Genomic DNA, 56,705 nt, shown 5'->3' on the forward strand with positions numbered 1-56,705 from the left:
CCGGGTGGGGCCGGCCCCCCCCGCCCCGGGCGGCGGGCCCCCCCCGCCCGGGGGGGGGGGGGCCGGGCGCCCCCCCCCCCGCCGAGCTCAGTGCTCGTCGTGCTCGTGGATCGTGTTCGTCTCCGCGATCTTCTTCCAGGACTTCGGCTGCGCGGGCTTCACCGGCTTCGCGGCCGGCGCCGCGGCCGTGGTCCCGGCAGCGGCCGACCGCGCCGGGGCTCCGACCCCGACCTCGACGCCGGCCGCCGTCGAGGCCGCCGGCTTCACCGGCTGGTACAGCCAGGTGTCGAAGAGCGAGGCCAGCGGCTTGCCCGAGACCCGCTCCGCGTACGCCACGAAGTCCCCGACCTTGGCGTTCCCGTACGCGAACTCCGTCGGCCAGCCCTTCAGAATGGCGAAGAAGTCCTCGTCGCCGATCTCGTTGCGCAGCGCCTGGAGGGCCAGCGCGCCCCGGTCGTACACGGCGATGTGGAACTGGTCGTCCGGACCCGGGTCGCCCGGCTTCACCGTCCAGAACGGGTCCTCGGCCGTGCGGGTCGCGTAGACGTAGTCCGCCAGCTCCTGCGCCGTGCCCTCGCCCTCCTTCTCCGACCAGAGCCACTGGCTGTAGCGGGCGAAGCCCTCGTTGACCCAGATGTCCTTCCACTTGTCGACGGAGACGCTGTCGCCGTACCACTGGTGGGCCAGTTCGTGGACGACCACCGACACGTTCGCCCCGTTGGCGAACTGCCGGGGGCTGTAGAACGGCCGGGTCTGCGTCTCCAGGGCGTAGCCGCTGGTCACGTTGGGGACGTAACCACCGAGCGCGTTGAAGGGGTAGGGCCCGAAGACCTCCTCCAGCCACTCCGCGACCTCGGTCGTCCGCTCGATCGACGCCCGGGCCGCGCCCGCGTTGTCGCCGAGGTCCCGGCTGTAGGCGTTGAGGACCGGGAGCCCGTTCGCCGTCTTGTCCGTGGTGATGTCGAACTTGCCGACGGCGAGCGTGGCCAGATACGTGGCCTGCGGCTTGTTGGAGCGCCAGTTGTAGCGGGTCCAGCCGAGCCGGGAGGACTGCGACTGCAGGACGCCGTTGCTGATCGCCTGCGTGCCGTCCGGCACCGACACCGAGACGTCGAAGGTGGCCTTGTCCAGGGGGTGGTCGTTGGACGGGAACCACCAGGCGGCGGAGTCCGGCTCCTGGGCGGCGACACCGCCGTCGGGCGTGCGGTGCCAGGCGGTCCAGCCGCCGATCTTCACCTCGGAGGGCTTGCCCGCGTACCGCACGACGACCGAGATCGTACGGTTCTTCTCCAGCGGGGTCGCCGGGGTGATCTCCAGCTCCTGCTCGCCGGTGGCGGCGAACTTCGCCTTCTTGCCGTTCACCCGCACCTCGCTGACCTTCAGTCCGAGGTCCAGGTTGAAGCGGGAGAGGTTCTGCTTCGTGGTGGCGAGGATCGTCGCCGTGCCCTCCAGGAGGTCGGTCGCGGGCTGGTACGTCAGCCGCAGGTCGTAGTGGGAGACGTCGTAACCGCCGTTGCCACTGGCCGGGTAGTAGGGATCGCCGATCCCCGATGCGCCCGGAACGTAGTCGGCGGCCGATGCCGGGATCGCCAGCAGGAGAGAGGCCGCGAGCGCGCTCGGAACGACAAGTCTGCGGTGCACGAGAGCTCCAAGTCTGTAAGAAGCACGAATGGTCTTCGGTCCTTATCGACACTATTCAGTGCCACGACGCCCCGTCATGTCCATGGCCCCATCCGCCACACGATCGCCATTCGGCCGAAACGAACGATCCGGTCCCGTCCGGCGTCTTCCTGCTCTCGACTGCACTCTTTTGCTCGGGAGTTGACCGGGGTACGTTCCGCCCCATGGTGATACCTGTGCGGAGAACCCGCAGAGCCCGTCCGTCGTGCAGAACCCTGGTGGCGGCCGCCGCGGCCGCCCTGATGGCCGCGCTGGTGTCCCCGACCGGAGCTCAGGCGCAGGCCCCGGTACGGGAGTCGAAGCCCGTCCACTCCTACGCCGACGCGATCCGTGAGTCCGTCTGGGTGGACACCGGACTGGACGGGGACGGCGACGGCCGCACCGACCGGGTCGCCGTGGACATCGTCCGGCCCCGCGAGCCCGCCGCCGCGGGTCGGAAGATCCCGGTCATCATGGACGCCAGCCCGTACTACGCCTGCTGCGGACGCGGCAACGAAGGCCAGAAGAAGACGTACGACGCGGCCGGGAACCCCGTCCAGTTCCCGCTCTTCTACGACAACTACTTCGTTCCCCGCGGGTACGCCTTCGTCGCCGTCGATCTCGCCGGCACCAACCGCTCCGACGGCTGCGACGACGTCGGCGGGCGCTCCGACGTCCAGTCCGCCAAGGCCGTCGTCGACTGGCTGAACGGCCGGGCCCGCGGATACACCACCCGTACCGGCTCCGACCGCGCCAGGGCCACCACCTGGTCCACCGGCAAGGTCGGCATGATCGGCAAGAGCTGGGACGGCACCATCGCCAACGGCGTCGCCGCGACCGGCGTCGAGGGCCTGGAGACCATCGTGCCGATCGGCGCGATCTCCTCCTGGTACGACTACTTCCACTCCCAGGGCGCCCCGCTCTACAACGCCAACCCGAGCTGGCTCTCCGAGTACGTCAACAGTCCCGAGGCGAACGGCCGTTGCGGTGCGGTCCAGGAGCGCATCACCGCCGCCACCCCGTACAGCGGCGACTGGACCTCCGCCTGGAGCGAGCGGAACCACGTCCCGGACGCCCGGAAGGTGAAGGCCAGCGTCTTCGTCGTGCACGGGCAGCAGGACCTCAACGTCCGCGCCAACCAGTTCGGCCAGTGGTGGGACGCCCTCGCCGCCCGCGGTGTCGAGCGCAAGATCTGGCTCTCGCAGACCGGCCATGTCGACCCCTTCGACTTCCGGCGCGCCGACTGGGTCCGCACCCTGCACCGCTGGTTCGACCACTACCTCCTCGGCTACGAGAACGGCATCGACCGGGAGCCGATGGCCGACGTCGAACGGGCCCCGGACCGCTGGACGACCGACCGGGTCTGGCCGCCGCGCGCCACCGAGCGCACCACCCTGCGGCCCGGCACGGGCGCCGCGCCCGGTGTCGGCACCCTCGGCCGTACCCCCGCCGCGCCCGGCGCCACGGAGACCTTCACCGACGACCCGGGCCTGGGAGAGATCGACTGGGCCGCGCGGATCGACGAGCCGACCGCCGCCAAGGCCGGCTTCGTCACCCGGCCGCTCGGACGCGACCTGCGCCTCTCCGGCTCCTCCACGGTGACCGTCACCGCCACCCCGTCGACCGCGACCGCCCATCTGACGGCCGTTCTCGTCGACCTCGGACCGGACACGATCCGGGACTACGCGGCGGCGGGCGAGGGCATCACCACGCTCACCCAGCGGTCCTGCTGGGGCGCGAGCACGAGCGGCGACAGCGCCTGCTTCAAGGACACCGAGGCCCGCACGGCGGACGTGGACTTCACCGTCGTCAGCCGCGGCTGGGCGGACCTGGGCACCTGGGCGAGCCCCGGCAAGGGCCGGGCGCTGACCCCCGGCACGGCGTACACGATGACGCTGAAGCTGGCGGCCACCGACCATGTCGTCCCGGCCGGGCACCGGCTCGCCCTGATCGTCGGCGGCACCGACAAGGACCTCCTCGACCCTCCGTCCACCACGCCGACGATCACCCTCGATCTCGCCCGTACATCTGCCAAACTGCCCCTGGTCGGCGGCCCGGAGGCCTTCACCCGGGCGACGGCCGGCACGGACGGCGCACGCCTGGCGCCCGGCGAGCGCGCGCTGAAGGGTGTCGGACACCCGCGCTCGAACCACCCCCTTCCCGGAGAGGCCCGATGACGCACACCCCGCACCGCCGCTCCCGACGCACGCTCGCCCTCGTGGCGGGCGTCGCCGCCCTCGGTCTCCCGCTCGTCGCCGTCCCCGCGGAGGCCGCGGGCACCGCGGCCGCCTCACCGCCCCCGAGGACGGGCTTCGAGGGGAGCGGGGGCGCCCGGTGGACCAGCGAGCAGGAGGAGACGGCGTTCCTCGCCGCCGTCGACCGGGGCAGCGACCGCGTATCGGTGCGCACCATCGGCACGACGAAGCAGGGCCGTCCGCTCCGGCTCGCCACGGTCGGCTCGCCCCACGCCGGCACCACCGTGCTGCTGGTCTGCAGCCAGCACGGTGACGAGCCGTCGGGTCGGGAAGCCTGTCTCACCACCGTGCGGGACCTGGCGTACTCCCGGGACCCGGACACACGCCGCTTCCTCTCCCGTACGACCGTTCTCGTCGTGCCCTCCGCCAACCCGGACGGGCGCGAGGCCGACACCCGGGGCAACGCCGACGGTGTCGACGTCAACCGCGACCACATCGCCCTGCGGACCGCCGAGGGCCGGGCGATGGCCGCGCTCATCCGCGACCGGCGCCCGGAGGTGATCTACGACCTGCACGAGTACGGCGGGACCTCGCCCTACTACGACAAGGACCTGCTCGCGCTCTGGCCGCGCAATCTGAACGCCGACGCGCGCGTGCACGACGAGGCCCACACCCTGTCGGAGTCCTATGTCCGGCCGACGGCAGGGGCCGCCGGCTTCGGCAGCGGCATCTACGGGATCTGGACCGACCCCCTCACCGGGAAGCCCATCAAGCAGGTCGCGGGCGACGGCCAGGAGCGGATCCTGCGCAACACGGCCGGCGTCAAGCACTCCGTCGGGCTGCTCGTGGAGACCCGCGTCGAGGCCCTGACCCAAGCCGAGAAGGACGACACCGCACGCAACCAGCGGCGTCGTGTGAGCACCCAACTCGCCGCGCTGAAGGGTGCCTTCGCCTACGTCGACGAGCGGCGCGGACGGCTGGGAGCGGTCACGGCGGCGGCCCGGCACGGCGGGTTCGCCGACCGGGGCCCGGTGCTGCTCGGGGGCGCGGACAACGATCCGGCCGAGCCCGCCGAGACGATCCAGGACCCGCCCTGCGGCTACCGCCTGGACCGCGCGCAGTACGCCGAGTTCGGCGACGAGCTCGCCCTGCACGGGATCACCGTCCTGCGGGACGGCGACGGGGTCCTCGTACCCCTGCGGCAGTCGCAGCGCGCGCTCGTCCCGCTGCTGCTCGACGGCCGGGCGGCCTACCGGCTCACCACCGGACAGCCGGTGGAGGTCTGTTGACGGGCTGAGTTGGTCCCGGAAGCAGCGCGTCACGTGTGGTACTGCCTTACGGAGCGAGTTCAGTCTGTCCCGTAATGCCGTGAAAGGTGCCACCTTGTCGCAGGAAGAACAGAGAGCGGGCGAACCGGGGGGCGGCGGAGGGCGGGGCGGAGGCCGGGAGGGGCTGCCGGTGACGGCGGCCCTTCCGCGTGGCCCCGGACACCACCCCAAGGCCCGGACCGATGGGATCGTGTTCGGCGTCACCGCCGTCCTCACCGTCGCCTTCGTGGTCTGGGGTGCCACGGCCACGGACACTCTGGAGAGCGTCTCCAGCAAGCTTCTCGACGGCCTGATCCGCAACGGGGGATGGGCGTTCATGCTCGCCGCCTCCGGCTTCGTCGTCTTCGCGCTGTGGCTCGCGATCAGCCGGTACGGGCGGATCACCCTGGGCCACGAGACCGAGGGTCCGGAGTTCCGGACCGTGTCGTGGATCGCGATGATGTTCAGCGCCGGCATGGGCATCGGCCTGATGTTCTACGGGGTGAGCGAACCACTCGCCCACTACGGCACCCCGCCGCCCGGCACGAGCCCCGCCGACTCGGCGGAGCGGATGCAGGTCGCGATGGCCACGACCCTCTTCCACTGGACGCTCCACCCCTGGGCGATCTACGCCGTCGTGGGGCTCGCGATCGCCTACTCCACGTTCCGGCGCCGTCGGCGGCAGACCATCAGCGCAGTCTTCGTCCCGCTGATCGGGAAGAAGGCGGCCAACGGCGGTCCCGGCCGGGTCATCGACATCCTGGCCATCTTCGCCACCCTCTTCGGATCGGCCGCCTCGCTGGGGCTCGGCGCGCTCCAGATCGGCAGCGGGGTCGAGGAATTGGGATGGATGGCGAAGACCGGGACCGGACTGCTCGTCGGCATCATCGCCGTCCTGACCGTGGCATTCGTGCTGTCCGCCGTCTCGGGCGTCGAGAAGGGCATCCAGTGGCTCTCCAACATCAACATGGTGCTCGCCCTCATCCTCGCCCTGTTCGTCTTCGTGGCAGGACCGACCATCGTCGTGCTCGATCTGCTGCCCACCTCGATCGCCGCCTATATCGGTGAACTGCCCCAGCTGATCGGACGCACCGAGGTGACCGCGGGGGAGAACGTCCACGACTGGCTGGGGAGCTGGACGGTCTTCTACTGGGCCTGGTGGATCTCCTGGACGCCCTTCGTCGGCATGTTCATCGCCCGCATCAGCAAGGGCCGGACGATCCGTCAGTTCGTCGGCGGGGTCATCCTCGTGCCGAGCACCGTGAGCCTCGTCTGGTTCGCCGTCTTCGGCGGCACGGCCATGAAGCTGAGCGAGCGCGGCGAGCTGGCGGAGGAGACGACGCCGGAGGGCCAACTCTTCGGCCTTCTCCAGGAGTTCCCTATCACCGGGACCATGAGCCTGCTCGTGATGATCCTCGTGGGCATCTTCTTCGTGTCGGGCGCGGACGCGGCCTCGATCGTCATGGGCACGCTCTCGCAGCGCGGCTCCTTCGAACCGACCCGTCCCGTGGTGGTGTTCTGGGGCGTGGTGACCGGTGCCGTCGCCGCCATCATGCTCCTCATCGGCGACGGCAAGGGCGACGCGCTCGCCGGCCTGCAGAACCTCACGATCCTGGTGGCGGCGCCGTTCGTCCTGGTGATGATCGGCATGTGCGTGGCGCTCATGCGGGACTTGCGGCACGACCCGCTCATCGTCAGGGGCGAGGTGGGCGAGGAGGTCATCGAACTCGCAGTGATCGCGGGCCACGAGAAGTACGACGGCGACTTCGAACTGCGCATCGGGCCGGGTACGGGGACATCGGGTGACGGGTCGTGATCGGCCTCAGTTGTTGTTACTGACCGGTACTGACGACGCCCTGGACCGCCGGGCCCAGGCGAGCAACCCCCACAGGCGCCCGGCTCCGGTTCGATCTCCCGATCGAGCCGGAGCCTCGGTGTTCTCGGCCGTCAGCCGACGGCCAGATCGGCGGCCCTCCGGGCGCAGCCCCAGGCGACCGTCACCCCCGCGCCCCCGTGCCCGTAGTTGTGGACGAGACGCCCGCCGCCCGGCAGTTGCTCCACCGCGAGCCGTACCCCGCCCGACCGTGCGGGCCGCAGCCCCACCCGGTGCCCCAGCACCCGGGCGCCCGCGATCTCGGGCCGTACCCGCGCGCACCGCGCAACGATCGCCGCCGCGGTCGCGGGATCCGCCGTGAGCCGCTCGTCACCCTCCTGCGCGGTCCCGCCCAGGATCAGCCGCCCCGGCTGAGGGAAGAAGTACGTGAGCTCAGCGGCATCGCCCGACGCCGAGTCGGCCGCCGTGAACCACTCCTCGATCCCCGGGTTCTCCACCAGCACCAACTGCCCCCGCACCGGCTGCAGTCGCGCGTCCGGCACGAGCTCCCGCGCACCGAGCCCCGCGCAGTCGACCACCACACGCGCCCGCTCGGCCGCCTCGGCGAACCCCGTCACCGCGCGCCGCTCCACCACCCCGCCCGCCGCCTCGAACCGGGCCCGCAGCCACTCCAGATGGACCGGCATGTCGATCAGCGGCAGCCGCGCCGCCAGCCCCACCTCGTACGGCCCCGGCACCTCCCCGGCCGCCAGCTGCCGCAGCCCGGAGACCTCCCGCGCCCAGGAGCCGAGCTTCCCGAGGACCGTGTCCGCGTGCACTCCGGGCACCAGCCGGACGCCCGTGCGCACCGGATCGTCCGCCAGCTTCTCGTACACCCGCAGCGAGTCCAGCGCCCAGGCACCGGTCTCCGCCTCCGGCTCGATCCGGTACGGCCACCACAGCGCCCCCGCCACCGCGGAGGTCGTCCCGGCCGCCGCGTCCCGCGACCACACCCTCACCCGCAGCCCGCGCTCCGCCAGGGTCAGGGCCGTCGTCAGACCGATGACGCCGCCACCGACCACGATCACCTGTTCGCTCATGACCGGACGCTACCCGCACCACGTGCGGACGGACCACGCATCGACAGGTCACGCTCGCACGGACCATGCACGGATTGCCCGGCGCCGGGGAATAATTCCGAACATGTCTGCCGAGTACGCGTCCTTCGCCCTCGCCCCCGCGATACGCACCGGTGCCGTCTCCCCGAGCGGCAGCCACCGCATGCACCGGGACTTCCTGGACTTCGTCGTCGACGGGCGGCCGCTGCTCTTCCGCCTCGCCGACCTCGACGCCGTCTCGCCCCTCGCCTCCGACATCCCGCCCGCGATCCTGACCGACAGCGTCCGAGGGCTCCTCCTCGAGGCCGAGGCGCCGCTGGAGGGCGGTCGCCATGTGATCTACGGCTGCCCCGAGTGCGACGACCTCGGATGCGGGGCGGTCACCGCCGTCATCGAGCGCGACGGCGAGGACATCGTGTGGCGGGACTTCGCCTGGCAGACCGACGACAGCGCCGACCTCGACTTCAACGGCTACCAGGGGATCGGCCCGTACCGCTTCCGCGGCGACCGGTACCGCGCCGAGCTGGAGCGGCTCCTTCGGGACGACGAGGACGAGACGGCCGCGCCCTCCCACCGCCGTGTCCTGCTCATCGGCGCCCGCGCTGCCGTCCTCGGCAAGCTCGCCGCCGCCCTGCGCACCATCGGCATCGGTGCCGACATCGTCCAGGACACCGACGGGGTCACCGACGACGAGCTGCGCGGCTACGGCGCCGTCGCCTTCGGCCGGGCCGTCACCGACGAGGCACGGGCCCGGATCCGCGACTCCTTCGGCCGCGCCGGCGCCGACGTGGCGTACGTCGACGGACTCGCCCCCGTCGTCCCCGTCCTCGTCGCCCAGATCGTCACCGCCCTCGACCCGACCCCGCCGGAGCGGCGGCGCGTCACCGCCCTGGCCGCCACGGCGGCCGAGGCCACCGTCGAGGTCAGCTCCGCGGTCGGCGTCCAGCTCGTCGCCTACCGCCTCGACCGTCTCTACCGCACCCACGAGAAACTGCTCCTCGACGACGTGCTGGAGCCCGGCACCCACCGGATCCCGCTCGACGCCAAGGCGGTCAAGGGGCAGTCCTTCGTGGTGGCCCGCACCACCGGCAGCGAGCTGGTGGTCCCGGTCGTCCGCTGACCGGCCGGGCACCGGTCGCCTACGGACCCACCGGCGGGCCTGACCTAGGATTCATCTCCTGATGACTGCAACCCTCGTCGCCAAGGACCTCGCCGCCGGCCACGGCGAACGCTCCCTCTTCGCCGGCCTCGACCTCGTCGTCGCCCCCGGCGACGTCATCGGCCTCGTCGGTGTCAACGGCGCCGGCAAGTCGACCCTGCTGCGGCTGCTCGCCGGGCTCGACACCCCCGAGGACGGCGAGCTCAAGCTCTCCCCGCCCACCGCCACCGTCGGCCACCTCCCGCAGGAGCCGGAGCGGCGCGAGGGCGAGACGGTAGGGGAGTTCCTGGCCCGCCGTACGGGCGTGGCCGCGGCGCAGGCCGCCATGGACGAGGCCACCCAGGGCCTGGTCGACGGGACGCCCGGCGCCGACGACGCCTACGCCGTCAGTCTGGAGCGCTGGCTCGACCTCGGCGGCGCCGACCTGGACGAGCGCGCCGAGGAGGTCGCCGACTCGCTCGGCCTCACCGTCGGCCTCGACCAGCCGATGACCTCCCTCTCCGGCGGCCAGGCCGCCCGCGCGGGCCTGGCCTCCCTCCTCCTCTCCCGCTACGACGTCTTCCTGCTCGACGAGCCCACCAACGACCTCGACCTCGACGGTCTGGAGCGGCTCGAAGCCTTCGTGCAGGGGCTGCGCGCCGGCACGGTCGTCATCAGCCACGACCGCGAGTTCCTCACCCGCACGGTGACCAAGGTCCTCGAACTCGACCTCGCCCAGCAGCAGATCACCCTCTACGGCGGCGGCTACGAGGCCTACCTGGAGGAGCGGGACAGGGCCAGGCGGCACGCGCGCGAGGACTTCGAGGAGTACGCCGGCAGGAAGGCGGCCCTCGAAGCGCGCGGTCACATGCAGCGGTCCTGGATGGACAAGGGCGTCAAGAACGCCCGCCGCAAGGCCACCGACGGCGACAAGCTCGGCCGCAACGCCCGCAGCGAGGCCAGCGAGAAGCAGGCCGCGAAGGCCCGGCAGACGCAGCGGATGATCGAACGGCTCGATGTCGTCGACGAGCCCCGCAAGGAGTGGGAGCTGCGGATGGAGATCGCCGCCGCCCCGCGCTCCGGCTCGGTCGTGGCGACCCTGCGCGAGGCAGAGGTCCGGCGCGGCGACTTCCGCTTCGGGCCCGCCACCCTCCAGATCGACTGGGCCGACCGCGTCGCCATCACCGGTGCGAACGGCGCCGGCAAGTCGACCCTGCTCGCCGCGCTCCTCGGCCGACTCCCGCTCGACGCGGGGGACGCGGTGCTCGGCTCGGGCGTCGTGGTCGGCGAGGTCGACCAGGCGCGGAAGCTCTTCCACGGCTCCGAGGCGCTGCTCGACGCGTTCTGCGCGGCGGTGCCGGAGACCGAGCCCGCCGAGGTACGGACGCTGCTCGCGAAGTTCGGTCTCAAGGCCGAGCACGTCCTGCGCCCGGCCACGACGCTCTCCCCGGGCGAGCGCACCCGCGCCGCGCTGGCCCTGCTCCAGGGCCGTGGGGTGAACCTGCTGGTGCTCGACGAGCCGACCAACCACCTGGACCTGCCGGCCATCGAGCAGCTGGAATCCGCGCTCGACTCGTACACCGGCACGCTGCTCCTCGTCACCCACGACCGGCGGATGCTCGACGCGGTGCGCACGACCCGTCGCATCGAGGTCGCGGACGGCAAGGTGACCGAGCTCTGATGGGTGTCACGTTCGGCTGGGGCCCCACGGAGGCGGCCGTCCTCGCCCGGGACGCGGCATGCCTGGTCGTCGTCGACGTGCTCTCCTTCACGACGTCGGTCGGCGTCGCCGTGGAGTCCGGCGCGGCGGTGTACCCGTACCGCTGGAGGGACGAGACGGCCGTGGCGTACGCGGCGAAGCTGGACGCCGCGCTGGCCGTCGGCCGCAGCGAGGCGTCGCCGGAGACGCCGTGGACCCTGTCCCCGGCAGCCCTGCGGGCAGCCCCGCCGACCCCGCGCCTGGTCCTGCCGTCCCCGAACGGCTCCACTATCTCCGCCGGGGCCGGGGACGCGACCGTGGTCGCGGCCTCGTTCCGCAACCGCATGGCCGTCGCCCGCTGGCTCGCCCGGCACGGGTACGGCTCGGAGTCCGGTCCACTCGCCGTCGTCGCCTCGGGCGAACGGTGGCCCGACGGCTCCCTGCGCCCGGCCCTGGAGGACCTCCTCGGCGCGGGCGGAGTGCTGTCGGCGCTCTGCGCACTCGGCTCGTACGCCCTCACGCCCGAGGCGAGGGCGGCGGCCACGCTCTGGGAGGCGACGGAGGACCCCGTGGCGGAGCTGCACCGCTGCGCTTCGGGGCGTGAACTGTACGAGTACGGCTATCCGCAGGATGTGGCGGTGGCCGCCGAGGTCGACACCTCGGAGACCGTCCCCGTCCTGACGGACGGCGCATTCCTGGAGGCACCATGACCGACCTGCTGACCCGGCTCACCGAGATGCTGGACGACCTCGACGCCGACGTCGACGAGACGATCGACCTCGCGGACGAGATCGCCGCCTCGGGCGACGCCGCGCTCCTTCCGCGGCTCCAGTCCGAACTGGACCGCGCCCTCGTCGAGCGGAACGCCTACGCCCGCGAGCTGCTCGGCGGCGTCCTCGCCGCGATCGGCGGCCCGGACGCGCTGCCGGCCCTGCTGCGCGCCTCGTCCGTCGACCTCGGCGACGACCAGGACGCCCTGGCGACCGAGATCGTCGACCTGGTCCAGTCCGACCCGACCCGCTCCCGCGCGTTGCTGCAGCCCCTGACGGAGGACGACGACCTGACGGTCGCCAACCGCGCCGAATGGGCCCTCCGCTTCCTGCCGCAGGGCTAGGTACCGCGTCTCCCCTCTCTGCGGGAGGGGTCCCGCCGCTGTGAACGGATCACACGGCAGGCCGAGGGACGCGGGACCGGGCGGCCGTCTGTTCCAAGGTGAGTTCACGCACGGTGGCCATGTCGCTGAAGGGCAGCAGCTCCTCGCCGACGATCTGGTGCGGCTCGCTGCCCTTGCCGGCGATCAGGACGGTGTCCTCCGGGCCCGCCGCGGACAGGGCGAACGAGATGGCCTCGTGACGGTCGGCGATCCGCTCGAACGGGGTGCCGGTCGCGGCGAGGCCGGGGACGATCTGGTCCAGGATCGCTTGCGGGTCCTCGTTGCGCGGGTTGTCCGAGGTGAGGACGCACAGGTCGGAGTGGGCCCCGGAGATCCGCCCCATGTCGGCCCGCTTCGTCGTGTCCCGGTCCCCGCCGCAGCCGAAGACGGTGATCACCCGGCCGCGCGCGTAGCCGCGGATGGTGGTCAGGACCTTGTCCAGGGAATCCGGGGAATGGGCGTAGTCCACGATCACGGAGGTCCCGCGCGGGGTCTCGAAGCGCTCGAACCGGCCCGGTACGGGCGGCATCCGGTCGAGTGCGGCGACGAGGGCGCCCAGCTCGTGTCCCAGGACGTGGCAGGCAGCCAGGGTGGCGAGCGCGTTGGCCACCGAGAACCGGCCCGGAACCGGGATCGACGCCGGATACGTGCGCCCTGCGTGGTGGAGGGTGAACCGCGTGCCGGACGCGCTGACGGCCAGGTCGGTCGCCCGGTAGTCCGCCGGAGCATCGAGGGCGTACGTGGTCACCGCACCAGGCATCATCGCCACGATCCCGGCGCCCACCGGATCGTCGGCATTGACCACCGCGCGCCGGCACAGCCCCTGGAAGAGGCGGAGTTTGGCGTCCCGGTAGTTCGCCATCGTTCCGTGGTCGTCGAGATGGTCCTGCGTCAGGTTGGTGAACACCCCGACGTCGATGAACGTACGGTCCACGCGGTGCGTCAGCAGGCCCATCGACGTGGCCTCCAGCACCACACTGCCAGTCCCACGGTCGCGCATACACCCCAGGAGATACTGCAGGTCCGGCGACTCCGGGGTGGTCAACACCGATCGTGGCATCGGGATCAGCTCGTCGCCGATACGGCTGCCGGCCGTCCCGATGACCCCCACCTTCGCGCCCTCGGAGATCCGCAGGGCGGACTCGACCATGTACGAGACCGAGGTCTTGCCGTTGGTGCCGGTGATCGCCACCACGTCCATCTGCCGCCCCGGTTCGCCGAAGTAGCGGGAGGTCACGATCGCGGCCGCCCTCCGGATGTCCGGCACCCGCACGGCGCACGTGCCCGGCGGCCACACCGACGCCGACGGCGCCGGTTCCGTGCCGTCGACCAGCACGGCGGCCGCTCCGCGGGCGAGCGCGGGTGCCACGGAGCCGGGCCCGCCCTCCCGGTGTCCGGGCACGGCGATGAACAGGCAACCCGGCATCACCCGGTCCACGTCGAAGGTCGTCCCCGCGGTGATCAGTGTGCTGCTCGGGTCACCCTGGAGTACGTGGTGCTCCTGCCCGGCCAGCAGATCGCTCAGCTTCACAATGATCCCTTCGAAGTGGCCCGGCCCGGTCGTGCGGCCGTAGCCAGGCGGCAGCGCCGGCGAGTGCCGGAAGGCTGCTGTGGTGACGTGGAGCGGGGCGGAGACCGCCCGGCGGCAGGCGGGGCGAGACGGACTCGGCCGGGGAGGGGCCCGGCGTACGGCGGGGGAGCGGCGCGCCGGGGAAGAGGGTCGCTAGCCGTGGCCGTGCAGGGCGATACGGCGGGTTCGGGGCGACTCGACGTCAGCGGCGGTGTCCGGGTCGACGACGGCCTGACGCACTCCGGACGCGGCCTGCCGCAGGCACTGCCTCGTCGAACGGATGCGACCCATGGAGCGAGTGTATGGCTGTTCCGGCGGCTCGCCGCCCACATCGCCGGCCGTCCTGCCCGCCGAGAGCGGGGCCGCAGCGTGTGGATCGAGACGAGAAGGACGTCAACGCGCCCATGTCCCGCGGGCCGGGCCTTCTCTTTCGGCTCACCGGTCCGTGTGACTCGTTCCCCGGCCGAAGGCCGGGAGAAGGCGAAAGGGCCCGGCCTTCCGCCGGGCCCCGTACGTGTCAGCGACCGCGTCGCTTGCCGCCGCCGCCCTCGTTCAGCAGGCCCGCCTTGCGCAGGGCGTCCGCCATCGCGCTGTTCGACGGCGCCGGGGCCTGGGAGCGACCCCGGTCGCCACCACCACCGCCGCCGCCCGCGCCACGGCGCTGCTGCGGCGGCCGGCCACCGCGCTCACCGCGCTCCCGCTTCGGGGCACCCCCGCCGGCCGCCTCCGCCGTCGCCTCGTCGTCGAGCCGCAGGGTCAGCGAGATCCGCTTGCGCGGGATGTCGACGTCCAGGACCTTCACCCGGACCACGTCACCCGGCTTCACCACGTCCCGCGGGTCCTTCACGAACGTCTTCGACATCGCCGACACGTGGACGAGCCCGTCCTGGTGCACACCGATGTCCACGAACGCCCCGAACGCCGCCACGTTCGTGACCACGCCCTCCAGGACCATCCCCGACACCAGGTCGCCGAGCTTCTCGACGCCCTCCTTGAACGTCGCCGTCTTGAACGCCGGCCGCGGGTCCCGCCCCGGCTTCTCCAGCTCGCGCAGGATGTCTGTGACCGTCGGCAGACCGAAGGTCTCGTCGACGAAGTCGTCCGCCCGCAGAGACCGCAGCACACCCGAGTTGCCGATCAGCGACGCGACCTCGCCACCCGTCGTCTTCACCATCCGCCGCACCACCGGGTACGCCTCCGGGTGCACCGAGGACCCGTCCAGCGGGTCGTCGCCGCCCCGGATCCGCAGGAAGCCCGCGCACTGCTCGTACGCCTTCGGTCCGAGCCGCGCCACGTCCTTCAGCGCCTTCCGCGACCGGAAGGGGCCGTTGGCGTCCCGGTGCGCCACGATGTTCTCGGCCAGACCCGCGCCGATCCCCGACACCCGCGAAAGCAGCGGCGCGGACGCGGTGTTGACGTCGACACCGACGCCGTTCACACAGTCCTCGACCACGGCGTCCAGCGAACGCGAGAGCTTCACCTCGGACAGGTCGTGCTGGTACTGGCCGACCCCGATCGACTTCGGGTCGATCTTCACCAGCTCGGCCAGCGGGTCCTGGAGCCGCCGCGCGATCGAGACGGCACCGCGCAACGACACGTCCAGCTCGGGCAGTTCCTGCGAAGCGAACGCGGAGGCCGAGTACACCGAGGCGCCGGCCTCGGACACCATGACCTTGGTGAGCTTCAACTCCGGGTGCTTGGTGATGAGTTCGGCCGCGAGCTTGTCCGTCTCGCGGGAGGCAGTGCCGTTGCCGATGGCGACCAGCTCGACCGCGTGCTCCTTCGCGAGCCGCGCCAGCTTCGCCAGCGACTCGTCCCACTTGTTCGCGGGGACGTGCGGGTAGATCGTGTCGGTGGCCACGACCTTGCCCGTCGCGTCGACCACGGCGACCTTCACACCCGTACGGAAACCGGGGTCCAGGCCCAGGGTGGCCCGCGTCCCGGCCGGCGCGGCGAGCAGCAGGTCGCGCAGGTTCGCGGCGAAGACCCGTACCGCCTCGTCCTCCGCCGCCGTCCGCAGCCGCAGCCGCAGATCGATCCCGAGGTGGACCAGGATCCGGGTCCGCCAGGCCCAACGGACCGTGTCCTGAAGCCACTTGTCGCCCGGGCGGCCTCGCTCGGCCACCCCGAAGCGCGAGGCGACCATTGCCTCGTACGCGGTCGGGCCGGGCACCTCGGAGGGCTCCTCCGGCTCCAGCTCCAGCGTGAGGACGTCCTCCTTCTCGCCGCGCAGCATCGCGAGGATCCGGTGCGAGGGGAGCGCCGTGAACGGCTCGGCGAAGTCGAAGTAGTCGGCGAACTTGGCGCCCGCCTCCTCCTTGCCCTCGCGGACCTTGGCGGCGAGCCGTCCCCGGCCCCACATCCGCTCGCGCAGCTCGCCGATGAGGTCGGCGTCCTCGGAGAACTTCTCGGTGAGGATCGCGCGGGCGCCCTCCAGCGCCGCGGCCGGGTCCGTGACCCCCTTGTCGGCGTCGACGAAGGCCGCGGCGGCGGCCGCCGGCTCCACCGACGGGTCGGCGAGGAGCCCCTCCGCCAGCGGCTCCAGGCCGGCCTCGCGGGCGATCTGCGCCTTCGTGCGCCGCTTGGGCTTGAAGGGCAGGTAGATGTCCTCGAGACGGGCCTTGGTGTCGGCGGCCCGGATCCGGGCCTCCACCTCGGCCGTCAGCTTGCCCTGCTCCCGTACGGAATCGAGGATGGCGGTCCGCCGGTCCTCCAGCTCCCGCAGATAACGCAGCCGCTCCTCGAGCGTGCGCAGCTGCGCGTCGTCGAGCATCTCGGTCGCTTCCTTGCGGTAGCGCGCGATGAACGGCACGGTCGACCCGCCGTCGAGCAGCTCGACGGCGGCCCTCACCTGTCGCTCGCGTACGCCGAGTTCCTCGGCGATCCTGCCTTCGATGGACGTCGTCACGGTGTCCCGACTCGCCTTCTCGCGCCTCAAGCTTGCGACTGCATTGTGCCGGGTCGCCGACCGGATCGCCGCACCCGCCCCGCCCGCGCGGCGGTTCCGTCAGCCCTTGTCGCCGAGGTCCGCCGGGAAGGCCCCCGCCAGGAAGGCCGCGTTACGGAAGCCCTTGCCCAGCTCCGTCAGGCGCTCGACGCCCGCCGCGCCCAGGTGCTCGTACGGTGCGGAGTCCAGGCGGTCGGTGTGCTCCTCCACCGCGTCGCGCAGGGCGACCCCCTCGGCGGTGAGCTCGCCGTCCGCGTCCAGCAGCCCGCGCTCGCGGAGCCGCGCGGCCGCGGCGTCCCAGTCGGCGCGCCGCCAGCCCCGGGCGGCCAGGGCCCAGCGCGGGTTCATGCCCGTGCCCGTGGCGGTGTGGCTGACCATCGCCTCCAGCGGGTCGAGGCCCACGCTCAGGAGGGCCGCGAGGTGACCGTCACCCCGGTGCTCGCGCAGCAGCGTCGCGGCATGCCAGTAGCGCAGGTGCGCCTCCTCGGGGACCGGCAGGTCGGCGTGGGCCGAGTAGAGCGGCCGGGCATGCCGGGTGCAGGCCTCGGTGGCGCGCAGGGCCAGCTCGGCGGCCTCCGCCATCTCGGCCGAGGCGACGGCCTCCTCGCCGAGGAGGCGGCGCATCGTGGTGTCCACGGCCCGCAGCCGCGCGGCCACCACGTCCGTCGGCGAGGCGATCTCCCAGACGGCGGGCAGGTGCCGGGCCAGCAGCTCGACGTTGTAGTTGGAGAAGGCCGCGGCGACCGTTCCGGCGCCCACGGCGCCCATCGCGGCACTGCGAGAGGCGAGCCGCATGGCCGACGTGTCCTCGAATCCGAGGGCCCGGAACTCGGTGTCCAGGTCCGGCGAGAAGTACACCGTGGAGTGCATCGGGTTGAGCATGTGGTGGCAGCGGCGGCCCGCGCGGGGCGGCAAAGAGGTCATGGACGGCACGTTACCGACTGGTCGGTACGATCGGAAGTCCGGGGCGGCCGCGCTCGCCCGCGGTCATGGCAGGAAAGGTGGGGTCTTCGTCATTGCGGACATCCCGCGCCCTGCCAAGGATGGAACACATGACGAAGCGACCCGTGCTCGTCGTCCTCTTCGACGACGTGCAGAGCCTGGATGTCACCGGACCGGTGGAGGTGTTCGCCGGGGCCGGACGCGCCGCCGGCGGTGACGCCGCCTACCCGATCCGGACCGCCTCGCTCGACGGGGGTCCGGTCCGCACCCAGAGCGGCCTGCGGATGCTCCCGGACACGACGCTCGCCGAAGCGGACCGCCCGCACACCCTGCTCGTCCCCGGCGGCGAGGGCACCCGCCACGCCGACCCCCGGCTGATCGACTGGCTGCGTGAGAACGCCCCGCACGCCGAGCGCCTGGTCTCCGTCTGCACCGGTGCCCTGCTGCTCGCCGAGGCCGGGCTCCTCGACGGCCACCGGGCCACCACCCACTGGGTCGCCTGCGACCACCTCGCCCGCTGCTACCCCGAGGTCGAGGTGGAGGCGGAGCCCATCTTCGTCCGCGACGGCAGGATCTCCACCTCCGCCGGCGTGACCGCGGGCATCGACCTCGCCCTCGCGCTGGTCGAGGAGGACCTCGGCCGCGACACCGCGCTGACCGTCGCCCGCCATCTGGTCGTGTTCCTGCGCCGCCCGGGCAACCAGGCGCAGTTCAGCGCCCAGCTGGCGGCCCAGACCGCCCGTCGGGCACCTCTGCGGGACCTCCAGCAGTGGATCACCGAGCACCCCGAAGAGGACCTCTCCGTCGAGGCGCTGGCGGCCCGCGCCAGGCTGTCGCCCCGTCACTTCGCCCGCGCGTTCCAGTCCGAGACCGGCACGACTCCGGGCCGGTATGTGGACCGGGTCCGACTCGAACACGCGCGCAGGCTCCTGGAGGAGACGGCCGTAGGGGTCCAGGAGGTCGCCCGGGCGGCCGGCTACGGCACCCCCGAAGCCATGCGCCGGGCCTTCGTCAAGGCGCTCGACACGGCCCCGGCCGAGTACCGACGCCGCTTCCACGCACCCGTGTCGACGACGCACCGACCCGGCTCCCACTGAACCGACCGCCGCACCACCACCACCACCGAGGGGAACACCATGCAGATCGCCGTGCTGCTCTACGACCGCTTCACCACGCTCGACGCCGTCGGCCCCTACGAGCTCCTCGCCCGCATCCCCGGAGCCGAGACCGTCTTCGTCGCCAAGGAGGCCGGGCCCGTCCGCAACGACCAGGGCAGCCTCGCGCTCGTCGCCGACAAGTCCCTCGCGGACGTGCCGAACCCGGACATCGTCCTGGTCCCCGGAGGCCCCGACTCGCGAGCCGCGATGAACGACCCGGAGATCCTCGACTGGCTCCGTACCGCCGACGCGACCAGCACCTGGACCACCTCCGTCTGCACGGGTTCCCTGATCCTGGGCGCCGCGGGCCTGCTCGACGGCCGCCGGGCCACCACCCACTGGCTCGCCTTCGACGAGCTTCGGGCGGCCGGCGTCGAGCCCACCGGAGAGCGGGTCGTCTTCGACGGCAAGTACGTCACCGCCGCCGGGGTCTCGTCCGGCATCGACATGGCGCTGCACCTCATCGGCCGGATCGCCGGCGACGAGACCGCCCAGACCATCCAGCTGCTGACCGAGTACGACCCGCAGCCGCCCTACGACGCGGGGTCCCCGGAGAAGGCCCCGGCCGAGATCGTCGCCCGCTGGCGGGGCACGGCCGCGGAGGACCTCCCCCAGGGCGGAGCCGGCGGAGGCCGCGACGCCGTGCGGTGACCCCGTACGGCAAAGCCTCAGACCCCGTACGTGAAGCGGGGCGCGCGGCGCTCCAGGAAGGCGGCGACCCCCTCCGCGGTGTCGCCGCTGCCGCGCGCCTCCTCCGCCCAGTGCGCGTCCCGGTCGGTGCGGCCGTCGGCGAACTCCTTCGCGGCCGCCTGCGTCAGCAGGGAGCGCGAGGCCAGGACGCGGGTGAACTCGCCCACCCGCTTGTCCAGTTCGCCGGCCGGGAGCACCTCGTCCACCAGGCCGGAGCGCAGCGCCCGCTCCGCTTCGATCAACTCACCCGAGAAGAGCAGGTACTTGGCGGCCGAGGGCCCCACCAGCGAGGCCAGCCGACGCGTCGAGGAGGACGGATAGACGATGCCGAGCTTCGACGGGGTGACTCCGAACCGCGCGCCTTCCTCCGCGAACCGCAGGTCGCAGGCGGCTGCGAGCTGGCAGCCGCCGCCCACGCAGTAGCCGCGGACGGCGGCGAGCGTCGGCTTCGGGAAGGCGGCGAGCGCCTCCTCGGCCCGTACCGCGAGCGACTGCTGCTCGTCGCCCGGCTCCCGCAGCGTCGAGATGTCCGCGCCGGCGCAGAAGGTCTCGCCCTGACCGGTGAGGACCAGGACGCGGACCCCGGGGTCGGTCGCGAGCGGGGCGAGCAGCCCCGGCAGGGACCGCCACATCGCGGCCGTCATCGCGTTGCGCTTGGCGGGGTTCGAGATGACGACGGTGGCGACCCCGTCGACGACGCTGACACTCAGCTGCGGCTCCATGCGCCGGATGCTATCCGGGCACCCCGACCGTACGATCAAGAAGGGGGTGCGAGGAGGAGGCGCCGCATGGCCCAGGGTTCCCACGACGCCGTACGCGAGGGCAGGAAGCTGCGCCGTGGTTTCGGCTGGCTCACCTTCCTCGGTTTCCTGCTCGTCATCGCCGGGATCGTCGGTCTGTTCTACACCGGCCTCGCCACGCTCACCTCGATGCTCCTCTTCGGCTGGCTCCTGCTCATCGGCGGTGTCGTGGGTCTGCTGCATGCCATCGAGTCCCGTGGCACCAGCTACTTCTGGCTGGCCGTGGTGGTGGCCGCCCTGAACATCGCGGCCGGCGTGGTCGTCATCCGTCATCCGGAGGGCTCGGCCGAGGCGCTGACCATGTTCGCGGCGCTGCTCTTCCTGACCGGCGGGGTGTTCCGGTTGGTGGGCAGTGTGGTGGTGCGCGGTCCGCAGATGGGCTGGACGCTGCTCCAGGGGGCCTTCGGGCTCCTGCTCGGGCTGCTGGTGCTCTTCGACTGGCCCGACAGCAGCCGCTACGTCCTCGGGGTCTTCTTCTCGCTCGCCCTGCTCTTCGACGGTCTCGGCCTGATCGCCATCGGTGTCGGAGGCCGACGGATCGTCGGTATGGTCGCGCCCGAGGCGGCCTCTTCGCAGGCCCCGGCGCATGCCTCTCCGCGGACGTCTCCGCCCGCCGCGGAGGAGATGCCCCCTAAGCCGTCAGAAGAAGATCAGGAGCAGTCGAACAACTGACGTTGGCATACTCACCCGATCAGAAGTCGGTCGATAAGTGTCGACTTCTGGTCAGTAGGCCGGTCCGGACCTACGGATTACCAAGACTCGATCCCGTGGCGACAATCGAGCACGAGGGTGGGAGCCGGACTATGGAGAGCCGCGGGAGCGTCCCCGCACGGCCACCGTCCTACGAAGGGGTCTGGCGCTTCACCGCTCCCGCGGTCGACGTCTCCGTTCCGCAGGCCCGGCATGCCGTTCGGGACCTGTTGATCCGTCAAGGGGTACCGGCTCACGACGACACGGTCCAGGGCCTGCTCCTGATCGTCTCGGAGCTGGTCACCAACGCCGTCAAGCATGCGGCGTTGCTGTCCCCCGAAGTGGCGGTGGAGGTGGCGATCGGCGCGGAGTGGATCCGGGTGTCCGTCGAGGACAACCATCCGTACCGCCCCAAGGCGCTGGAGGCGGACTACGGGCAGACGGGCGGCCGCGGGCTGCTCCTGGTGCGCGAGATCGCGCTGGAGTCCGGCGGTGCCTGCGACGTGGAGCACACCGCGAGCGGCGGCAAGATCATCTGGGCCGCCCTGCCCCTCGCACCGCAGGTGCCGGGGCCCGCGGCGGCGCCGGGAATCGGATCCCGGGTGCCCGCGACGGCGCCCGGCACCCCGATCCTGCCCGGGATCACCAGCCCAAGGACGGACCCGTCAGCTCCCTGACGGCCGGACGGGCCGCGTCCAGGACCGTCATGAACCAGGCGGAGAACGGCGCGGTCGCATGCCGCTCCGCGAGCTCCTCCGCCGTCACGAAGGCGGTCTCCTCGACCTCCTCCGGGTCCGGACGCAGATCGGCCTGCACCATGCCGACGAAGAGGTGGTTGTACTCCTGCTCCACCAGGCCCGACGCGGGGTCCGGGTGGTTGTAGCGGACGGTGCCCGCCTCGGCGAGCAGCGAGGGCGAGATGCCCAGCTCCTCGTAGGTGCGCCGGGCGGCGGCCGCGAACGGCGCCTCGCCCGGGTACGGGTGGCCGCAGCAGGTGTTCGACCAGACACCGGGGGAGTGGTACTTGCCCAGCGCGCGGCGCTGGAGCAGCAGCCGGCCGGACTCGTCGAACAGGAAGACGGAGAAGGCGCGGTGCAGCTGCCCGGGCGCCTGGTGCGCCGCGAGCTTCTCGGCCGTGCCGATGGTGGTGCCGTCCTCGTCGACCAGCTCGAGCATGATCGACGCCGGGACGCCGCCCGAAGAGACGCCGTTCGGCGAGCTGTGTGCCGCGGTGGCTGGTGTGGTCGGCATACCCATCCTTCGCATCGGTCCTCGGCCCGGTGGGGCCCCCTCAGTCTGCCGCACAAAAGCGGCTTGTCCGTACTTCGGAGGCCGGACATGGCCCGCTCCCACCACACCGGAGTACAGCCGGTGCGGCGGGAGCGGGCGACGCGTCAGACGCCGAAGGCCGTCGGATAATGGATCATGCCCCGGGTGACCGGGCCGGAACCGTCGAGGACCAGCGCCATCATCGCCTCGTCCGGAACCTCGAAACCTGGCTTGATCCCATATTCAGACGCCCGTACGAAGCCGAATCGCGGGTAGTACTCCGGGTGGCCGAGCACCAGCACGAGCCGCTCCCCGCGCCGCCGCGCGGCGTCGAGCACGGCCCGGACCACGGCCTCTCCGGCACCCTCCCGCTGGTACGCCGGGTCGACGGCGACCGGAGCGAGCGCGGCCGCCGGAGCGCCGTCGACGTGGCAGCGGGTGACGAGCGCGTATCCCGCCACCGTGCCGTCGGGCGCCTCGGCGACGTACGAGAGGCCGGGCAGCCAGGCGCCGGAGTCCTCCCGCAGGGCGTCGACCAGCACGGCCTCGTCCGCGGTGGCGAAGGCGGCCGCGTTGATCTCCCGTACGCGCGGGATGTCGGCGGCCGTCTCCTCCCGCGTGCGCCACCGGGGATCGGCGGGCCGCAGGACGTAGCCGGTGTAGCCGTACTCGCCGCCGTGGTCACGGCGCATGGCGAGTTCCTCCCGGGTCGAGGCGAGGGCCTCGGCCATGCCGGGAGCCGCCGGGTCGGCGGCATCGGCCCGCGCCGAGAGCGGGCCGTAGTACTCCTCCCAGTCGCTCTCGGGCTGGGGGACGACCCCGAGGACGTGATAGCCGGCCTCGGTCGCCGCCGCGGTGTTGGCGACGCCGGTACGGAGCGGATAGTGCGTGTCCCAGAAGGCGCGGGCCTCCCGGCTCGGTGCGTCCACCGTCCACTCGCACTCGGTGAGGACGAGGGTCCCGCCGGGAGCCAGCAGACGGCGCCACTCGCGCAGCGCGGTGTCGAAGCCGATCGCGTAGGCCGAGCTCTCGGCCCAGACCAGATCGAAGGATCCGTCGGGGAACGGGAGCGCGCCCATGTCGGCGGCGAGCGTACGGACCCGGTCGCCGAGCCCGCGGGCCTCGGCGGCCCGTCGCAGCTCGTCGAGGAAGGGCTCGTGCAGGTCCACGGCAGTCACCTGGGCGCCGGCCTCGGCGGCCAGGAGCAGCGCGGAGCGGCCGGGGCCGCAGCCGAGATCGAGCACGCGGGGCCGCTCGGGGAGCGGACCGGTAGAAGTGAGCAGGCGACGGGTGGTGGAGTCGGAGCCCGGACCCTGCCGCGGAAGACCGTGGTGCAGGGCGAAGAAGGCGGTGTGGAGATCGTTGTCGGACAACGGGGGAAACCCTTGTGTGAGGGGCCCCGGCCGACGACGTGACGAACCGGTTCGGAGAACCGGGAGATCAGGTCAGCCGGAGACCCGGGAGCTGAAGCCGGACCGGGCGCTGCCGCACTGGGCAGCCTCCATCGCGACGGTCATCAACCTCAGCTCCTCTCTCACCTCACGTGTGCCGATCAACGGTATCAGCCGCCCGGGATCACAGGCAGAGCTTGGCCTCGTGCTCGGCGTGACCCGCCGGCTCCAGCTGGAAGGTGCAGTGCTCCACGTCGAAGTGCGAGCCCAGGCAGCCCTGGAGGTCGTGCAGCATCTTCTCGTGGCCCACCGAGTCCAGCGCGGCCTGGTCCACCACCACGTGCGCGGAGAGCACCGGCATCCCCGAGGTGATCGTCCAGGCATGCAGATCGTGGACGTCCTCGACGCCCGGCAGCGCCAGGATGTGTGCGCGTACCTCCGCCATGTCGACGCCCTTGGGGGCGGACTCCAGGAGGACGTCGAGGGTCTCGCGCAGCAGCTTGACCGTGCGCGGCACGATCATCAGACCGATCAGGATCGAGGCGATCGGGTCCGCGTACTGCCAGCCGGTCGCGAGGATGATGCCCGCCGAGATCAGCACCGTCACCGAACCCAGGGCGTCGGCGAGGACCTCCAGATAGGCGCCGCGTACGTTCAGGCTCTCCTTCTGGCCCCGGACGAGGAGTGAGAGCGAGATCATGTTGGCGACCAGGCCGATCAGCGCGAACGCGATGACCATGCCGCCCCTGGTCTCGGCCGGCTCGATGAACCGCTGGATCGCCTCGTAGAGCACGTAGCCGCCGACGCCGAGCAGCAGCAGACAGTTGGCCAGCGCGGCCAGGATCTCGGCCCGGGCGAAGCCGAAGGTGCGGTTCTCGGTGGGCGGCCGGTTGGCGAAGTGGATCGCGAGCAGCGCCATCGCCAGGCCGACCGCGTCGGTCGCCATGTGGGCCGCGTCGGCGATCAGCGCCAGCGAGTTCGAGGCGATGCCGCCGACGATCTCGATCACCATCACGGACAGTGTGATCGCCAGCGCGATCCGCAGCCGGCCCCGGTAGGCCGCGGCCGCGGTCCCCGTGGGCGGCGGTCCGCCGTGACTGTGTCCGTGGTCGTGTCCAGCCCCCATGACAAGGCCTCCCGGTCGTGTCGTCTTGTTGCCCCGAGTCGCAAGTGAACTACGGGTGGGGGGTATGTGCAACACGGTACTGAACACCGTTGTCATATCGTCTGACCTGCGGTTATGTGCGCGCCTCGGGGCGGGGTGCGGCAGCCGCTTCGGGCGGCCCCTGAGCGCGGTTTGTGGGGCGGGGTGTCGATCGCCCATGATGATCTCCGCAGGACGGGGCGCGCTCGCGAGGATTCGAGTGGGCCCGGGGGAGTCCGCACCGCAAAGCCTCGATGAACTCCCGCTTTCGTTCATCCGATAGCCTCAGCCGACGTGCTGCCGCCCGATGCCGGGCCGTACCGCCGTGCCCGGGGCCGTGTCATGGGCCCCGCCGGCCCGCCCGTCAGCTCCAAGGAGTGAGTTCGTCCTGTCGACCGCCATCCTCACCGGTCCGCCGGTACCCGGATCGTCGCTCGACGGCGATCTGCGGTCGCTGGGCTTCGACGTCAAGGTCGCCTCCGACCCGCGTGACGCCGGCGCACTGCTCGCCGCCGTACCGGCCGACGAGCGGGTCGCCGTCGTCGACCCCCGCTTCGTCGGACACCTCCACGCGCTGCGGCTCGGCCTCACCGACCCCCGCTTCCCCGCCTCCGCCGTACCCGGCGCGCTCACCGCGCAGAGCGAGGTCCGGCCGGCCCTCGCCCGCGCGCTGACCGACGTGTCCGCGCCGGTGCCGGGCGCCGACCACGGGCCCGTCGTCGCCGAGGGCGAGGTGCTGCCCGACACCCTCGCCGCCGCGCTCGACGCCGACGGCGTCGCCGTGCACCGCCCCGAGCTCGGCTCGCTCGTGGCCGCCGTGCCGGCCGACGCGGAGAGCCGGCACACGGCCCGCGGCGCCGTCGCGGACGTCGACGACGAGGCCGTACGGCTCCGCTCCGCGGTGAAGGCCCACGACGGCTTCTTCACCACCTTCTTCATCAGCCCGTACTCGCGCTACATCGCCCGCTGGTGCGCGCGGCGCGGACTGACCCCCAACCAGGTCACCACCGCCTCGCTGCTCACGGCCCTGATCGCGGCCGGCTGCGCCGCCACGGGCGAGCGCGGCGGCTACATCGCCGCCGGCGTCCTGCTCCTGGTCTCCTTCGTCCTGGACTGCACCGACGGGCAGCTCGCCCGCTACTCCCTGCAGTACTCGACGATGGGCGCCTGGCTCGACGCCACCTTCGACCGCGCCAAGGAGTACGCCTTCTACGCGGGCCTCGCCCTCGGGGCCGCGCGGAACGGCGACGACGTGTGGGCGCTCGCGCTGGGCGCGATGGTCCTGATGACCTGCCGCCACGTCGTGGACTTCTCGTTCAACGAGGCCAACCACGACGCGACGGCCAACACGAGCCCCACCGCGGCCCTCTCCAACCGCCTGGACAGCGTCGGCTGGACCGTCTGGGTCCGCCGGATGATCATCCTGCCGATCGGTGAGCGCTGGGCCATGATCGCGGTCCTCACCGCCGTCACCACCCCGCGGATCGTCTTCTGGGCCCTGATCATCGGCTGCGCCTTCGGGGCCTGCTACACCACCGCCGGCCGTGTGCTGCGCTCGCTGACCCGCAAGGCGAAGCGGACGGACCGGGCCGCGCAGGCCCTCGCCGACCTGGCCGACTCCGGGCCGCTCGCCGAGCTCGTCGCCCGGGCGACGAAGCGGCAGCCGTTCCGGCTGGCCTTCGCCGTGATCGGCGTCGCATTCCTCCTCGCCACGGCGCTGATCGAACCCTTCGGCAGCAAGATCGTCGTCTTCGCGGCCGTCCTGTACGTCGTCATCAGCGGCAGCGTGGTCGCGGAGCCGCTGAAGGGCGCCCTCGACTGGCTGCTCCCGCCGCTCTTCCGGGCCGCCGAGTACGGCACCATCCTGATCCTCGCGGCCCGCTCCGAGGTGAACGGGGCCTTGCCCGCGGCCTACGGACTGGTGGCCGCCGTCGCCTACCATCACTACGACACGGTGTACCGCATCCGCGGTGGCACCGGCGCGCCGCCCGCGTGGCTGGTGCGCACGATCGGCGGTCACGAGGGCCGCACGTTGCTGGTGACCGTCCTCGCCGCCCTGCTGGCGAGCCGTGGCAACGACTTCACCCTGGCGCTCACCGCCCTGGCGGTCACCGTCGCGCTCGTGGTGCTCGTGGAGTCCATCCGCTTCTGGGTGTCCTCCGGAGCACCCGCCGTACATGACGAAGGAGAAACAGCATGATTGGCCTCGTACTGGCAGCCGGTGCCGGAAGGCGTCTGCGCCCCTACACCGACACGCTTCCGAAGGCCCTCGTGCCTGTCGACGGTGACACCACCGTCCTGGACCTCACGCTGAAGAACTTCGCGGAGGTCGGCCTCACCGAGGTCGCCATCGTCGTCGGCTACCGCAAGGAGGCCGTGTACGCGCGCAAGGAGGCCCTGGAGGCCCAGTACGGCCTGTCGATCACGCTGATCGACAACGACAAGGCCGAGGAGTGGAACAACGCCTACTCCCTGTGGTGCGCCCGTGAGGTCCTCAAGCGCGGTGTGATCCTCGCCAACGGCGACACCGTCCACCCGGTCTCCGTCGAGAAGACCCTGCTCGCCGCCCGCGGCGACGGTCAGAAGATCATCCTCGCCCTCGACACGGTGAAGAACCTCGCCGACGAGGAGATGAAGGTCATCACGGCCGAGGGCAAGGGCGTCCAGAGGATCACCAAGCTCATGGACCCGGCCACCGCCACCGGCGAGTACATCGGTGTCACGCTCATCGAGCCCGAGGCCGCCGAGGCGCTCGCCGACGCCCTGAAGGCCACCTTCGAGCGCGACCCCGACCTCTACTACGAGGACGGCTACCAGAAGCTCGTCGACGACGGCTTCACGATCGACGTGGAGCCCATCGGCGACGTCAAGTGGGTCGAGATCGACAACCACGACGACCTCGCGAAGGGCCGTGAGATCGCGTGCCAGTACTGACCCGGCTGATCCCCTCGCCGGTCGTCGTCGACATCCGCCGGGGAGCGCTGGACGACCTGTCCGCGCTCCTCGCGGACCAGCGGATCTCCAGCAACGGCCGGATCGCCGTCGCGATCAGCGGTGGCTCGGGACTGAAGCTGCGTGACCGCTTCGCGCCCGAGCTGCCCGGAGCCGACTGGTACCCGGTCGAGGGCGGCACCATCGACGCGGCGGTCAAGCTCGCCGACGCCATGCGCGGCAAGCGGTACGACGCCGTGGTGGCCCTCGGTGGCGGCAAGATCATCGATGTGACCAAGTACGCGGCGGCCCGGGTCGGCCTGCCACTGGTCGCCATCGCCACGAACCTGTCGCACGACGGCATCTGCTCGCCGATCTCCACCCTGGACAACGACAACGGGCGCGGCTCCTACGGTGTGCCGACCCCGATCGCGCTGGTCATCGACCTCGACGTGATCCGGGACGCCCCGGTGCGCTTCGTCCGCTCCGGCATCGGTGACGCGATCTCCAACCTGTCCGCCATCGCGGACTGGGAGCTCTCGCACCGGGAGACGGGCGAGCCGGTCGACGGCCTGGCCGCGGCGATGGCGCGCAGCGCCGGCGAGGCGGTGCTCCGCCACCCCGGCGGCGTCGGGGACGACGACTTCCTCGTCACCCTCTCCGAGGGGCTGGTGATGTCCGGGATCGCCATGTCGATCAGCGGCGACAGCCGGCCCTCCTCGGGCGCCTGCCACGAGATCAGCCACGCCTTCGACCTGCTCTTCCCCGAGCGCGCCGCCAGCCACGGCGAGCAGTGCGGACTGGGCGCGGCCTTCGCGATGCACCTGCGCGGTGCCGCGGACGGCTCGCTGGGGATGGTCGAGACGCTGCGCCGGCACGGCCTGCCCGTGACGCCCGGCGAGATGGGCTTCAGCGTCGACGAGTTCGTCGAGGCCGTCACCTTCGCGCCGCAGACCCGTCCCGGCCGCTACACCATCCTCGAGCACCTCGACCTGTCCACCGACCAGATCAGGGACGCGTACGCCGACTATGCCAAAGCCATCGGTAGCTGAGCTCCGCCCGGTCGTTCACCCCGCGGGTGTGAAGGACCGGCGGAGCGGCGAACACTGGGCGGGCCGCCTGTACATGCGGGAGATCTCGCTGCGGATCACCCGGCACCTGGTGAAGACCCGGATCACGCCGAACCAGCTCACGTACGTGATGACGCTGGCGGGCGTCCTCGCCGCCCCGGCACTGCTGATCCCGGGGATCTGGGGCGCCGTGCTCGGTGTGCTCATGGTCCAGCTCTACCTGCTGCTCGACTGCGTCGACGGTGAGGTGGCCCGCTGGAAGCAGCAGTTCTCGCTCGGCGGCGTGTACCTCGACCGGGTCGGCGCCTACCTCTGCGACGCGGCGGTCCTCGTCGGTTTCGGCCTGCGCGCCGCCGACCTGTGGGGCTCCGGGCGGATCGACTGGCTGTGGGCCTTCCTCGGCACCCTCGCCGCCCTCGGCGCCATCCTGATCAAGGCCGAGACCGACCTGGTCGGCGTCGCCCGGCACCAGGGCGGGCTGCCGCCGGTCAAGGAGGCGGCGTCCGAGCCGCGCTCGTCCGGCATGGCGCTGGCCCGCAGGGCCGCCGCCGCGCTGAAGTTCCACCGGCTGGTCCTCGGCATCGAGGCCTCCCTGCTGATCCTGGTCCTCGCGATCGTGGACTCGGTCAGGGGAGACCTGTTCTTCTCGCGGCTGGGTGTCGCCGTGCTGGCCGGCATCGCGCTCCTGCAGACGCTGCTGCACCTGGTGTCGATCCTGGCGTCGAGCCGGCTGAAGTGAGGACAAGCGTGAGTACGCGGATGAAGCTGGGCGCCGTCATCATCACCATGGGCAACCGCCCCGACGATCTGCGCGCGCTCCTCGACTCGGTCGCCAAGCAGGAGGGCGACCCGGTCGAGGTCGTCGTGGTCGGCAACGGCGCCCCCGTGACGGGCGTGCCCGACGGCGTCCACACCATCGACCTGCCCGAGAACCTGGGCATCCCCGGCGGCCGCAACGTCGGCATCGAGGCCTTCGGGCCCGGTGGACCCTGCGGCCCCGTCGACGCACTGCTCTTCCTGGACGACGACGGTCTGCTCGCCTACGAGGACACCGCCGAACTGGTCCGCCAGGCGTTCACCGCCGATCCCCGGCTCGGCATCATCAGCTTCCGGATCGCGGATCCCGAGACGGGCCTCACCCAGCGCCGGCACGTCCCGCGGCTGCGCGCGGCCGACCCGATGCGGTCCTCGCGCGTGACCACCTTCCTCGGCGGCGCCAACGCGGTCCGTACGAAGGTCCTCGCCGAAGTCGGCGATCTGCCGGGCGAGTTCTTCTACGCCCATGAGGAGACCGATCTCGCCTGGCGGGCGCTCGACGCCGACTGGATGATCGACTACCGTTCCGACATGGTGCTGCTGCACCCCACCACACCACCCTCCCGGCACGCGTCCTACCACTTCAACGTGGCCCGCAACCGGGTGTGGCTGGCTCGGCGCAATCTCCCCGCACCCCTCGTTCCGGTCTATCTCGGTGTCTGGCTGCTGCTGACTCTGGCGCGGCGCCCCTCCCTCCCCGCCCTCAAGGCGTGGATCGGCGGATTCCGGGAAGGCTGGCGCGTTCCGTGCGGACCGCGACGGCCCATGAAATGGCGTACGGTGTGGCGGCTGACCCGACTGGGACGCCCGCCCGTCGTGTGACAACGTGGTACCCGACTTGCCGCGCATCTGGATACGAAAGTTTCGACTTGTGAGTGACACAACCCACGACGGTGCGGTCGCGACGAGCGCCCCGCCCTCTGCCGATGACGGCCTGACCCCGGCCGAACTGGCGGCCAAGTACGGTCTCGCGGTCAGTGGCGCCCGGCCCGGCATCCTGGAGTACGTCCGTCAGCTGTGGGGGCGGCGCCACTTCATCCTGGCCTTCTCCCAGGCGAAGCTGACGGCGCAGTACAGCCAGGCGAAGCTCGGCCAGCTGTGGCAGGTGGCGACCCCGCTGCTCAACGCGATGGTCTACTACCTGATCTTCGGGCTGATCCTGGACGCCGGCCAGGGCATGACGACCTCGGTCTACATCCCCTTCCTGGTGACCGGGATCTTCGTGTTCACCTTCACGCAGAGCTCGGTGATGGCGGGCGTGCGGGCGATCTCCGGCAACCTCGGACTCGTCCGGGCGCTGCACTTCCCGCGCGCCACGCTGCCCATCTCCTTCGCGCTCCAGCAGCTCCAGCAGCTGCTGTTCTCCATGATCGTGCTGGCGGCCGTCGCGATCGCCTTCGGCAGCTACCCGTCGCTGAGCTGGCTCCTCCTGGTCCCGGCGCTGCTCCTGCAGTTCGTGTTCAACGTGGGGCTCGCCATGATCATGGCGAGGATGGGCGCCAAGACGCCCGACCTCGCCCAGCTGATGCCGTTCATCATGCGCACCTGGATGTATGCGTCCGGCGTGATGTTCTCGATCCCGGTGATGCTCGCGGACAAGCCGGCCTGGATCGCCGACGTCCTCATGTACAACCCGGCGGCCATCTACATGGACCTGATCCGGTTCGCCCTGATCGACGGCTACGGCTCCGGCAACCTGCCGTCGCACGTGTGGATCGCCGCGCTGGGCTGGGCCGTGGCGATGGGTCTCGGCGGCTTCGTCTACTTCTGGAAGGCCGAGGAGAGGTACGGCCGTGGCTGACATCGACCAGGGACGCGTTCCCACCGTCATCGCCGACGACGTCCACATCGTCTACCGGGTCAACACCGGTGGCGGCGGCAAGGGCAGCGCCACGGCGGCGCTCAGCCGGATCCTCGGCCGCGGCAAGGCCGAGGTCTCCCGGGGCGTCCGCAAGGTGCATGCCGTACGAGGCGTCTCCTTCACCGCGTACCGCGGCGAGGCCATCGGCGTCATCGGCAGCAACGGCTCGGGCAAGTCGACCCTGCTGCGCGCCATCGCGGGGCTGCTCCCCACGGAGAGCGGCAAGGTGTACACCGACGGCCAGCCCTCGCTCCTCGGCGTCAACGCGGCGCTGATGAACGACCTGACCGGCGAGCGCAACGTGATACTCGGCGGCCTTGCCATGGGAATGAGCAAGGAAGAGATCCGCGAGCGCTACCAGGGGATCGTCGACTTCTCGGGCATCAACGAGAAGGGTGACTTCATCAGTCTCCCGATGCGTACGTACTCCTCCGGCATGGGTGCGCGGCTCCGGTTCGCCATCGCGGCGGCCAAGAACCACGACGTGCTCATGATCGACGAGGCGCTCGCGACCGGCGACCGCCGGTTCCAGATCCGCTCCGAGGAGCGCATCCGCGAGCTCCGCAAGGAGGCCGGCACGGTCTTCCTCGTCAGTCACAGCAACAAGTCGATCAGGGACACCTGCGACCGCGTGCTGTGGCTGGAGAAGGGCGAGCTGCTGATGGACGGGCCCACGGACGAGGTCATCAAGGCGTACGAGCGCGAGACCGGGAAGTAGTCCCGCCACCGCGTCGCGGGGCCCCTGCCGGACCGGCGGGGGCCTTCGCGTTCTCCGCGGCGCGTCGCGCCCCCCGCCTGGAATGTTCATGCGGTCAACATCGGGCAGGATGAGCGCATGGCAGCGTTCTCGGGGGGAAAGTCCTACCACCACGGCGATCTGCGCAACGCGCTGATCTGCGCCGCCGTCGACCTGGCCACCGAAGGCGGTCCCGACCGCGTCGTCCTGCGGGAGGCGGCCCGCCGGGTCGGCGTCTCGCCCACCGCGGCCTACCGGCACTTCGACGGCCGCGGGGAGCTCCTCAGGGCCGTCAAGATCCACGCCCAGCGCGCGCTCGCCGAGTCCATGGAGCGCGCCGCCGACCGGGCCCCCGGGGCCGACGACGCCACCGTCGCCGCCGAGCTGCGCCTCGCCGCGCTCGGCCGCGGCTATGTGGGCTTCGCCCTGGATCAGCCCGGCCTCTACCGGGCCGCGTTCTGCACCCCTCGGCCGCCCTGCGGCGAGGAGTGGATGCCCGCGGGGCGGGCACCCGAGCCCGAGCCCGAGATGCGGGCGTTCACGCTGCTCACGGACGCCCTGCGGGCCCTCGCCCGGGTCGGCCGCATCCCGCGACAGGCCCGGCCCGCCGCCGAGGCCGCCGCGTGGTCGGCCGTGCACGGACTGTCGCTCCTGCTGCTCGACGGCCCGTTGCGCCGCCTCCCGGAGCGGCGCCGGGCGGACGTCGTCGAGTCCACCCTCGCCATGGTCGTCTCCGGCGCCCGCGCGGACTGAACGTCACGGATCCGTGAACTGTCGTACCGCGCGGGAAGGTTGACGCGCCCGGTGATGTTTTCGCAAAGCGGCGCGCACCCCGACGAGGCGGCGGGCGTTGTACAACGTAAGCTGTACCGGTGCTGATTCGTGGCAAGTGGGGCGATACCCCCTAGGCGTCCCGGCCGTCGGGCGGCGAGCCTCTGGGGATGCCCGGTGGCGTGTCCGAAATAGGATGGATTGGATCGGCAGTGTAGAACAGGAGATGTGACGGCCATGACGCAAAATCTCCAGCTCCACGAGGGTGTCGCCGTCCCCGCGTCGGGCAGCCCCCAGTGACGGGAACCCGGCAGGTGCGCCACGACGCCTCCTCGCGCACCACGCTCGACAAGGCCGCGGACGAGAACTTCCCCGTGGCCCCCTTCTTCCTGCCGCGCGCCTGGCGCGACGACCTCATGGCCGTCTACGGCTACGCCCGTCTCGTCGACGACATCGGCGACGGCGATCTCGCACCCGGCGGAGCCGACGCCCGCCACCTCGGCGTCGCCCCCGAGCGTGCCGAGGACCGGCTCGCGATGCTGGACGCCTTCGAGGCCGATCTGCTGCGGGTCTTCGACTCCGTCCCCCGCCACCCCCTGCTCCTGGCCCTCCAGCCGACCGTGCGCCGCCGCGGCCTCACCCCCGAGCCCTTCCTGGGCCTGATCCAGGCCAACCGCCAGGACCAGTTGGTGCGCCGCTACGAGACGTACGACGACCTCCTCGCGTACTGCGAACTCTCGGCGAACCCCGTCGGTCGGCTCGTCCTCGGGATCACCGGCACCGCCACCCCCGAGCGCATCCGCCACTCCGACGACATCTGCACCGCGTTGCAGATCGTCGAGCACCTCCAGGACGTCGCCGAGGACCTCGGCCGCGACCGGATCTACCTGCCCGCCGAGGACATGAAGGCCTTCCACGTCACCGAGGCCGACCTCGCCCAGCCCACCGCCGGCGCGTCGGTCCGCGCGCTGATCGCCTTCGAGGCACAGCGCGCCCGCGAGCTGCTGAACGACGGTGCCCCGCTGGTGGCCAGCGTCCACGGCAGGCTGCGCCTGCTGCTCGCCGGCTTCACGGCCGGCGGACTCGCCGCCCTCGACGCGATCGCCGCCGCCGGAGGCGGGTACGACGTACTGCCGACGCCGCCCAAGCCCACCAAGCCGAGTCTGATGCGCGAAGCGGGATCGATCCTGCTCAGAGCGCGGAGAGAGGGGTGAGCCGGACCGTGGAAGGACAGACGGAGACGTCGGCGCCGGTACAGGCCGCGTACAGCTACTGCGAGGCGGTCACCGGACAGCAGGCCCGCAACTTCGCCTACGGCATCCGACTGCTGCCGACGGAGAAGCGGCAGGCCATGTCGGCGCTGTACGCGTTCTCGCGGCGCGTCGACGACATCGGCGACGGCACCCTCGCGGCCGACGCGAAGCGGGACCGGCTCGAATCCACCCGCGCGCTGCTGGAGCGGATCCGCCGGGACGAGGTCGACGACGACGACACCGACCCCGTCGCCGTGGCCCTCGCCGACGCCTCCCGCCGCTTCCCGATCCCGCTCGGCGGCCTCGACGAACTCATCGACGGGGTCCTGATGGACGTGCGCGGCGAGACGTACGAGACCTGGGACGACCTCAAGGTCTACTGCCGGTGCGTCGCCGGTGCCATCGGGCGGCTCTCCCTCGGCGTCTTCGGCACCCAGCCCGGCGCGCAGGGAGTGGAGAGGGCCCCCGAGTACGCCGACACGCTCGGCCTTGCCCTGCAGCTCACCAACATCCTCCGCGACGTCCGCGAGGACGCCGGGAACGGGCGCACGTACCTGCCCGCCGACGACCTGGCCAAGTTCGGCTGCGGCGACGGCTTCGCGAGCGAGACCCCGCCCGAGGGGGCCGACTTCACCGGCCTGGTGCACTTCGAGGTCCGGCGCGCCCGCGCTCTGTTCGCCGAGGGCTACCGGCTCCTGCCCATGCTGGACCGGCGCAGCGGCGCCTGTGTCGCGGCCATGGCCGGGATCTACCGGCGCCTGCTCGACCGGATCGAGCGCGACCCCGAGGCGGTGCTGCGCGGCCGCGTCTCGCTGCCCGGCCGCGAGAAGGCGTACGTCGCGGTGCGCGGCCTCTCCGGCCTGGACACCCGCCACATCTCCCGACGGACCATCAGGAGGCGCGCGTGATGCGTGTCCACGAGCCGGGGCACCGGGCAACCCGGCGCCGCACGGCGGCGTCCCTGACTGCGACGGCCGCAAGGGGGAGCGCATGACCACCGACGAGTCCGTGCCGCAGGCACCGCACGCCGTCGTGGTCGGCGGCGGCCTCGCCGGGATCACCGCCGCACTGCAGCTCGCGGACGCCGGGCTGCGCGTGACGCTGCTCGAAGGCCGGCCGCGACTCGGCGGCCTCGCGTTCTCCTTCCGCCGCGGCGAGCTCACCGTCGACAACGGGCAGCACGTCTACCTGCGCTGCTGCACGGCCTACCGCTGGTTCCTCGACCGCGTCGAGGGCGCCCACCTCGCGCCCCTCCAGGACCGACTGGACGTGCCCGTCCTCGACGTCGGCCACCCCCGCGGCCCCCGCCTCGGCCGGCTGCGCCGCACCGCCCTGCCCGTACCGCTGCACCTCGCCAAGAGCCTGGCGACCTATCCGCACCTCTCCCTCGTCGAGCGGGCGAGCGTCGGGCGCGCCGCGCTCGCGCTCAAGGCGCTCGACCCCGCCGACCCGGCCCTCGACGGCATCGACTTCGCCACCTGGCTCGGCCGCCACGGCCAGTCCCCGCGCGCCGTCGAGGCCCTGTGGGACCTGGTCGGCGTCGCCACCCTCAACGCCACCGCGCCACACGCCTCCATGGGCCTGGCCGCGATGGTCTTCAAGACCGGCCTGCTCTCCGAGCCGGGCGCCGCCGACATCGGCTGGGCGCACGTCCCCCTCGGCGAACTCCACGACACCCTCGCCCGCAAGGCCCTCGACTCCCTCGGCGTACGCACCGAACTGCGGGTCAAGGCCGAGCGGATCTCCCGTACCGACGACGGCCGGTGGAGCGTCGAGGTGCCGGGGGAGACCATCGAGGCCGACGCCGTCGTGCTCGCCGTGCCGCAGCGGGAGACCCGCGAGCTGCTGCCCGAGGGCGCCCTCGACGACCCCGACCGGCTCCTCGACATCGGCACCGCGCCCATCCTCAACGTGCACGTCGTCTACGACCGCAAGGTGCTCAAGCAGCCGTTCTTCACGGCGCTCGGCTCCCCGGTGCAGTGGGTCTTCGACCGCACCGACTCCTCCGGTCTCAAGGGCGGCGGACAGTACCTGGCCGTCTCCCAGTCCGCCGCGCAGAGCGAGATCGACGAGCCGGTCTCCGTGCTCCGCGAGCGCTACCTCCCGGAGCTGGAGCGGCTGCTGCCCGCCGCCCGCACCGCGGGCATCAGGGACTTCTTCGTCACCCGGGAGCGGACGGCGACGTTCGCCCCCACGCCGGGCGTCGGCCGGCTCCGCCCCGCCGCCCGCACCCACGCCCCCGGCCTTTACCTGGCCGGCGCGTGGACCGCCACCGGCTGGCCCGCGACCATGGAGGGCGCCGTTCGCAGCGGCTTCAGCGCAGCGGGCGCCGCGCTCTCCGCCCTCGGCCGCCGCCATGAACATCCGCTGCAGGAGGCGGTATGAGTGTGAGTACTGGAACAAGAGGAGAGACCGTGCCGACTGTGCCCCCGGTGAATCCGGCCGTCGACACCGCGGACGTGACCGCTCTGCTGGAGCGGGGGCGGACCCTGTCCACCCCCGTCCTGCGGGCGGCCGTCGACCGGCTCGCACCGCCCATGGACACCGTGGCCGCCTACCACTTCGGCTGGATCGACGCGCAGGGCAACCCCACCGAGGGGGACAGCGGCAAGGCCGTCCGGCCCGCGCTCGCCCTGCTGTCCGCCGAGGCGGCCGGCGTCGCCCCCGAGGTCGGCGTCCCCGGAGCCGTCGCCGTGGAGCTCGTCCACAACTTCTCGCTGCTGCACGACGACCTGATGGACGGCGACGAGCAGCGACGTCACCGCGACACCGTCTGGAAGGTGCACGGCCCCGCGCAGGCGATCCTCGTCGGCGACGCCCTCTTCGCGCTCGCCAACGAGCTGCTGCTGGAACTCGGCACCGTCGAGGCCGGCCGTGCCACCCGCCGGCTGACCACCGCGAGCCGCAAGCTCATCGACGGGCAGGCCCAGGACATCTCCTACGAGCACCGCGACCGGGTCACCGTCGAGGAGTGTCTGGAGATGGAGGGCAACAAGACCGGCGCCCTGCTCGCCTGCGCGGTCTCCATCGGTGCTGTCCTCGGCGGAGCCGACGACCGCACGGCCGACAAGCTGGAGGAGTACGGCTACCACCTCGGCCTCGCCTTCCAGGCCGTCGACGACCTGCTCGGCATCTGGGGCGACCCCGAGGCCACCGGCAAGCAGACCTGGAGCGACCTGCGCCAGCGCAAGAAGTCCCTGCCCGTCGTCGCCGCCCTCGCGGCCGGCGGACCGGCGTCCGAGAAGCTCGGCGAACTGCTCGCCGCCGACGCCAAGAGCACCGACTTCGACTCGTTCTCCGAGGAGGAGTTCGCCACGCGCGCGGCGCTCATCGAAGAGGCCGGCGGTCGTGAGTGGACCTCCGAGGAGGCCCGCCGCCAGCACACCATCGCCATCCAGGCCTTGAACGAGGTCGACATGCCCGAGCGGGTCAGGGCGCAGCTCACCGCGCTCGCCGACTTCGTCGTCGTACGGAAGAGATGAGCACCATCATCCTGATATGAGTGCGCAGTCGCCGGCCGGTGCCACCGGGCATCGGCCGACGGCAGACCCGAGGAAGCAGAAGTATTCGACTGCACGAAGGGGAAGCCATGACAGCGACGACCGACGGAAGCGCCGGGGCTCTGGGCCCCCAAGCGGCCGCGGCCAGCGACACCACCGACACCGCGCTCGCGACCGGCCTCGAAGAGGCCGCGAAACGGGCGGCGGGACGCTCCGTCGAGCATCTGCTCGGCCGCCAGGACGCCGAAGGCTGGTGGAAGGGCGATCTGGAGACCAACGTCACCATGGACGCAGAGGACCTCCTGCTGCGCCAGTTCCTCGGCATCCGGGACGCCGCCACCACGCACGCGGCCGCCCTCTTCATCCGGGGCGAGCAGCGCGAGGACGGCACCTGGGCGACCTTCCACGGCGGGCCGGGTGAACTCTCCACCACCGTCGAGGCGTATGTGGCGCTGCGCCTCGCCGGGGACCTGCCCGAGGCCCCGCACATGGCCCGGGCCGCCGCCTGGATCCGCGAGCGGGGCGGGATCGCCGCCTCCCGGGTCTTCACCCGGATCTGGCTCGCCCTCTTCGGCTGGTGGAAGTGGGACGACCTGCCCGAACTGCCGCCCGAGCTGATCTTCCTGCCGAAGTGGTTCCCGCTCAACATCTACGACTTCGGCTGCTGGGCCCGGCAGACCATCGTGCCGCTCACCGTGGTCTCCGCGAAGCGGCCCGTACGCCCCGCGCCCTTCCCGCTGGACGAGCTCCACACCGATCCGGCCCGGCCGAATCCGGCGAAGCCGTCGGCCTCCGTGGCCAGTTGGGAAGGCGCCTTCCAGCGGATCGACAAGGCGCTGCACGTCTACCACAAGGTGGCCCCGCGCCGACTGCGCAAGGCGGCCATGAACGTCGCCGCCCGCTGGATCGTCGAGCGCCAGGAGAACGACGGCTGCTGGGGCGGCATCCAGCCCCCGGCCGTCTACTCGGTGATCGCCCTGCATCTGCTCGGCTACGACCTGGAGCACCCCGTCATGCGGGCCGGGCTCGAGTCCCTCGACCGCTTCGCCGTGTGGCGCGAGGACGGCGCGCGCATGATCGAGGCCTGTCAGTCGCCCGTCTGGGACACCTGCCTCGCCACCATCGCCCTCGCGGACGCCGGCCTGCCGGCCGACCATCCGGCGCTGGTGAAGGCCGTCGACTGGATGCTGGGCGAGGAGATCGTCAAGCCCGGCGACTGGGCCGTGCGCAGGCCCCATCTCACCCCGGGCGGCTGGGCGTTCGAGTTCCACAACGACAACTACCCGGACATCGACGACACCGCCGAGGTCATCCTCGCCCTGCGCCGGGTGAAGCACCCCGACCCCGCCGGCGTCGAGGCGGCCATCGCCCGCGGCGCCCGCTGGACCGCCGGGATGCAGTCGAAGAACGGCGCCTGGGCCGCCTTCGACGCGGACAACACCAGCCCCTTCCCCAACCGGCTGCCGTTCTGTGACTTCGGCGAGGTCATCGACCCGCCGTCGGCCGACGTCACCGCCCATGTCGTGGAGATGCTGGCCTACGAGGGCAAGGCCCAGCACCCCCGTACGCGCAGGGGAGTCGAGTGGCTGCTCGCCGAACAGGAGCCGAGCGGCGCCTGGTTCGGACGCTGGGGGGTCAACTACGTCTACGGGACGGGCTCGGTGGTCCCCGCGCTCACCGCGGCCGGGCTGCCCCGCTCCCACCCCGCGATCCGCCGCGCCGTCGCCTGGCTGGAGTCCGTACAGAACGAGGACGGTGGCTGGGGCGAGGACCTGCGCTCGTACAAGGAACAGCCCTGGATCGGGCACGGTGCCTCGACCGCCTCACAGACCGCCTGGGCCCTGCTCGCCCTGCTCGCCGCCGGCGGGCGCGAGTCCAAGGCCGTGGAGCGCGGCATCGCGTGGCTGGCCGAGACACAGCGCACGGACGGGTCCTGGGACGAGCCGTACTTCACCGGCACCGGCTTCCCCTGGGACTTCTCCATCAACTACCACCTCTACCGGCAGGTGTTCCCGCTCACGGCGCTCGGGCGCTATGTGAACGGCGAACCCGCCGTCTCCCGGGAGGGGTGATGGCCGAGGAGCCGGGGCCTTCTTCCGGTGGCGTGCCGCCGCTGCTGATCGCATGCGCGCTCGGCATCGAGCAGCTCGCCCTGCGCAGCGGTGACCGGGGCGGCGCGCCCGGCCCGTTCACCGTGGTGCGCACCGGCATGGGCCCCGACCGTGCCCGCCGCGCCGTGTCCCGGGCGCTCCACCGGGAGCCCTGGCGGGACGCCGTCGTCATCGCCTCGGGCTTCTGCGCCGGACTCGCCCCCGGGATGCACCCCGGGGATCTGATCGTGGCCGACGAGACCCGGGGCCCCGACGCCACCACCGCCTGCACCGGTACGGAACTGCTGGTCAAGGCCCTGACCCGGGCTCTGCCCGGCAGCACCGTCCACACCGGCCCGCTGACCGGCTCCGGTCATGTCGTCCGCGGCCACGAGCGGGCCGAATTGCGGGCCACCGGAGCCATCGCGGTGGACATGGAGTCCGCCGCCACGCTCGGCACCGCGCTGGCCGCCGGACCGCGCCCGGTTGCGGCCGTACGGGTGGTCGTGGACGCTCCAGAACATGAACTGGTCCGGATCGGCACGGTACGCGGTGGAATATCGGCTTTCCGTGTTCTTCGTGCCGTCCTTCCCGCATTCTTCGAATGGCACCGTTCTTTGCTGCTCCCCAGGAGGTGAGCGAGTTATGGCCATGCCGCTCCGTCAGACCATCCGGGTCGGGACCTATCTCTTCGAACAGAAGCTCCGCAAGCGGGACAAGTTCCCGCTCATCGTCGAACTGGAGCCCCTGTTCGCCTGCAACCTCAAGTGCGAGGGCTGCGGAAAGATCCAGCACCCGGCGGGTGTGCTCAAGCAGCGGATGCCGGTCGCGCAGGCCGTCGGCGCGGTCCTGGAGTCCGGGGCGCCGATGGTCTCCATCGCGGGCGGCGAGCCCTTGATGCACCCTCAGATCGACGAGATCGTTCGCCAGTTGGTGGCGAAGAAGAAGTACGTCTTCCTCTGCACCAACGCGATGCTGATGCGCAAGAAGCTGGAGAACTTCACCCCCTCCCCGTACTTCGCCTTCGCGGTGCACATCGACGGGCTGCGCGAGCGCCACGACGAATCCGTCGCCAAGGAAGGCGTGTTCGACGAGGCCGTGGCGGCGATCAAGGAGGCCAAGCGGCGCGGCTTCCGGGTCACCACCAACTCGACCTTCTTCAACACCGACACCCCGCAGACCATCATCGAGGTGCTCAACTACCTCAACGACGACCTCCAGGTCGACGAGATGATGATCTCGCCCGCCTACGCCTACGAGAAGGCCCCCGACCAGGAGCACTTCCTCGGCGTCGAGCAGACCCGGGAGCTGTTCAGGAAGGCCTTCGCCGGCGGCAACCGCAGCCGCTGGCGGCTGAACCACTCGCCGCTCTTCCTGGACTTCCTGGAGGGCAAGGCCGACTTCCCCTGCACCGCGTGGGCGATCCCGAACTACTCGCTCTTCGGCTGGCAGCGCCCCTGCTACCTGATGAGCGACGGCTACGTCCCCACGTACCGGGAGCTGATCGAGGAGACCGACTGGGACAAGTACGGCCGCGGCAAGGACCCGCGCTGCGCCAACTGTATGGCGCACTGCGGATACGAGCCGACCGCCGTCCTCGCCACCATGGGCTCGCTCAAGGAGTCCCTGCGGGCGGCCCGCGAGACCGTCTCCGGCAACCGAGGGTGAGAAGAGGCGCTCGGGGAGCCCCGTCCAGGACTCCCCGGGCGCGCGGCAGGACGCTGGGTCGACAGGTCGAAGGGGGCCGAGCATGACGATTCTGGAGAACATCCGGGGGCCGCGGGACCTCCGGCCGCTCGGCGAGGCCGAGCTCGACGAACTGGCCGAGGAGATCAGAGAGTTCCTGATCCACGCCGTCGCCAGGACCGGCGGCCATCTGGGCCCCAACCTCGGCGTGGTGGAGCTCACGCTCGCCCTGCACCGGGTCTTCGACTCGCCCGCCGACCGCATCCTGTGGGACACCGGCCACCAGACCTACGTCCACAAACTGCTCACCGGCCGCCAGGACTTCTCCAAGCTGCGCGGCAAGGGCGGACTCTCCGGCTACCCCTCGCGGGAGGAGTCGCCGCACGACGTCATCGAGAACTCGCATGCCTCGACCGTCCTCGGCTGGGCCGACGGCCTCGCCAAGGCCAACGAGGTGTCCGGCCGCCCGGACCATGTGGTCGCCGTCATCGGCGACGGAGCCCTCACCGGCGGCATGGCCTGGGAGGCGCTCAACAACATCGCCGCCGCCAAGGACCGGCCCCTGATCATCGTCGTCAACGACAACGAGCGCTCCTACGCGCCCACGATCGGCGGCCTCGCCCACCACCTGGCGGCCCTGCGGACCACCGACGACTACGAGCGCTTCCTCGCCTGGGGCAAGGACGTCCTCCAGCACACACCCGTCATCGGACCGCCGCTGTACGGCTCGCTCCACGGTGCCAAGAAGGGGTTCAAGGACACGTTCGCGCCACAGGGCCTCTTCGAGGACCTCGGCCTGAAGTACGTCGGCCCCGTCGACGGCCACGACGTCGGAGCCGTCGAGTCCGCGCTGCGCCGCGCCCAGCGCTTCCACGGGCCGGTGCTCGTCCACTGCCTCACCCAGAAGGGCCGCGGCTACGGCCCGGCGCTGGAGGACGAGGCCGACCGCTTCCACGCCGTCGGTGCCATGGACCCGCTCACCTGCGAGCCGCTGGCCCCGTCCGGCGGCCCGTCCTGGACCTCCGTCTTCGGTGACGCGATCGCCGAGATCGGGGCCGAGCGGCCGGACGTGGTCGCGATCACCGCCGCCATGCTGCACCCCGTCGGGCTGACGAAGTTCGCCGAGCGCTTCCCCGACCGGGTCTGGGACGTCGGAATCGCCGAGCAGCACGCCGTCGTCTCGGCAGCTGGCCTCGCGGCCGGCGGCCTCCACCCGGTCGTCGCCGTCTACGCGACCTTCCTCAACCGCGCCTTCGACCAGCTGCTCATGGACGTCGCCCTGCACAGGTGCGGAGTCACCTTCGTCCTGGACCGGGCCGGCATCACCGGCACGGACGGCGCCTCCCACAACGGTATGTGGGACCTGTCGCTCCTCCAGGTCGTGCCCGGCCTGCGGATCGCCGCCCCGCGCGACGCCGAGCAGCTGCGGGCCCAGCTGCGCGAGGCCGTCGAGGTCGACGACGCCCCGACCGTGCTGCGGTTCCCCAAGGAGACCGTGGGCGCTCCGGTACCGGCCGTCGGGCGGATCGGAGCCATGGACGTCCTGCTCGCCCCGCGGCCGGATCCCGCAGCCCGGCCGGATCCCGACCCGCAGCCGGACGCGGAGGTGCTGCTGGTCGCCGTCGGCGTGATGGCGGAGGTCTGCCTCCAGACCGCCGGGCTGCTGGCCGGGCGCGGCATCCGGTGCACCGTCGTCGACCCGCGCTGGGTCAAGCCCGTCGACGAGGCCCTCGCCCCGCTCGCCGAGCGGCACCGCCTGGTCGCGGTCGTCGAGGACAACAGCCGTACGGGAGGCGTCGGGGCGGCGGTCGGCCAGGCCCTGCGCGACGCGGGCGTCGACGTACCCCTGCGGACGTACGGCATCCCCGAGCAGTTCCTCGCGCACGCCAAGCGCGGTGAGGTGCTGGCGGATCTCGGCCTCACCCCGGTGGAAATCGCCGGAGACATCAGCGCGGCACTGACCCGGAAGAAGGGGCGATGACCAAGGAGTTCGACCTCGCGGCGCTGCTCGCCGAACGCGGCGCCGAGCGCTACGAGCTGCACACCCGGTATCTCAACCACCAGCTCCCGCGGATGCTGCACACCATCGGCTTCGACAAGGTCTACGTGCGGGCCGAGGGAGCCCACTTCTGGGACGCCGACGGCGGCGACCACCTCGACATGCTCGCCGGCTTCGGCGTCATGGGTCTCGGCCGGCACCACCCCGTCGTCCGCCAGGCCCTCCACGACGTCCTGGACGCCTCCCTCGCCGACCTCACCCGCTTCGACTGCCAGCCCCTGCCCGGGCTCCTCGCCGAGAAGCTGCTCGCCCACAGCCCGCACCTCGACCGGGTCTTCTTCGGAAACAGCGGCACGGAGGCGGTGGAGACCGCGCTGAAGTTCGCCCGGTACGCCATCGGGAAGCCCAGGGTCCTGTACTGCTCCCACGCCTTCCACGGCCTGACCACCGGTTCCCTCTCGGTCAACGGAGAGGACGGCTTCCGGGACGGCTTCGCCCCGCTGCTGCCCGACACGGCGATCGAGCTGGGGGACCTGGACGCCCTGGAGCGGGAGCTGCGCAAGGGGGACGTCGCCGCCTTCGTCGTCGAGCCCATCCAGGGCAAGGGGGTGCACGAGGCGCCGCCCGGTTTCCTGCGCGCCGCCCAGGAGCTGCTGCACGCACGCGGCGCGCTGCTGATCGTCGACGAGGTCCAGACGGGGCTCGGCAGGACCGGGGACTTCTATGCGTACCAGCACGAGGACGGTGTCGAACCGGACCTGGTCTGCGTCGCCAAGGCGCTCTCCGGCGGCTATGTGCCGGTCGGCGCGACGCTCGGCAAGGACTGGATCTTCAAGAAGGTCTACTCGTCCATGGACCGGGTGCTCGTGCACTCGGCCAGCTTCGGTTCGAACGCGCAGGCCATGGCCGCCGGGCTCGCCGTGCTCTCGGTCATGGAGAACGAGGGCACGGTGGCCCATGTGCGCCGGGTGGGCGGGCTGCTGTCCTCGCGGTTGAAGGAGCTCGTCCCGCGCTACGAGCTGCTGAAGGAGATCCGCGGACGCGGGCTGATGATCGGGATCGAGTTCGGGCGGCCGTCCTCGCTCGGGCTGCGCAGCCGGTGGACGATGCTGCAGGCGGCCCGCAAGGGGCTCTTCGCCCAGATGGTCGTCGTCCCCCTGCTCCAGCGGCACCGGATCCTCACCCAGGTGTCGGGGGACCATCTGGAGGTGATCAAGCTGATCCCACCGCTGATCATCGACGAGGAGGACGTGGACCGCTTCGTGACCGCGTTCACGGCCGTGATGGACGACGCCCACGGGGGTGGCGGACTGATGTGGGACTTCGGGAAGACGCTGGTCAAGCAGGCGGTGGCGCAGCGCTGATCTGCCTCCCGCCCGCCGAGTTTTGCCTCTGAGGCAAGAAAGTTGCCTCAGAGGAAAGATCCTGGCGGAATGGAGGCATGGAGCACCTCCCCGGGGAGCGGTCCGCGGACCCCGCCGCACCGGACGCGCCCGACGTCCTGCCGGACGTCGCGCCCCAGCTGCGCGCCCTGCGCCGACGACGCGGGCTGACCCTGGAGGCCGCCGCCCAGCGGGCCGGTCTCTCCCCGGCCCATCTCTCCCGGCTGGAGACGGGCCGCCGGCAGCCCTCGCTGCCCATGCTGCTCGCTCTTGCCCGCATCTACGGTACGACGGTCGCCGAGCTCCTGGGCGAGGTTCCGCCGGAGCGTGATCCGGTCGTCAGGGCGGGCCGGTCCGAGCCCGTCGAGGCCGACGGCTGGATCTACCGCCAGGCCGGCGGACCGGGTCGCGCGATGCAGGCGCTCCGGGTCCACGTGCCGCACGCCACCCGGACCGACATCGTGCGCGTCCACCCCGGGGAGGAATGGCTCCACGTCCTCGAAGGGCGGGTGCGCCTCGCGCTCGGCGACACCGTGCACGTCCTGGACCCCGGGGACAGCGCGCACTTCGACTCGCTCACCCCGCACCGCATCGGCGCCGCCGGCCGCGGCGGGGCCGAGCTGCTCTTCGTCCACACGCTGATGCAGAGCCCCGCAGCCGAGCTGTGCCTCGGCGACGGAACCCCGCATCTGCGCTGAGCCCTTCGGAAGGGGCCGATATGTCCGAGAAGTCCGCACCCGTCACCGGCGAAGAGCGCGACGGGGGCAAGTTCCCCAAGGGTCTGGTGCTCCGGCTCTTCGCCTATCTGGTGGCCGGGCACCTCTTCGCCGGTTTCCTCTACCTGCTGTTCATGCTCGGCGGGCGGAACCAGTAGCGGGCAGGGTCACGCCTCGACGACGAGCCGCTCGCGCAGCCGCTCCCGCGTCTCGGGGCCGAGTTCGAGGCCGTCCGTGAGGTAGCTCTCGACCGTGCCCCAGTGCTGCTCGATCGTCTCGAACGCGGCCCGCAGGTACTCGACGCGCGCGTCGAAGAGTGGGCTGAGCAGCTCCATCACCTCGGGCGACATGGCGTCCGCGGCGGTGGAGCTGCGGCGCACCTTGTACCGGCGGTGCGGGTCGTTCGACTTCACGTAGTCGGCCTCGATCGCCTCGCGCTCGACGCCCACCGCGAGCAGCGAGATGGCGATCGACAGGCCCGCGCGGTCCTTGCCGGCCGCGCAGTGCATCAGCGCGGGGACGCTGTCCTCGGCCATCGCATGCAGGATGCGGCTGTGCTCCGCGGTCCGCTCGACAATCATCTTCCGGTACGAATCGGACATTCGGGCGGCCGCCTTGCCGTCGCCCAGGATGGCGCGGAGCTGCTCCAGCTCGCCCGTGCTGACCAGCTTCCAGAACTCCTTGCCGTCGGCCGGGTCATTGAGCGGTATGTTCACATTTCGTACACCCGGAAGATCGACGTCCGGGCCCTCGACCTTCCGGTCCGCCTGGTTGCGGAAGTCGAAGATCGTGTGCAGCCCGAGGGTGGAGAGGAACGCCGCGTCCTCCGCGGTGGCATGTGCGAGGTGGCCGCTGCGGAAGAGGCGTCCGAACCGCACCGCCCCGCCGTTCACGGTCGGCAGGCCGCCCACGTCCCGGAAGTTGCGTACCCCGGTGAGCTCGGGTTCGGTCGACGGGACCTGCGGCAGCTGCTGCGTCACGAGTGCTCCTGAAGGTTGGCTGATCGAGATCGGTTCCCGGGGCAATCATCCCGGGTGGGGCCGGCTCCGCACACCCCCGGGGCATGGGAATGGGTGTTCTGTCCGAATTGGGCCCTTAGGTATAACGCGCCCTGGTAATAGGGGAGATGGGTTCCGGTGCGTGAGCAGCGTCATAAAAGTGACGGACCGTGCCTGATCGTTCCGGGCAAGCTCCGTGCCGGAAAAGGGAATCGAGGTTCCACCCTCCACGGAGGGTGACCGGAATTCGGCGCGGATATCCCGGCCCTGAATGCGGGAGAAAAACGGTGGCTTGTTCGCGCCGACCCCGCTCGTCTACGGTCACCGTCAATCCGGTCGGACCGCCGAATCCTGCCACCGCCCGGAATCCGCACCCATCCACGTAAGGCAGGAGCGGGGGACCCAGGTAAGTACGCCGAACCGGTCGATCCGGACGGCTCGGGGTTAAGTCGCGTGAGAGCGCGGCCGGACATCTCCAGTCCGAACCCGACAGCTCACCTCGCAGGCGACGGAGAGGAATTCGCCATGCCCGCAAAGGGTAAGCATCGCCGTCCCAAGGTCAACCCGATCACGCGCGGATTCGTCGCCGCCGGCACCGGTGGCGCCGTCGTCGCCCTGCCGCTCCTCGGTGCGACCGGAGCCCACGCCGCCGACAAGGGCGCCCCGACCGTGACGCCCGAGCAGGCCGTCGCCGCCGTCGCCGCCGCTCCTGCGAAGGCCCCGGCCGCCGACAAGGCCGCCAAGCCGAAGACGTACTCCGTCGTCCGCGGCGACTACCTGTCGAAGATCGCCTCCGAGCACCACCTGGCGGGTGGCTGGAAGAAGCTCTACGAGGACAACCGCCAGGTCGTCGGCGGGAACCCCTCGCTGATCCTTCCCGGCATGAAGCTCACCCTCGGTGCCAAGTCGACGGCCAAGGCCGCCGCGCCCAAGGCCGCCCCGAAGGCCGCGCCCAAGGCGGAGAAGTCCTCCACCGGTGCGGGCGAGCGCAGCTCCCGCAGCAGCGACCGCGGCACGGTCGAGCCCACCCAGGCCCCGGCGTCCACGCCGGCGCAGGCCGCGCCCGCCAAGGCCGCGTCCTCCGGCTGGGTCGCCCCGGTCAGCGGCGGCGTCTCCACCCCGTACCGCGCCTCCGGCGCCATGTGGTCCTCCGGCTACCACACCGGTGTGGACTTCATCGCCTCCTCCGGCACCTCGGTCAAGGCCGTCGGCGCGGGCACCGTCTACTCCGCGGGCAACAGCGGCTCGTACGGCAACGAGGTCGTCATCCAGCACGCCGACGGCACGTTCTCGCAGTACGCCCACCTCTCCTCCCTGGGCGTCTCCGCCGGCCAGACCGTCACGGGCGGCCAGGAGATAGGTCTCTCCGGTTCGACCGGCAACTCCACCGGTCCGCACCTGCACTTCGAGATCCGCACCGGACCGAGCTACGGCTCGGACATCGACCCGCTGGCCTACCTGCGCTCGCACGGCGTCAGCATCTGACGTACACCCAGCACCCGAAGGGGCCCGGCACCTGTGTGCCGGGCCCCTTCGCGTTCCGCCGTATTCCGGCTTGGCGGAATCTTGACCGGTGGCATATCTCACCCGGCGTCAACCCCTCCTTACGGTCGCGTAGGTCACACCCATAAGGGAAAGATGAGCTCCCGTGGCAGACGATTCGAGATCAAGAGACATGGACGCATTCGGGTCGTACGCGGCGATCGGTGACAGCTTCACCGAGGGCGTCGGAGACCCCGGGCCCGACGGGAAGTACGTCGGCTGGGCGGACCGCTTCGCGGTCCTGCTCGCCGACCAGCTGCCGGAGCACGACGCATTCCGTTACGCCAACCTGGCCGTACGCGGCCGCCTCCTCGACCAGATCGTCGAGGAGCAGGTCCCCAGGGCGAAGGAGCTCGCCCCCGACCTGGTGAGCTTCTGCGCGGGGGGCAACGACATCATCCGCCCGGGCACCGACCCGGACGACGTCGCCGAGCGCTTCGAGCGCGCCGTCGCCGATCTGACCTCGGCCGTCGGCACGGTCATGGTGACGACCGGCTTCGACACCCGCGACGTACCCGTGCTGCGCCATCTGCGCGGCAAGATCGCCACGTACACGGCCCATGTCCGGGCCATCGCCGACCGCTACGGCTGCCCGGTCCTGGACCTGTGGTCGCTCAAGTCGGTGCAGGACAGGCGGGCTTGGGACGACGACCGGCTGCACCTCTCGCCCGAGGGCCACACCCGGGTCGCGCTGCGCGCCGCCCAGGTCCTCGGCCTGGAGGTGCCGGCCGACCCGGACCAGCCGTGGCCGCCGCTGCCGCCGCGCGGCACGCTGGAGGTGCGCCGCGACGACATCAACTGGGCCAGGGAGTACCTCGTGCCGTGGATCGGCAGGCGGCTGCGGGGTGAGAGCTCGGGGGACTACGTGGAGGCCAAGCGCCCGGACCTCATGCCTCTGTGAGCGCGGCGGGGATCCGTTCCAGGACGCCGCCGGCGAACACGTCGTACAGCGGCAGCGTCTCCAGATGGACGTATCCGATGTGGCAGTCGCAGACGGCGAGGGGGCATCCGCGGGGCCGCAGGGCCGCGCGGTACGAGCCGTCGTAGAGGTTGCCGAGCTCGGCCTTCACGAAGTGGCAGCGTTGCACCGTCCCGTCACCGTCCACCGAGATCACCGACTCGCCGGTCCGGCAGGGGAGACCGGCCGAGGGGTGCGGATGACGGCTGTACGGGAAGAGGGGGTCGAGGGCCGTCCAGCCCTCGGCCTCCTCATCGGTGTAGGTGTGCCCCTCGGCGGCGTTCACCCAGAGATAGACCTCGGGTGGGAGATCGTCCCGCAGCCGCCGGGCGTGCTCCCGGTGGTCGGGCAGGCCGACGATCCCGACGCTGAAACGCGTCCCCCGGGCGGCCAGTTCACGGCACTTGGCAAGGAAGCGGTCGTACGGCGTCTGCCCCGGGTGGTACGTGCACCAGAGCGCCAGGGTCTCGGGGTCGGCCTCGGCCAGCCAGTCGGTGCGACAGCTGAGATTCGTCTGGATCGCCACCCGCTCGATGTGCGGGAGGCGCGACAGCTCGGTGAGGGTTCGCCGGTACCAGGACCGGACCAGGCCCTCGCCCCACGGGGTGAAGAGAATCCTCAGCCGGTCGCCGGTCTGCTCGGCCGCCCACGCGGAGAAACGCTCCAGCGCGGCGCGGTCGGCGCGCAGCTGCTCAACGCTGTCGCGGCGCTTGGCGAAGGGGCAGTAAGGGCAGTCGTAGTCGCAGGAGGCGAGCGGGCCCCGGTAGAGGATCGTCAGGTCCATGCCGTCACCCCCGCTACTTCGGCTCGTAGGCGGCCATCGCCGCCCGGACGGCGGGCGAGAACAGCGCGGGACCGAGCGCGTCCGAGTGGGCCAGACCCTCGGGCGAGAGCCGCAGCAGGCCGGTCGGTGCCGTCGGATCCAGCCAGCCGAGCACCTCGAACCGGCCCAGTTCGACCGGGAAGTCCGCGAACGGCGACGTGCCGAACCGCTCCTCGTAGGCGGCCGTGGCCATGCCCCGGGCCTGCAGCAGCGACTGGAGCAGATGGCGGCGGCGCGCCTCGTCCGCGTCGACCCACCGGCCCACCTGGGCGCGCGTGAAGTCCCGCGTCCCGGTGTAGGTGTCGATGATCGAGCGGACCTCTCTCATGTCGACGGCGTAGTCGAAGGAGTAGTGCAGCGAGGAGGTGTACGAGCGCGCCCCGCAGCCCAGGCCGATCATCCCGTCGGTCTGGCAGGCGTAGTCGTCGGCGCCCTGCGGCGGGGCGCCGGCGCGCCGGAACATCCGCATCGACTCCTGCTCGTACCCCCGCGCGAGCAGATGGTCCCGGCCGTGGCGGTACAGCCGCAGCCGCTGCTCGTCCCACTCCCGGTCCGCGGTCGGGGAGAGCCGGCCGAGGCCGGTGAGCGGGCGGACGTAGAGGGGATAGAGATAGAGCTCCTCGGGCTCCCAGGCGAGCGCCGCGTCGAGGGACCGGATCCAGGACTCCTCGGTCTGGCCGTCGATGCCGTAGATCAGATCGATGTTGAGGACCGGGACGCCGGTGTCCCGGATGCGGGCGAGCGCGGCCTCGACATCCGCGCGGCGCTGGGGACGAACGGCGGCGCGGGCCTCGGCCTCGACGAAGCTCTGCACCCCGATGCTCAGCCGGGTGGCGCCCCGCTCGGCCAGGACCGCGAGCCGGTCGGCCGTCGCCGTCGAGGGCGAGGTCTCCACGGAGAGCGGGACGGCCCGCAGATCCGCGCCCATCCGCTTCTCCGCGATGTCGCAGAGCCGCTCCAGCTCTCCGGCGGTGAGGAACGTGGGGGTGCCGCCGCCGAAGGCGGCCGTGGCGAAGCGGACCGGCTCGGCGTCGCCGAGCGCCTCCCGCACGGCGGTCGCCTGCCGGTCGAGCGCGTCGAGATAGCGGCTGGTCAGCTCGTCCGGGGCGCCGATCCGGGTGAAGAGGTTGCAGAAGCCGCAGCGGACCTCGCAGAACGGTATGTGCGCGTAGAGGGAGAGCGTGTCCTTCGGCTCGTCCGCCCACAGAGCCGCGAGCGAGGGCGCGGGGGCGGGGAGCTTTCGATACGCGGTCTTGTGCGGGTAGGCGTAGACATAGCTCTCGTACGGACGCGGGGCCTCGGTCATGCGACCGCCTCCCGCTCCGAGCCGGCCAGGAAGAAGTGGGCGTACGGGACCGTCCACACGACCTCGTGGCCGAGGCGGTGACCGGTGAAGCCGTCCTCCCCGTATGCCGTGCCGTGGTCGGAGCAGACGATCGCGAAGCAGCTCCGGCGGCTGCTCATGGCGGCGAAGAGCCGGCCGATGTGCCGGTCGACGTACTCGAGCGCCGCCGCGTGCGAGGCGCGGGTGTCGCCGGACTCCCGGGTCGCGCCCGGCAGATGGAACCAGTTGGGCTGGTGCAGCGCGGAGACGTTGACGAAGAGGAAGAGGCGCTCCTCGTGCGGGAGCGCGGCGACGATCTCCTCGGCCCGGGTCACCTGGGACTCGAAGGAGGTGGGGGAGGCGACGCCGAAGTCGGGCTCCCAGTGGCTCTCCTGGAAGAGACCGGGCAGCACGGAGCCGAGGGGGCCCTGGCCGTTGAAGAAGCCGACGCCGCCGACGCAGGCGGTGCGGTAGCCCTCCTTCGCCAGACCGGAGACCAGATCGGGGGTGTCGTGAACGAACGTGCCGCCGGCGGTGCTCTCACTGCCCGCGAACCGCGCGGCGAAGAGGCGGGGGTGCGGGCCCTGGGCGTCCGGGGTCGGCAGGAAGCCGGCGAAGATCGCCTGGTGGGAGGCGTAGGTGAAACTGCCGGGGGCGTGCCGGCGCTCCCAACGGCCGCCGGGGAGATGCCGGGCCAGATTCGGGATGCGGCCGGCGGCGGCGAGCTCGGCCGCGACGTCGTACCGGAGGGTGTCGAGCGTGACCAGGAGAAGATCGTGGCCGCCCACGATCTCGTTCATGTCGGGTGCGGGAGGCTGGTTCACGCGGTGCTCGTTCCTGTGGTGCGGGTGGTACGTGTGGTGCGAGAAGGACTTCCGCGGAGGAGCGCGGAGACCTGGGCCGTGTAGGTGTCCTGGCCCTCCGCGCCGCTGCCCGGGAGGCCGGTGAGGCCGGGGAGGAGATCGCCGAAGGCGTTGACCTCGCCGACGGCGAAGCGCCGCCAGCCGACGGCCGGAAGCAGATCGACGCCGACGCACTGTGTCCCGGGGAAGGCTGCGGCGGCCCGCTCGCACACGTCGAGCGCGTCCGCCCACCGGCCGCCCGCGCCGGCGATAGCCGCGCGCACGGCGCCCAAGTCGCCCCGGGTGCCGCCTAGATGGAGATTGGTCATGGGGGAGCGACTGGTCCGTACGACGGTGTGGGTGGCCCGGCCGGCGATCACCACCACGCGCAGATCGGCCACCCGGCCCCCCTGCGCCGCCTTCGGCAACCAGCGCTCCAGGTGCAGCCCGTCGGGGGCGAGCGCGTCCACGACTGCGGCGACCTCGCGCTCCGTCGTATAGCGGCGCACCCGGAGGGAGTTGAAGAGCCTCCCGTCCGGGGCGCGTTCCACGGAGGTGGTGGCCTGCACCCGGCCGGCGCTGTTCGTCTCCACGGCCAGGACCCCCGAGGCGGACGAGCCGTGGGCGAGCTTCACGAAGACCCGGCGCAGCCCGGACGCCGCCATCAGGGCGCGGACGTCCGCCCAGCCCCGTACGGCGGGGGCGTCCGCCCCCGACGTCGGCGACTCCGGCACCGGGACCCCGGCCTCACGCAGCCGGGCATGGGCGAGCCGCTTGTCGAACAGCACCGCCAGCTCGGCGGAGTCGTCGACGAGGACCGCCCCGGCGTCGCCCACGCTCCGGGCGAGCTCCGCCGTGGCCGCCGTGAACGACTCGTACCACCGCCCCGTGCCCTCGACCCGGGTCGGGTCGTCCGTGCCGCGCAGCAACCGGTCGACCTCCGGCTCCTCGCCGGGAGATTCGAGCCGGACCGTCTCGCCCGGGTGGAACCGTGCCCCGCCCCGCAGGACGTCGAGCCAGGGCTCGACCCGCACCTCGGGCAGCCCGGCGGCCCGCACCGCGTCGCGGAAGAACGCGACCCGGCGGTTGGCCGGGTTGCCGACGACGACGAGGCGGGGGTGCGCGAGGGGCGGGGAGTGCGTCATTCGGCGACCGCGACGTACCGGTAGATCTCGCCGTCGCCGTCGTCCTCCGGGTCCTGCGCGTCGTCGACGTCGACGGTCACACCGTGCGGGGTGAGGGCGTCGACGATCCGCTCGCTCGTCTTCTCCGACAGATAGTGGTGGAAGAGGTCGAGGTGGGTGAGGTGGGTCAACGGCTGCCCCGCGAGCAGTGCCTCGGCGCCCTCGTCCGTGAGCGTGCCCATCGACAGGTCGAGGCGGTCGAGCCGGGCGACCACCGGAGCGCTCGCCACGGCGGCGGCGATCTCGTCCTGGATGACGCTGTTGCGCAGCCCGAGATGGCGCAGGGCGGGGAGGCGGGTGCCGGCGAGCAGCGGCTCCAGGTCGGCGACCGAGGAGTCACCGCCGTACTCGTCCGTGCCGAGCCACAGGTCCAGCTTCTCCAGCGCGGGCAGGTCGCTCCCGGCGATGCCGCGGACGACCTCGGCACCGAGACCGCCCGACTCCACCACGAGCGTGCGCAGTCCGGAGTGCCGGATCGCCGGGAAGGCGAGCTCCGAACCGCCGCGTACCCCGAACTCCCGCAGGGCGGGGTAGGCCGCGAGCAGCGGCGTCACATCGGACTGCTGGATCCAGGAGATCTCGCAGTCCTCGAATCCCATGTCGCCGAGGAAGAGCGCCTCGAGACCGGGCAGCCGGTCCTTGGCCGCGACGAGGGCGGCGACGATCGCCGCGGACGAGGTCTCGTACGCCTCGTCCCAGCCGCCGACGATCAGCGCGCGGACCCGCTCCGTGTCGACGTCCGCGAGGAAGCGGGCGAAGGACTGCTCCCACTGCTCGTCGTCGGGTTCGCAGTACGTCGGGCCGGAGACGCGCCAGGCCACGGAAGCGGCTTCCGGCAGTTCGACGGCGGTGTCACGATCCGGGAAGTGGAACACGGGCAGGCCGTGGAACTCCTGCAGATATCCCGAAATGGTCATGAGTGCTCCAGACACCGGACGGCGTTGATCGGATGACGCGAGCAGTTGTACCAAGCCGCACCGACAACTCCGCGCGCCGGGGGCGCTCGGAGGCCCTTGTCAGTCCCCGCCCGTAGTGTCGAACCGGTGGTCGACGCACGGTGGGGTCACCACGGAGGGGCGTCAGGAGGGGGTTCCGGGGTCGGTGTACCGCAGGAGGGCGCCCACGCCGTCGTGCAGAGCCAGTTCGCTCTCGGGCACGGCGACCAGCTCGGCACCGGTGCCGACGAGGGCGCGGACGAAGGCCTCGTCGGCGCGTTCCTCGTGCGGGGCCCGCACGCCGAAGGAGATCAACTCGGGCTCCGTCAGGGCGAGCTGGGTGGGGTGGGGGCCTACCCAGAGCCGCAGTGAGGACCCGGGCGGTCGGTTCAGGAGCAGCGCCGCGACCTGGCCGCGTTGCAGGGCGGCGACGGTGGCGGTCAGCCCCTCCGTCGTGGGTCCGCCGGCGGCGCGCCGGCCGATGAAGATCTGCACCAGCTGCCAGTCGTGCGCGGCCATGTGGCCGCGGAAGACGGCCTCGAGCTGCGGCTCCAACAGGGCGCGTCCGGTTTCGGTGGGGGTCCGGCCGCCCACGCGTACGACCCTGTCCCGCAGCGTGCGGGGCAGACGGCGGACGAGCACGTTGCAGGCCCACTCGTCCCCGCCCACGACGACGGCGTCGGCATGGGCGCGCCGCGCCTGTTCGTCCAGCCGGTGGCCGAGCCGGAGGGAGGTGCGGTGCCAGGTCGCCACGGGGACCCTGCGGTGCAGCCGCTCACCCGGTGTGACGGTGGAGGTGGGCCAGCGGCCGGTCTCGGCCTCCAGCGTCACCCAGCCGTGGGCCTCGGCCGTCGGGAGGCCGCGGTAGTGCACGACCACGGCCATGTACGGGATCTCCGGGACATGCTGGGTGACCAGGGGCATCGCGTCCGGCAGCGTGCTGTAGCGCGCGGAATCGCGCTCGGGCGGTCTGGGCAGCTCCCCGTCGAGGACGAGCGTGCCGTGCGCGGCGAAGACCGCCTGCCCGTGCACCCCTGGCACCTCCGCGTCGGCGCCGACCGCCTCCTCCAGTACGTCCAGCAGCGTCCCGTCCGCGCCCTGACGGGACAGGCTCTCGCGCAATCGCTGCCAGCGCAGCGCGATCGCCCGCTCGGGATGCTCGGCGTCTCGGGAGGTGTCCAGATACACGGAGGCATAGGGCCCCGGCTCCGCGTAGAGGGGCTCAAGGAAGGACAACCGCATCGCCGCTCCTCGTCGATGGTCTCCCCACGTTCGATGATGCACCCCCGAGGGCTACCGACGGGTCGCTCCGCGCAGCCCGCCTTTCCCGTCGATGGCAGGCGGCATCTGAGCCGCCGGGGCGATCGGATCTCCTGGCGGCTTCAGTGTATTGAACAGTCGACGTGGAATGGGGGGCTTTCATCAAGGGAAGTGGGAACGGTGAATCCTCATGGTTTCACTAAAGATTGACAATCGCTCAGCCCTTCGATGAGGATGGCGCGGCGCTCCAGGTGCCCTGGAGGCCGGTGAGACCCGGGGCGCCTTCCGTCATGCAGCACATTCCTCAAGGGGAGACTCATGCCCAGCAGGCGCTCAATCCTTCGCGGTGCCACCGCCGTCGCGGCCGCCGCTGTCGTTCCCGTCGCGGCCGCGTCACAGGCCCACGCCGACACCCTGGTGTCGGGCCAGTGGATCCGGCCCACGTCCAACGGTTCGCTCGGCAACGGCGACCTCGGCGACCCCATCACCCGCCAGCAGGTCCTCGCGCGCGGCCGCGTCTGGGTCGACCTGGGGGTCCCGTACAGCCCCAACGGACTGGAGAGCCCGTGGGGTTGGTGGTACGACAGCAAGACCGGCGGTCGCTACCGCCAGGACTGCTCAGGCTTCGTCTCCATGGCCTGGCAGCTTCCCGAGAGCCTCAACACCTGGACGCTGCGCGGTGTCTCCACGCGTCTCGGCAGCCTTGACGCGCTCCTGCCGGGCGACGCCCTCAACAACATCGACACCCACGTGATGCTGTTCGTCGGGTGGACGGACGGCAGCCGGCAGACCGCCGTCATCATGGAGGAGTACGGACGCAGCGGGCCCACCCGTCAGCGCAACGTGTCGCGTTCGGAGCTCAACTCCCGTGGCATGCTCGCGTACCGCTACCACCGGATCACGGACGGCCCTACCCAGGAGTCGTGGCAGGGGCGCTTCTTCCACGAGTACCGACGGGCCGACGGCACCTGGACGGGGTTCGCCCCGCTGAACGGCTACGACGGTGCTCCGTACTTCCACGGCCACGGCGTCGGCATCAGCGGCACCCCCGACGGCTCGGCCCAGATCGTCGGCGTCGGCACGGACGGCAACCTGTACCACAACGCCCGTTACACCAGCGGCTCGTGGACCGGCTTCGCCCCGCTCAACGGCTTCGGCGGCGCGTCCCGCTTCGCGGCGAGCAACGCCGCGATCGCCGGCGCCCCCGACGGCTCCGCCCATGTCCTCGCGGTCGGCAACGACGGCAACGTCTACCACAACGTCCGCCTCAAGAGCGGTTCGTGGACGGGCTTCGCCTGGCTCGACGGCTACGGCGGGGCGCCGCGCTTCGCGGCGGCCGACGTGGC

Annotated in this window: 50 protein-coding genes and 1 riboswitch (1 of these 51 running past the window's edge); of the genes, 33 read left to right on the forward strand and 17 right to left on the reverse strand. The window is 71.8% G+C overall.

Translation table 11 applies throughout. The annotated features are described in order from the left end of the window. Positions 1-87 precede the first annotated feature (87 nt). Positions 88-1,641 (reverse strand): M1 family metallopeptidase, encoded by a 1,554-nt coding sequence (locus tag ACFVZW_RS02510; RefSeq protein ID WP_384515600.1) that lies wholly within the window; start codon positions 1,639-1,641, stop codon positions 88-90. Positions 1,642-1,844: 203 nt separating this feature from the next. Between ACFVZW_RS02510 and ACFVZW_RS02515 the strand changes: the two genes are divergently transcribed. The 3 genes from ACFVZW_RS02515 to ACFVZW_RS02525 all read left to right on the forward strand — a co-directional run bounded on the left by ACFVZW_RS02515 (position 1,845) and on the right by ACFVZW_RS02525 (position 6,977). After that, entirely contained in the window at positions 1,845-3,836 is a 1,992-nt protein-coding gene (locus ACFVZW_RS02515) for a Xaa-Pro dipeptidyl-peptidase (RefSeq protein WP_384515604.1), read from the forward strand. Further along, the gene (locus ACFVZW_RS02520; RefSeq protein ID WP_384515606.1) at positions 3,833-5,143 is read left to right on the forward strand and encodes a M14 family metallocarboxypeptidase; all 1,311 of its coding nucleotides are present in this window, start codon (positions 3,833-3,835) and stop codon (positions 5,141-5,143) included. Before ACFVZW_RS02515 ends, ACFVZW_RS02520 begins: the two co-directional genes overlap by 4 nt. 169 nt (positions 5,144-5,312) lie before the next feature. Then, on the forward strand, positions 5,313-6,977 hold the full coding sequence (locus tag ACFVZW_RS02525) for a BCCT family transporter (RefSeq protein WP_384515609.1): 1,665 nt from the start codon (positions 5,313-5,315) through the stop codon (positions 6,975-6,977). 131 nt (positions 6,978-7,108) lie between these two features. Here the strand turns inward: ACFVZW_RS02525 and ACFVZW_RS02530 are convergent, their stop codons facing one another. Beyond that, positions 7,109-8,074 carry an FAD-dependent oxidoreductase gene (locus ACFVZW_RS02530; RefSeq protein ID WP_384515611.1) on the reverse strand — a complete coding sequence of 322 codons (966 nt, stop codon included), beginning with the start codon at positions 8,072-8,074 and terminating at the stop codon, positions 7,109-7,111. A gap of 103 nt (positions 8,075-8,177) precedes the next feature. Between ACFVZW_RS02530 and ACFVZW_RS02535 the strand changes: the two genes are divergently transcribed. The 4 genes from ACFVZW_RS02535 to ACFVZW_RS02550 all read left to right on the forward strand — a co-directional run bounded on the left by ACFVZW_RS02535 (position 8,178) and on the right by ACFVZW_RS02550 (position 12,043). Next, complete coding sequence (locus ACFVZW_RS02535; protein WP_384515614.1) at positions 8,178-9,212, forward strand: oxidoreductase; 1,035 nt, start codon at positions 8,178-8,180, stop codon at positions 9,210-9,212. Positions 9,213-9,273: 61 nt separating this feature from the next. Then, positions 9,274-10,911: an ABC-F family ATP-binding cassette domain-containing protein gene (locus ACFVZW_RS02540; RefSeq protein ID WP_384515617.1), complete on the forward strand. Its 1,638-nt coding sequence runs from the start codon at positions 9,274-9,276 to the stop codon at positions 10,909-10,911. Beyond that, on the forward strand, positions 10,911-11,639 hold the full coding sequence (locus ACFVZW_RS02545; protein WP_384515620.1) for a 2-phosphosulfolactate phosphatase: 729 nt from the start codon (positions 10,911-10,913) through the stop codon (positions 11,637-11,639). Before ACFVZW_RS02540 ends, ACFVZW_RS02545 begins: the two co-directional genes overlap by 1 nt. Further along, complete coding sequence (locus tag ACFVZW_RS02550; protein ID WP_384515623.1) at positions 11,636-12,043, forward strand: hypothetical protein; 408 nt, start codon at positions 11,636-11,638, stop codon at positions 12,041-12,043. Before ACFVZW_RS02545 ends, ACFVZW_RS02550 begins: the two co-directional genes overlap by 4 nt. Positions 12,044-12,092: 49 nt before the next feature. Here ACFVZW_RS02550 and ACFVZW_RS02555 read toward each other — a convergent pair whose 3' ends face one another. From ACFVZW_RS02555 to ACFVZW_RS02570, 4 genes are all read right to left on the reverse strand, one after another. After that, positions 12,093-13,613: a UDP-N-acetylmuramoyl-L-alanyl-D-glutamate--2,6-diaminopimelate ligase gene (locus ACFVZW_RS02555; protein ID WP_384515626.1), complete on the reverse strand. Its 1,521-nt coding sequence runs from the start codon at positions 13,611-13,613 to the stop codon at positions 12,093-12,095. A 192-nt stretch (positions 13,614-13,805) separates the two neighbouring features. Next, positions 13,806-13,943, reverse strand: a complete 138-nt coding sequence (locus tag ACFVZW_RS02560) for a hypothetical protein (protein WP_384515628.1) — start codon at positions 13,941-13,943, stop codon at positions 13,806-13,808. A gap of 226 nt (positions 13,944-14,169) precedes the next feature. Further along, a complete protein-coding gene (locus tag ACFVZW_RS02565) occupies positions 14,170-16,560 on the reverse strand; it encodes a Tex family protein (protein ID WP_384515631.1) in 2,391 nt (796 codons plus the stop codon). A gap of 99 nt (positions 16,561-16,659) precedes the next feature. Then, positions 16,660-17,523, reverse strand: a complete 864-nt coding sequence (locus tag ACFVZW_RS02570; RefSeq protein WP_384515633.1) for a hypothetical protein — start codon at positions 17,521-17,523, stop codon at positions 16,660-16,662. Between the two features lie 128 nt (positions 17,524-17,651). Between ACFVZW_RS02570 and ACFVZW_RS02575 the strand changes: the two genes are divergently transcribed. Both ACFVZW_RS02575 and ACFVZW_RS02580 read left to right on the forward strand, forming a co-directional pair. Continuing rightward, complete coding sequence (locus ACFVZW_RS02575) at positions 17,652-18,638, forward strand: GlxA family transcriptional regulator (RefSeq protein WP_384515635.1); 987 nt, start codon at positions 17,652-17,654, stop codon at positions 18,636-18,638. Between the two features lie 39 nt (positions 18,639-18,677). Continuing rightward, positions 18,678-19,349, forward strand: a complete 672-nt coding sequence (locus tag ACFVZW_RS02580; protein WP_384515638.1) for a DJ-1/PfpI family protein — start codon at positions 18,678-18,680, stop codon at positions 19,347-19,349. A gap of 17 nt (positions 19,350-19,366) precedes the next feature. Here ACFVZW_RS02580 and ACFVZW_RS02585 read toward each other — a convergent pair whose 3' ends face one another. Then, positions 19,367-20,110, reverse strand: coding sequence for an enoyl-CoA hydratase/isomerase family protein (locus ACFVZW_RS02585; RefSeq protein WP_384515640.1), 744 nt, complete (start codon positions 20,108-20,110; stop codon positions 19,367-19,369). A 66-nt stretch (positions 20,111-20,176) separates the two neighbouring features. On the opposite strand from ACFVZW_RS02585, the gene ACFVZW_RS02590 reads away from it, so the two are divergent. Together ACFVZW_RS02590 and ACFVZW_RS02595 are read left to right on the forward strand one after the other, a co-directional pair. Continuing rightward, positions 20,177-20,860 carry an HdeD family acid-resistance protein gene (locus ACFVZW_RS02590; RefSeq protein WP_384515643.1) on the forward strand — a complete coding sequence of 228 codons (684 nt, stop codon included), beginning with the start codon at positions 20,177-20,179 and terminating at the stop codon, positions 20,858-20,860. Positions 20,861-20,991: 131 nt separating this feature from the next. Continuing rightward, positions 20,992-21,555, forward strand: coding sequence for an ATP-binding protein (locus tag ACFVZW_RS02595; protein WP_384515646.1), 564 nt, complete (start codon positions 20,992-20,994; stop codon positions 21,553-21,555). On the opposite strand, the gene idi is transcribed toward ACFVZW_RS02595, so the two are convergent. From idi to ACFVZW_RS02610, 3 genes are all read right to left on the reverse strand, one after another. Beyond that, complete coding sequence (idi, locus tag ACFVZW_RS02600) at positions 21,521-22,129, reverse strand: isopentenyl-diphosphate Delta-isomerase (protein WP_384515649.1); 609 nt, start codon at positions 22,127-22,129, stop codon at positions 21,521-21,523. The two genes, ACFVZW_RS02595 and idi, sit on opposite strands and share 35 nt — an antisense overlap. Before the next feature lie 143 nt (positions 22,130-22,272). Continuing rightward, on the reverse strand, positions 22,273-23,520 hold the full coding sequence (locus ACFVZW_RS02605) for a GNAT family N-acetyltransferase (RefSeq protein WP_384515652.1): 1,248 nt from the start codon (positions 23,518-23,520) through the stop codon (positions 22,273-22,275). Between the two features lie 202 nt (positions 23,521-23,722). Then, positions 23,723-24,664 (reverse strand): cation diffusion facilitator family transporter, encoded by a 942-nt coding sequence (locus ACFVZW_RS02610; RefSeq protein WP_384515654.1) that lies wholly within the window; start codon positions 24,662-24,664, stop codon positions 23,723-23,725. 406 nt (positions 24,665-25,070) lie between these two features. Here ACFVZW_RS02610 and ACFVZW_RS02615 point away from each other — a divergent pair, with 406 nt between their 5' ends. The 19 genes from ACFVZW_RS02615 to ACFVZW_RS02705 all read left to right on the forward strand — a co-directional run bounded on the left by ACFVZW_RS02615 (position 25,071) and on the right by ACFVZW_RS02705 (position 45,651). Then, positions 25,071-26,882, forward strand: a complete 1,812-nt coding sequence (locus ACFVZW_RS02615) for a DUF5941 domain-containing protein (protein WP_384516023.1) — start codon at positions 25,071-25,073, stop codon at positions 26,880-26,882. Beyond that, positions 26,879-27,616 carry a sugar phosphate nucleotidyltransferase gene (locus tag ACFVZW_RS02620; protein ID WP_384515657.1) on the forward strand — a complete coding sequence of 246 codons (738 nt, stop codon included), beginning with the start codon at positions 26,879-26,881 and terminating at the stop codon, positions 27,614-27,616. Before ACFVZW_RS02615 ends, ACFVZW_RS02620 begins: the two co-directional genes overlap by 4 nt. Continuing rightward, positions 27,604-28,665 (forward strand): iron-containing alcohol dehydrogenase family protein, encoded by a 1,062-nt coding sequence (locus tag ACFVZW_RS02625; protein WP_384515660.1) that lies wholly within the window; start codon positions 27,604-27,606, stop codon positions 28,663-28,665. The genes ACFVZW_RS02620 and ACFVZW_RS02625 overlap by 13 nt, the downstream gene beginning before the upstream one ends. Continuing rightward, positions 28,643-29,422 carry a CDP-alcohol phosphatidyltransferase family protein gene (locus ACFVZW_RS02630; RefSeq protein ID WP_384515663.1) on the forward strand — a complete coding sequence of 260 codons (780 nt, stop codon included), beginning with the start codon at positions 28,643-28,645 and terminating at the stop codon, positions 29,420-29,422. The genes ACFVZW_RS02625 and ACFVZW_RS02630 overlap by 23 nt, the downstream gene beginning before the upstream one ends. Positions 29,423-29,442: 20 nt before the next feature. Beyond that, entirely contained in the window at positions 29,443-30,321 is an 879-nt protein-coding gene (locus ACFVZW_RS02635; protein WP_384516026.1) for a glycosyltransferase family 2 protein, read from the forward strand. A gap of 49 nt (positions 30,322-30,370) precedes the next feature. Next, positions 30,371-31,300, forward strand: a complete 930-nt coding sequence (locus ACFVZW_RS02640; protein ID WP_384515666.1) for an ABC transporter permease — start codon at positions 30,371-30,373, stop codon at positions 31,298-31,300. Further along, positions 31,293-32,078 (forward strand): ABC transporter ATP-binding protein, encoded by a 786-nt coding sequence (locus ACFVZW_RS02645; protein ID WP_384515669.1) that lies wholly within the window; start codon positions 31,293-31,295, stop codon positions 32,076-32,078. Before ACFVZW_RS02640 ends, ACFVZW_RS02645 begins: the two co-directional genes overlap by 8 nt. Before the next feature lie 117 nt (positions 32,079-32,195). Further along, complete coding sequence (locus ACFVZW_RS02650) at positions 32,196-32,849, forward strand: TetR/AcrR family transcriptional regulator (protein ID WP_384515671.1); 654 nt, start codon at positions 32,196-32,198, stop codon at positions 32,847-32,849. 314 nt (positions 32,850-33,163) lie between these two features. Beyond that, positions 33,164-34,081, forward strand: a complete 918-nt coding sequence (gene hpnC, locus ACFVZW_RS02655; RefSeq protein WP_384515674.1) for a squalene synthase HpnC — start codon at positions 33,164-33,166, stop codon at positions 34,079-34,081. Then, the gene (gene hpnD, locus ACFVZW_RS02660; RefSeq protein ID WP_384515677.1) at positions 34,078-35,028 is read left to right on the forward strand and encodes a presqualene diphosphate synthase HpnD; all 951 of its coding nucleotides are present in this window, start codon (positions 34,078-34,080) and stop codon (positions 35,026-35,028) included. Before hpnC ends, hpnD begins: the two co-directional genes overlap by 4 nt. Before the next feature lie 82 nt (positions 35,029-35,110). Continuing rightward, positions 35,111-36,505 carry a hydroxysqualene dehydroxylase HpnE gene (gene hpnE / locus ACFVZW_RS02665; protein ID WP_384515679.1) on the forward strand — a complete coding sequence of 465 codons (1,395 nt, stop codon included), beginning with the start codon at positions 35,111-35,113 and terminating at the stop codon, positions 36,503-36,505. Then, the gene (locus ACFVZW_RS02670) at positions 36,502-37,602 is read left to right on the forward strand and encodes a polyprenyl synthetase family protein (RefSeq protein WP_384515682.1); all 1,101 of its coding nucleotides are present in this window, start codon (positions 36,502-36,504) and stop codon (positions 37,600-37,602) included. Before hpnE ends, ACFVZW_RS02670 begins: the two co-directional genes overlap by 4 nt. A gap of 107 nt (positions 37,603-37,709) precedes the next feature. Next, entirely contained in the window at positions 37,710-39,692 is a 1,983-nt protein-coding gene (gene shc / locus ACFVZW_RS02675) for a squalene--hopene cyclase (RefSeq protein WP_384515686.1), read from the forward strand. Continuing rightward, positions 39,692-40,348: a 1-hydroxy-2-methyl-2-butenyl 4-diphosphate reductase gene (locus tag ACFVZW_RS02680; RefSeq protein WP_384515689.1), complete on the forward strand. Its 657-nt coding sequence runs from the start codon at positions 39,692-39,694 to the stop codon at positions 40,346-40,348. The genes shc and ACFVZW_RS02680 overlap by 1 nt, the downstream gene beginning before the upstream one ends. A gap of 7 nt (positions 40,349-40,355) precedes the next feature. Next, the gene (hpnH, locus tag ACFVZW_RS02685) at positions 40,356-41,378 is read left to right on the forward strand and encodes an adenosyl-hopene transferase HpnH (RefSeq protein WP_384515692.1); all 1,023 of its coding nucleotides are present in this window, start codon (positions 40,356-40,358) and stop codon (positions 41,376-41,378) included. Between the two features lie 82 nt (positions 41,379-41,460). Further along, positions 41,461-43,377: a 1-deoxy-D-xylulose-5-phosphate synthase gene (gene dxs, locus ACFVZW_RS02690; protein ID WP_384515695.1), complete on the forward strand. Its 1,917-nt coding sequence runs from the start codon at positions 41,461-41,463 to the stop codon at positions 43,375-43,377. Next, positions 43,374-44,759 carry an aspartate aminotransferase family protein gene (locus ACFVZW_RS02695; RefSeq protein ID WP_384515698.1) on the forward strand — a complete coding sequence of 462 codons (1,386 nt, stop codon included), beginning with the start codon at positions 43,374-43,376 and terminating at the stop codon, positions 44,757-44,759. The genes dxs and ACFVZW_RS02695 overlap by 4 nt, the downstream gene beginning before the upstream one ends. A 77-nt stretch (positions 44,760-44,836) precedes the next feature. Further along, positions 44,837-45,475 carry an XRE family transcriptional regulator gene (locus tag ACFVZW_RS02700; RefSeq protein WP_384515701.1) on the forward strand — a complete coding sequence of 213 codons (639 nt, stop codon included), beginning with the start codon at positions 44,837-44,839 and terminating at the stop codon, positions 45,473-45,475. 20 nt (positions 45,476-45,495) lie between these two features. Next, positions 45,496-45,651: a DUF6126 family protein gene (locus ACFVZW_RS02705; protein ID WP_384515704.1), complete on the forward strand. Its 156-nt coding sequence runs from the start codon at positions 45,496-45,498 to the stop codon at positions 45,649-45,651. 9 nt (positions 45,652-45,660) lie between these two features. Here the strand turns inward: ACFVZW_RS02705 and ACFVZW_RS02710 are convergent, their stop codons facing one another. Further along, the gene (locus tag ACFVZW_RS02710) at positions 45,661-46,473 is read right to left on the reverse strand and encodes a tyrosine-protein phosphatase (protein ID WP_384515706.1); all 813 of its coding nucleotides are present in this window, start codon (positions 46,471-46,473) and stop codon (positions 45,661-45,663) included. Between the two features lie 366 nt (positions 46,474-46,839). After that, a riboswitch (cyclic di-AMP (ydaO/yuaA leader) is annotated at positions 46,840-47,012 on the forward strand. 4 nt (positions 47,013-47,016) lie between these two features. Here ACFVZW_RS02710 and ACFVZW_RS02715 point away from each other — a divergent pair. Beyond that, complete coding sequence (locus ACFVZW_RS02715; protein ID WP_384515709.1) at positions 47,017-47,976, forward strand: peptidoglycan DD-metalloendopeptidase family protein; 960 nt, start codon at positions 47,017-47,019, stop codon at positions 47,974-47,976. A 163-nt stretch (positions 47,977-48,139) separates the two neighbouring features. After that, positions 48,140-48,934, forward strand: coding sequence for an SGNH/GDSL hydrolase family protein (locus ACFVZW_RS02720; RefSeq protein WP_384515712.1), 795 nt, complete (start codon positions 48,140-48,142; stop codon positions 48,932-48,934). Here the strand turns inward: ACFVZW_RS02720 and ACFVZW_RS02725 are convergent. The 6 genes from ACFVZW_RS02725 to ACFVZW_RS02750 form a co-directional block, all read right to left on the reverse strand. Further along, positions 48,921-49,775, reverse strand: a complete 855-nt coding sequence (locus tag ACFVZW_RS02725) for an STM4011 family radical SAM protein (RefSeq protein WP_384515715.1) — start codon at positions 49,773-49,775, stop codon at positions 48,921-48,923. The two genes, ACFVZW_RS02720 and ACFVZW_RS02725, sit on opposite strands and share 14 nt — an antisense overlap. Positions 49,776-49,788: 13 nt before the next feature. Then, entirely contained in the window at positions 49,789-51,120 is a 1,332-nt protein-coding gene (locus ACFVZW_RS02730) for an STM4012 family radical SAM protein (protein WP_384515718.1), read from the reverse strand. Beyond that, the gene (locus ACFVZW_RS02735) at positions 51,117-51,938 is read right to left on the reverse strand and encodes an STM4013/SEN3800 family hydrolase (RefSeq protein ID WP_384516029.1); all 822 of its coding nucleotides are present in this window, start codon (positions 51,936-51,938) and stop codon (positions 51,117-51,119) included. The genes ACFVZW_RS02730 and ACFVZW_RS02735 overlap by 4 nt, the downstream gene beginning before the upstream one ends. 20 nt (positions 51,939-51,958) lie before the next feature. Beyond that, complete coding sequence (locus ACFVZW_RS02740; protein WP_384515721.1) at positions 51,959-53,125, reverse strand: STM4014 family protein; 1,167 nt, start codon at positions 53,123-53,125, stop codon at positions 51,959-51,961. Then, positions 53,122-54,081, reverse strand: coding sequence for an STM4015 family protein (locus tag ACFVZW_RS02745; RefSeq protein ID WP_384515724.1), 960 nt, complete (start codon positions 54,079-54,081; stop codon positions 53,122-53,124). The genes ACFVZW_RS02740 and ACFVZW_RS02745 overlap by 4 nt, the downstream gene beginning before the upstream one ends. A 162-nt stretch (positions 54,082-54,243) precedes the next feature. Beyond that, positions 54,244-55,341, reverse strand: coding sequence for a hypothetical protein (locus ACFVZW_RS02750; protein ID WP_384515726.1), 1,098 nt, complete (start codon positions 55,339-55,341; stop codon positions 54,244-54,246). Positions 55,342-55,677: 336 nt separating this feature from the next. Here ACFVZW_RS02750 and ACFVZW_RS02755 point away from each other — a divergent pair, with 336 nt between their 5' ends. Continuing rightward, a protein-coding gene (locus tag ACFVZW_RS02755) for a hypothetical protein (protein WP_384515729.1) crosses the window boundary here: on the forward strand, positions 55,678-56,705 show its 5' portion. The gene runs 517 nt beyond the window's last position; the window shows 1,028 of its 1,545 coding nt (coding positions 1-1,028); its start codon is at positions 55,678-55,680; its stop codon lies off the right edge, out of view.

Source organism: Streptomyces sp. NPDC059567 (genome assembly GCF_042735655.1).
Classification (GTDB): domain Bacteria; phylum Actinomycetota; class Actinomycetes; order Streptomycetales; family Streptomycetaceae; genus Streptomyces.

Excerpts from the sequence above, each read along its gene's own strand:
- ACFVZW_RS02515 (WP_384515604.1), top strand. The coding sequence starts at position 1,845 with ATGGTGATACCTGTGCGGAGAACCCGCAGAGCCCGTCCGTCGTGCAGA.
- ACFVZW_RS02520 (WP_384515606.1), top strand. The coding sequence starts at position 3,833 with ATGACGCACACCCCGCACCGCCGCTCCCGACGCACGCTCGCCCTCGTG.
- ACFVZW_RS02530 (WP_384515611.1), bottom strand. The coding sequence starts at position 8,074 with ATGAGCGAACAGGTGATCGTGGTCGGTGGCGGCGTCATCGGTCTGACG.
- ACFVZW_RS02535 (WP_384515614.1), top strand. The coding sequence starts at position 8,178 with ATGTCTGCCGAGTACGCGTCCTTCGCCCTCGCCCCCGCGATACGCACC.
- ACFVZW_RS02540 (WP_384515617.1), top strand. The coding sequence starts at position 9,274 with ATGACTGCAACCCTCGTCGCCAAGGACCTCGCCGCCGGCCACGGCGAA.
- ACFVZW_RS02545 (WP_384515620.1), top strand. The coding sequence starts at position 10,911 with ATGGGTGTCACGTTCGGCTGGGGCCCCACGGAGGCGGCCGTCCTCGCC.
- ACFVZW_RS02550 (WP_384515623.1), top strand. The coding sequence starts at position 11,636 with ATGACCGACCTGCTGACCCGGCTCACCGAGATGCTGGACGACCTCGAC.
- ACFVZW_RS02560 (WP_384515628.1), bottom strand. The coding sequence starts at position 13,943 with ATGGGTCGCATCCGTTCGACGAGGCAGTGCCTGCGGCAGGCCGCGTCC.
- ACFVZW_RS02570 (WP_384515633.1), bottom strand. The coding sequence starts at position 17,523 with ATGACCTCTTTGCCGCCCCGCGCGGGCCGCCGCTGCCACCACATGCTC.
- ACFVZW_RS02575 (WP_384515635.1), top strand. The coding sequence starts at position 17,652 with ATGACGAAGCGACCCGTGCTCGTCGTCCTCTTCGACGACGTGCAGAGC.
- ACFVZW_RS02580 (WP_384515638.1), top strand. The coding sequence starts at position 18,678 with ATGCAGATCGCCGTGCTGCTCTACGACCGCTTCACCACGCTCGACGCC.
- ACFVZW_RS02585 (WP_384515640.1), bottom strand. The coding sequence starts at position 20,110 with ATGGAGCCGCAGCTGAGTGTCAGCGTCGTCGACGGGGTCGCCACCGTC.
- ACFVZW_RS02590 (WP_384515643.1), top strand. The coding sequence starts at position 20,177 with ATGGCCCAGGGTTCCCACGACGCCGTACGCGAGGGCAGGAAGCTGCGC.
- ACFVZW_RS02595 (WP_384515646.1), top strand. The coding sequence starts at position 20,992 with ATGGAGAGCCGCGGGAGCGTCCCCGCACGGCCACCGTCCTACGAAGGG.
- idi (WP_384515649.1), bottom strand. The coding sequence starts at position 22,129 with ATGCCGACCACACCAGCCACCGCGGCACACAGCTCGCCGAACGGCGTC.
- ACFVZW_RS02610 (WP_384515654.1), bottom strand. The coding sequence starts at position 24,664 with ATGGGGGCTGGACACGACCACGGACACAGTCACGGCGGACCGCCGCCC.
- ACFVZW_RS02620 (WP_384515657.1), top strand. The coding sequence starts at position 26,879 with ATGATTGGCCTCGTACTGGCAGCCGGTGCCGGAAGGCGTCTGCGCCCC.
- ACFVZW_RS02630 (WP_384515663.1), top strand. The coding sequence starts at position 28,643 with ATGCCAAAGCCATCGGTAGCTGAGCTCCGCCCGGTCGTTCACCCCGCG.
- ACFVZW_RS02635 (WP_384516026.1), top strand. The coding sequence starts at position 29,443 with ATGAAGCTGGGCGCCGTCATCATCACCATGGGCAACCGCCCCGACGAT.
- ACFVZW_RS02650 (WP_384515671.1), top strand. The coding sequence starts at position 32,196 with ATGGCAGCGTTCTCGGGGGGAAAGTCCTACCACCACGGCGATCTGCGC.
- hpnE (WP_384515679.1), top strand. The coding sequence starts at position 35,111 with ATGACCACCGACGAGTCCGTGCCGCAGGCACCGCACGCCGTCGTGGTC.
- ACFVZW_RS02670 (WP_384515682.1), top strand. The coding sequence starts at position 36,502 with ATGAGTGTGAGTACTGGAACAAGAGGAGAGACCGTGCCGACTGTGCCC.
- shc (WP_384515686.1), top strand. The coding sequence starts at position 37,710 with ATGACAGCGACGACCGACGGAAGCGCCGGGGCTCTGGGCCCCCAAGCG.
- ACFVZW_RS02680 (WP_384515689.1), top strand. The coding sequence starts at position 39,692 with ATGGCCGAGGAGCCGGGGCCTTCTTCCGGTGGCGTGCCGCCGCTGCTG.
- hpnH (WP_384515692.1), top strand. The coding sequence starts at position 40,356 with ATGGCCATGCCGCTCCGTCAGACCATCCGGGTCGGGACCTATCTCTTC.
- dxs (WP_384515695.1), top strand. The coding sequence starts at position 41,461 with ATGACGATTCTGGAGAACATCCGGGGGCCGCGGGACCTCCGGCCGCTC.
- ACFVZW_RS02695 (WP_384515698.1), top strand. The coding sequence starts at position 43,374 with ATGACCAAGGAGTTCGACCTCGCGGCGCTGCTCGCCGAACGCGGCGCC.
- ACFVZW_RS02700 (WP_384515701.1), top strand. The coding sequence starts at position 44,837 with ATGGAGCACCTCCCCGGGGAGCGGTCCGCGGACCCCGCCGCACCGGAC.
- ACFVZW_RS02705 (WP_384515704.1), top strand. The coding sequence starts at position 45,496 with ATGTCCGAGAAGTCCGCACCCGTCACCGGCGAAGAGCGCGACGGGGGC.
- ACFVZW_RS02715 (WP_384515709.1), top strand. The coding sequence starts at position 47,017 with ATGCCCGCAAAGGGTAAGCATCGCCGTCCCAAGGTCAACCCGATCACG.
- ACFVZW_RS02725 (WP_384515715.1), bottom strand. The coding sequence starts at position 49,775 with ATGGACCTGACGATCCTCTACCGGGGCCCGCTCGCCTCCTGCGACTAC.
- ACFVZW_RS02730 (WP_384515718.1), bottom strand. The coding sequence starts at position 51,120 with ATGACCGAGGCCCCGCGTCCGTACGAGAGCTATGTCTACGCCTACCCG.
- ACFVZW_RS02735 (WP_384516029.1), bottom strand. The coding sequence starts at position 51,938 with ATGAACGAGATCGTGGGCGGCCACGATCTTCTCCTGGTCACGCTCGAC.
- ACFVZW_RS02740 (WP_384515721.1), bottom strand. The coding sequence starts at position 53,125 with ATGACGCACTCCCCGCCCCTCGCGCACCCCCGCCTCGTCGTCGTCGGC.
- ACFVZW_RS02745 (WP_384515724.1), bottom strand. The coding sequence starts at position 54,081 with ATGACCATTTCGGGATATCTGCAGGAGTTCCACGGCCTGCCCGTGTTC.
- ACFVZW_RS02750 (WP_384515726.1), bottom strand. The coding sequence starts at position 55,341 with ATGCGGTTGTCCTTCCTTGAGCCCCTCTACGCGGAGCCGGGGCCCTAT.